The 50,372-nt window shown below is 35.7% G+C and carries 41 protein-coding genes and 1 pseudogene; 23 read left to right on the forward strand and 19 right to left on the reverse strand.

The window, feature by feature from the left end; genetic code table 11:
* Positions 1-112: 112 nt before the first annotated feature.
* The 5 genes from B9A18_RS18420 to B9A18_RS18440 all read right to left on the reverse strand — a co-directional run bounded on the left by B9A18_RS18420 (position 113) and on the right by B9A18_RS18440 (position 4,168).
* Positions 113-757, reverse strand: coding sequence for a DUF1016 N-terminal domain-containing protein (locus B9A18_RS18420; RefSeq protein ID WP_084291020.1), 645 nt, complete (start codon positions 755-757; stop codon positions 113-115).
* Between the two features lie 244 nt (positions 758-1,001).
* Positions 1,002-1,760, reverse strand: coding sequence for a hypothetical protein (locus B9A18_RS18425; RefSeq protein WP_084291021.1), 759 nt, complete (start codon positions 1,758-1,760; stop codon positions 1,002-1,004).
* Between the two features lie 269 nt (positions 1,761-2,029).
* Positions 2,030-2,941: a hypothetical protein gene (locus B9A18_RS18430; RefSeq protein WP_084291022.1), complete on the reverse strand. Its 912-nt coding sequence runs from the start codon at positions 2,939-2,941 to the stop codon at positions 2,030-2,032.
* A 193-nt stretch (positions 2,942-3,134) separates the two neighbouring features.
* A complete protein-coding gene (locus B9A18_RS18435) occupies positions 3,135-3,416 on the reverse strand; it encodes a 2OG-Fe(II) oxygenase (RefSeq protein WP_084291023.1) in 282 nt (93 codons plus the stop codon).
* A complete protein-coding gene (locus B9A18_RS18440) occupies positions 3,416-4,168 on the reverse strand; it encodes an SDR family oxidoreductase (protein WP_084291024.1) in 753 nt (250 codons plus the stop codon). Before B9A18_RS18440 ends, B9A18_RS18435 begins: the two co-directional genes overlap by 1 nt.
* Positions 4,169-4,248: 80 nt before the next feature.
* On the opposite strand from B9A18_RS18440, the gene B9A18_RS25560 reads away from it, so the two are divergent.
* Complete coding sequence (locus B9A18_RS25560; protein WP_262497675.1) at positions 4,249-4,377, forward strand: hypothetical protein; 129 nt, start codon at positions 4,249-4,251, stop codon at positions 4,375-4,377.
* Here the strand turns inward: B9A18_RS25560 and B9A18_RS18445 are convergent.
* Positions 4,374-5,138 carry a response regulator transcription factor gene (locus B9A18_RS18445; protein WP_084291025.1) on the reverse strand — a complete coding sequence of 255 codons (765 nt, stop codon included), beginning with the start codon at positions 5,136-5,138 and terminating at the stop codon, positions 4,374-4,376. The two genes, B9A18_RS25560 and B9A18_RS18445, sit on opposite strands and share 4 nt — an antisense overlap.
* 199 nt (positions 5,139-5,337) lie before the next feature.
* Here B9A18_RS18445 and B9A18_RS18450 point away from each other — a divergent pair, with 199 nt between their 5' ends.
* The 5 genes from B9A18_RS18450 (at position 5,338) to B9A18_RS18470 (ending at position 19,278) form a co-directional block, all read left to right on the forward strand.
* Positions 5,338-6,780, forward strand: coding sequence for a hypothetical protein (locus B9A18_RS18450; protein WP_084291026.1), 1,443 nt, complete (start codon positions 5,338-5,340; stop codon positions 6,778-6,780).
* Entirely contained in the window at positions 6,777-15,932 is a 9,156-nt protein-coding gene (locus B9A18_RS18455) for a hypothetical protein (RefSeq protein WP_084291027.1), read from the forward strand. Before B9A18_RS18450 ends, B9A18_RS18455 begins: the two co-directional genes overlap by 4 nt.
* A gap of 11 nt (positions 15,933-15,943) precedes the next feature.
* Complete coding sequence (locus tag B9A18_RS25315) at positions 15,944-16,876, forward strand: hypothetical protein (protein ID WP_200816394.1); 933 nt, start codon at positions 15,944-15,946, stop codon at positions 16,874-16,876.
* Positions 16,877-17,077: 201 nt separating this feature from the next.
* Entirely contained in the window at positions 17,078-17,407 is a 330-nt protein-coding gene (locus B9A18_RS18465; RefSeq protein ID WP_084291028.1) for a nucleotide pyrophosphohydrolase, read from the forward strand.
* Between the two features lie 14 nt (positions 17,408-17,421).
* Positions 17,422-19,278, forward strand: a complete 1,857-nt coding sequence (locus B9A18_RS18470; protein WP_084291029.1) for a DUF2075 domain-containing protein — start codon at positions 17,422-17,424, stop codon at positions 19,276-19,278.
* 31 nt (positions 19,279-19,309) lie between these two features.
* Here B9A18_RS18470 and B9A18_RS18475 read toward each other — a convergent pair whose 3' ends face one another.
* Together B9A18_RS18475 and B9A18_RS18480 are read right to left on the reverse strand one after the other, a co-directional pair.
* The gene (locus B9A18_RS18475) at positions 19,310-20,371 is read right to left on the reverse strand and encodes an HNH endonuclease domain-containing protein (protein WP_084291030.1); all 1,062 of its coding nucleotides are present in this window, start codon (positions 20,369-20,371) and stop codon (positions 19,310-19,312) included.
* A 9-nt stretch (positions 20,372-20,380) separates the two neighbouring features.
* Positions 20,381-21,415, reverse strand: coding sequence for an HNH endonuclease (locus tag B9A18_RS18480; RefSeq protein ID WP_084291031.1), 1,035 nt, complete (start codon positions 21,413-21,415; stop codon positions 20,381-20,383).
* A gap of 129 nt (positions 21,416-21,544) precedes the next feature.
* On the opposite strand from B9A18_RS18480, the gene B9A18_RS18485 reads away from it, so the two are divergent.
* The 6 genes and pseudogenes from B9A18_RS18485 to B9A18_RS25415 all read left to right on the forward strand — a co-directional run bounded on the left by B9A18_RS18485 (position 21,545) and on the right by B9A18_RS25415 (position 28,399).
* A complete protein-coding gene (locus B9A18_RS18485) occupies positions 21,545-21,967 on the forward strand; it encodes a very short patch repair endonuclease (RefSeq protein ID WP_084291032.1) in 423 nt (140 codons plus the stop codon).
* Positions 21,968-22,066: 99 nt separating this feature from the next.
* Positions 22,067-23,185, forward strand: a complete 1,119-nt coding sequence (locus tag B9A18_RS18490) for a DNA cytosine methyltransferase (RefSeq protein WP_084291033.1) — start codon at positions 22,067-22,069, stop codon at positions 23,183-23,185.
* Positions 23,175-26,075 (forward strand): ATP-binding protein, encoded by a 2,901-nt coding sequence (locus tag B9A18_RS18495; protein ID WP_084291034.1) that lies wholly within the window; start codon positions 23,175-23,177, stop codon positions 26,073-26,075. Before B9A18_RS18490 ends, B9A18_RS18495 begins: the two co-directional genes overlap by 11 nt.
* Entirely contained in the window at positions 26,065-27,786 is a 1,722-nt protein-coding gene (locus B9A18_RS18500; protein WP_084291035.1) for a response regulator receiver domain, read from the forward strand. Before B9A18_RS18495 ends, B9A18_RS18500 begins: the two co-directional genes overlap by 11 nt.
* A gap of 126 nt (positions 27,787-27,912) precedes the next feature.
* Positions 27,913-28,184 (forward strand): annotated as a pseudogene (locus tag B9A18_RS25695) (transposase); the annotation flags it as partial.
* A 113-nt stretch (positions 28,185-28,297) separates the two neighbouring features.
* On the forward strand, positions 28,298-28,399 hold the full coding sequence (locus B9A18_RS25415) for an ATP-binding protein (protein ID WP_394335632.1): 102 nt from the start codon (positions 28,298-28,300) through the stop codon (positions 28,397-28,399).
* A gap of 274 nt (positions 28,400-28,673) precedes the next feature.
* On the opposite strand, the gene B9A18_RS18510 is transcribed toward B9A18_RS25415, so the two are convergent.
* Both B9A18_RS18510 and B9A18_RS25675 read right to left on the reverse strand, forming a co-directional pair.
* The gene (locus B9A18_RS18510; protein WP_084291036.1) at positions 28,674-29,312 is read right to left on the reverse strand and encodes a hypothetical protein; all 639 of its coding nucleotides are present in this window, start codon (positions 29,310-29,312) and stop codon (positions 28,674-28,676) included.
* Positions 29,248-29,457, reverse strand: a complete 210-nt coding sequence (locus B9A18_RS25675) for an HIT family protein (RefSeq protein ID WP_144009540.1) — start codon at positions 29,455-29,457, stop codon at positions 29,248-29,250. Before B9A18_RS25675 ends, B9A18_RS18510 begins: the two co-directional genes overlap by 65 nt.
* 628 nt (positions 29,458-30,085) lie before the next feature.
* Between B9A18_RS25675 and B9A18_RS18520 the strand changes: the two genes are divergently transcribed.
* Entirely contained in the window at positions 30,086-30,415 is a 330-nt protein-coding gene (locus B9A18_RS18520; RefSeq protein WP_084291037.1) for a hypothetical protein, read from the forward strand.
* 236 nt (positions 30,416-30,651) lie between these two features.
* Here the strand turns inward: B9A18_RS18520 and B9A18_RS18525 are convergent, their stop codons facing one another.
* Positions 30,652-32,535 (reverse strand): hypothetical protein, encoded by a 1,884-nt coding sequence (locus B9A18_RS18525; RefSeq protein WP_084291038.1) that lies wholly within the window; start codon positions 32,533-32,535, stop codon positions 30,652-30,654.
* Positions 32,536-32,538: 3 nt separating this feature from the next.
* Entirely contained in the window at positions 32,539-33,897 is a 1,359-nt protein-coding gene (locus B9A18_RS18530; protein WP_084291039.1) for a ferritin-like domain-containing protein, read from the reverse strand.
* 643 nt (positions 33,898-34,540) lie between these two features.
* Here B9A18_RS18530 and B9A18_RS18535 point away from each other — a divergent pair.
* The 3 genes from B9A18_RS18535 (at position 34,541) to B9A18_RS25420 (ending at position 36,389) form a co-directional block, all read left to right on the forward strand.
* On the forward strand, positions 34,541-35,269 hold the full coding sequence (locus tag B9A18_RS18535; RefSeq protein ID WP_084291040.1) for a hypothetical protein: 729 nt from the start codon (positions 34,541-34,543) through the stop codon (positions 35,267-35,269).
* A gap of 74 nt (positions 35,270-35,343) precedes the next feature.
* Positions 35,344-35,853 carry a hypothetical protein gene (locus B9A18_RS18540; protein ID WP_144009541.1) on the forward strand — a complete coding sequence of 170 codons (510 nt, stop codon included), beginning with the start codon at positions 35,344-35,346 and terminating at the stop codon, positions 35,851-35,853.
* Positions 35,854-35,972: 119 nt separating this feature from the next.
* Positions 35,973-36,389: a hypothetical protein gene (locus tag B9A18_RS25420; protein WP_235005376.1), complete on the forward strand. Its 417-nt coding sequence runs from the start codon at positions 35,973-35,975 to the stop codon at positions 36,387-36,389.
* Between the two features lie 65 nt (positions 36,390-36,454).
* Here the strand turns inward: B9A18_RS25420 and B9A18_RS18550 are convergent, their stop codons facing one another.
* Both B9A18_RS18550 and B9A18_RS18555 read right to left on the reverse strand, forming a co-directional pair.
* Positions 36,455-36,937 carry a cyclic nucleotide-binding domain-containing protein gene (locus B9A18_RS18550; protein ID WP_084291042.1) on the reverse strand — a complete coding sequence of 161 codons (483 nt, stop codon included), beginning with the start codon at positions 36,935-36,937 and terminating at the stop codon, positions 36,455-36,457.
* Between the two features lie 72 nt (positions 36,938-37,009).
* Complete coding sequence (locus B9A18_RS18555; protein ID WP_084291043.1) at positions 37,010-37,261, reverse strand: helix-turn-helix transcriptional regulator; 252 nt, start codon at positions 37,259-37,261, stop codon at positions 37,010-37,012.
* Between the two features lie 837 nt (positions 37,262-38,098).
* Between B9A18_RS18555 and B9A18_RS18560 the strand changes: the two genes are divergently transcribed.
* The 4 genes from B9A18_RS18560 to B9A18_RS18575 are packed head-to-tail and all read left to right on the forward strand — an operon-like array spanning position 38,099 to position 44,611.
* Positions 38,099-38,539, forward strand: a complete 441-nt coding sequence (locus B9A18_RS18560) for a hypothetical protein (protein ID WP_084291044.1) — start codon at positions 38,099-38,101, stop codon at positions 38,537-38,539.
* Positions 38,540-38,572: 33 nt separating this feature from the next.
* On the forward strand, positions 38,573-41,749 hold the full coding sequence (locus tag B9A18_RS18565; RefSeq protein ID WP_084291045.1) for a SusC/RagA family TonB-linked outer membrane protein: 3,177 nt from the start codon (positions 38,573-38,575) through the stop codon (positions 41,747-41,749).
* Positions 41,750-41,751: 2 nt separating this feature from the next.
* Positions 41,752-43,137: a RagB/SusD family nutrient uptake outer membrane protein gene (locus tag B9A18_RS18570; protein WP_084291046.1), complete on the forward strand. Its 1,386-nt coding sequence runs from the start codon at positions 41,752-41,754 to the stop codon at positions 43,135-43,137.
* Positions 43,138-43,165: 28 nt separating this feature from the next.
* Positions 43,166-44,611 (forward strand): TlpA family protein disulfide reductase, encoded by a 1,446-nt coding sequence (locus tag B9A18_RS18575; RefSeq protein WP_084291047.1) that lies wholly within the window; start codon positions 43,166-43,168, stop codon positions 44,609-44,611.
* Between the two features lie 50 nt (positions 44,612-44,661).
* Here B9A18_RS18575 and B9A18_RS18580 read toward each other — a convergent pair whose 3' ends face one another.
* The 5 genes from B9A18_RS18580 to B9A18_RS18600 form a co-directional block, all read right to left on the reverse strand.
* The gene (locus tag B9A18_RS18580; RefSeq protein ID WP_084291048.1) at positions 44,662-44,988 is read right to left on the reverse strand and encodes a hypothetical protein; all 327 of its coding nucleotides are present in this window, start codon (positions 44,986-44,988) and stop codon (positions 44,662-44,664) included.
* A 104-nt stretch (positions 44,989-45,092) separates the two neighbouring features.
* Positions 45,093-45,548 carry a MauE/DoxX family redox-associated membrane protein gene (locus B9A18_RS18585; protein ID WP_084291049.1) on the reverse strand — a complete coding sequence of 152 codons (456 nt, stop codon included), beginning with the start codon at positions 45,546-45,548 and terminating at the stop codon, positions 45,093-45,095.
* A 130-nt stretch (positions 45,549-45,678) separates the two neighbouring features.
* Positions 45,679-46,266: a cyclic nucleotide-binding domain-containing protein gene (locus B9A18_RS18590; RefSeq protein ID WP_084291050.1), complete on the reverse strand. Its 588-nt coding sequence runs from the start codon at positions 46,264-46,266 to the stop codon at positions 45,679-45,681.
* Between the two features lie 15 nt (positions 46,267-46,281).
* Positions 46,282-46,545 (reverse strand): hypothetical protein, encoded by a 264-nt coding sequence (locus B9A18_RS18595; RefSeq protein ID WP_084291051.1) that lies wholly within the window; start codon positions 46,543-46,545, stop codon positions 46,282-46,284.
* A 17-nt stretch (positions 46,546-46,562) separates the two neighbouring features.
* A complete protein-coding gene (locus B9A18_RS18600) occupies positions 46,563-47,204 on the reverse strand; it encodes a DUF6266 family protein (RefSeq protein WP_084291052.1) in 642 nt (213 codons plus the stop codon).
* Between the two features lie 360 nt (positions 47,205-47,564).
* Here B9A18_RS18600 and B9A18_RS18605 point away from each other — a divergent pair, with 360 nt between their 5' ends.
* From B9A18_RS18605 to B9A18_RS18615, 3 genes are all read left to right on the forward strand, one after another.
* Positions 47,565-48,254 carry a Crp/Fnr family transcriptional regulator gene (locus tag B9A18_RS18605; protein ID WP_084291053.1) on the forward strand — a complete coding sequence of 230 codons (690 nt, stop codon included), beginning with the start codon at positions 47,565-47,567 and terminating at the stop codon, positions 48,252-48,254.
* 22 nt (positions 48,255-48,276) lie between these two features.
* Complete coding sequence (locus B9A18_RS18610; RefSeq protein ID WP_144009542.1) at positions 48,277-49,209, forward strand: hypothetical protein; 933 nt, start codon at positions 48,277-48,279, stop codon at positions 49,207-49,209.
* Between the two features lie 398 nt (positions 49,210-49,607).
* The coding region (locus B9A18_RS18615) for a hypothetical protein (RefSeq protein ID WP_235005377.1) at positions 49,608-50,372 on the forward strand (765 nt) is incomplete at its 3' end.

Here is a 50,372-nt window from a genome sequence, read left to right on the forward strand (position 1 = left end):
TTGCTCATAATCGAGCTGCTCATCTTTTCTCATTTTATAAACTGTGTCTCTAAGTTAACAATTAACTATTTTGACACAGTTTATTTTACACCCTCCATTACAAATTGCGTGATCAGGATATGGTCTTTTTTGATAGCCAATGGAAAACGCTTTTAATTGCATTCAGTCTCCCAAAACCTATCTTGCCAAGGTTCAATTGCAAGTGAGACTTCTCTGATGTCTTGGTATCTATTGGCAAACCCAAAAATTCGAATATATAAGGATCTTTTATTAATTGTTGAGCTCTTGGAGTTTCTTGCTTACTCGTATCTAATACACGTCCGATGTACTGCGATGTTATATTACGCTGTAACATACGTGTATTCCATCCTGATTCAATTGCATGAATGACATATTGATTTCTCAAACTTTCTGTTTCAAGTCGGCTTATAATTCTATAATGAGTCCAACTCAATTCGTGACGCACTGCGTCACGAATTGGAAAAGCAATATAAAATTGCCGGATATTTCTTAGATTACTCTCATCAAAGCCTTTTCCAAATTCAAGTGTAAGCTGTTGAGCTAAGTTTTTTAACACAGCTTTCCCGTACACGGCCTTAGTATTACCCTGCTGTTCATCCTCAACAATAAGGTATCCAATTTGCCAATACATCTGTAATAAAATGGCATTGCTATTCTGATATGCCTTTTGCCTGGCATGAGTTACAATTTCAGTAATTTGCTTAAAAAGAATACTCGGTTTTTGTAGTTCCCTCATGTTGAAGTATTTTCATCTAGTCAAAATTACAGAGAATAACTTTAATAAACCCACATAGGAGATTGCTCTAGAATCGAAAACCAATATTGGGCATAAAAAAGCCGTCTCCATATGGAAAAACGGCTTTTTGTTTTGTGGACCCAACTGGGTGCTTCTCGAACCATTTCCTGTCTGATTTACGGTTAATCGCAGATTTGACTACCAAACCTCCAAATTTCTCATATACCTAAAAAGGACAAATGATCTATTGGATACTTTCTAATGTCCTAAAGTTCTTAAGCATCATCACTATAGAATCAGAGGAGACATTTTTATTGTTAAATACGATTCGATCACTTTGTATTTTAAATGCAAAAGTGTAGACTTCCTTGATTTTAATAGGAGGTTGGTGAAATTTGATATCTATTTTTTCTCTTTCCGAAAATGGTAAATAGTAAGTGTAGTTTTTATCAGGTTCTACTGTATCTCCACTTAAAATATCTAAAAAACAATGAAAAGGGTATTTCGCCTTCTCATTATAAGCTTTTTTTATATTAAATGTATCGGGTACTCCCACAGGTAAACCTTCAATAAAAGCTTTGTCTTTGTTAAAACGAATTGCTTCTCTTTTTAACACTTTCTTATTTTTCATACTTAATAATGTGACTTCCTTATTTTGCTTAAAAGTATCGATAACCATGGTTACAGGTCTTTGAAAATATTGAACTGTTTGAAGGAATAGACTATCGCCTTTTATTTTATAATTCCCGCTACTTTTACAAGCGCCAATTCCGACGGTTCCATATCCTGTAACTACTAAGCTGTATGTACCATTAGACAACAGCCAGAGGGTCTTTGCTCCATTACTATATGTAAAATTTGTATCAGTACCAAGTTTAAGACTAGGATAATCTTCACCAGCAGTAGTTATAACACTAAAAGAATTTGTAGTAGCTACTTGTGCACTTAAATTGCAGATACCTAATAAGGTAATTAAACCCAATAATAGACTTTTTTTGATCATGTTTATACGTAAACAAATAATGGTTTGATATTGTAAATGCCACATCTAACCTTGTTTTTAATTTCGTTATAATACAAAAATACGAAGAAGATCTGGTGAATTTTGATAGGGGGGATACAAGAGCTCCACTGCTTGAGCTTGAAGGTTAAAGATGAATAAATAGATTTTTATGCGTGTATACATATGTCCTTGAAACAATGCAGTCATGAAACCTACTGCCGTCCGATATCCCCGGCTAAATGGAACGGTGATCTATCGGAATGGAGTGGCTATTCATCATTGTGGTCGCCATTTATGATACGCTTTCTAAAGTATTGAGATACCGCTGTATTTTTAGATGAGTCTATCCGATCGATCTTCAATTCGCTATCACTGAGCATCTCATATTTGCAATTGACTACATTACTTTCATCATACTTGAGTGTAATGGTGCGCTTTATCGTATCAACTGCGTATGAAACATCATGAATGTAACTTGACGCACCAGATTCATCGTATTTGCCATATGCTCCAAAATATACTTTAAGATCACGACTAGCAAGCGTGCTATCCGCACTTTCCTCCTTTTCCAACAGCCACTCTACAGGTTGTTTGTTTAGCCAATCTCCTGTTAACTCATTACGTTGATTTCTGTATTCAATCAATGGCGTTAATGCAAGGTATCCCACCACAGCAATCAAAACTATGTTAATGCTAGTTTCAATTTTAGTAAGCTTGAATGGAACCCCGCGATTTATTATCACCATCAGGAGCGACTTGATCTTAGTCCACTCAAAGACCAGTACCAAAATATTCAATATAAGTAAAGCGCTGGCAATAACCTTAGTTCCGACCCAAAGATTCAGTGCATAATTGATTAGAAACACATTAAGCGTGACTGGTAACATAAGCGTTGCACCCAACAAAGTTGTCCTTCTAAACAATAACAAGATGGCGGGTATCAATTCAAGGAAACCTAACAGTACCTGAAACCATGCTGATTGTCCCAAAAATGCCCAAGCAAGTGTAGTTCCTGGTACCGACTCCAAACTTTGTGATTGTGTTAAGGCAAATCCTGTTAGAACAAATTGGGTTCTGAATATCTTTGTTAAAGCATAAGGAAGCATAGTTATACCTAACAGATATCTAATGATCCCTAGATACAAATGTTTTTTGGTAAGGAAGACGAGCACTTGGTTCATGTTTTTATAGCCTGTTGTATCAAAACTAATAATTTAAAACAGTATATGGTACTGGTGTTTATTATCAAGTTACCATCACGGACAATTCATTCCTTAACTTAGGCTTCGCTCAAAGGGGCGGCTTAACTGAGGCGAAGTCTGCTGCAATAGTTCTTCATGTTGTAATGGAAATTGCCTGTCAATTTTCAATGCATTAAACCATGCATTGGCCAATCGGGGCCAACTCTGGGTAAATATTTGTTCTGATTTGCTGTATAATTTCAGGTAGTGGGTAGTTGAAGTATTTATATTCACCCAGGCCAAAACGGTAGCATTCCATCGCTACCGTTTTTCTGTAAGCCTGTGGATGATCATAGCTTTGTATCAGTTCATTGCACTGCTTGTCCGATAAGAATTTTGAAATGATTGGAAAACCCTTTTCGTGTATTTCTTCAGTAATGAAATCCCAGTCGATTTGTTCTAATACTTTACTCATTATCTGATAATTGAAATTCCTGCGTCAACTGTTATTTCCGTTCCGTGAATATAAGATGCTTCCCCAGAGGCAAGAAACAATACCGCATTGGCAATTTCCGATGGGTTGCCAAACCGTTTAAACGGTATGGTCGGTATGATGCTTTGAATGGCACCATCAATTTGTTCAGGGCTTAAACCGGTGTTGTTAAATCCATTTGTTTTAATATAGCCAGGACTGACGCCGTTAACGCGAATACCTTTTTCCGTACACTCTGCAGCGAAGGTTTTAATGAATGACTGTACGGCTGCCTTCGCTGCCGAATAAATAGAAAAATTTGTCATCCCTATTTCTGTAACAATGGAGGTATTCAAAATAATTGAACTTCCATCAGACATCAGGGGAAGTATCTGTTGTACGGTAAAGAAAGTTCCCTTTACTAACATATTAAACAGCTCATCAAAATGTGCTTCGTCCGCAAATTCAATAGGTGCAAATTTTCCATAACCTGCATTTATGAAAAGTACATCAATGTGACAAGTGTATTGACGTACTTTTTCCGTCAAAAGAAAAACATCATTCATCTTGCCTGCATTTGACACAATACCGAACGCATTTTCTCCAAGCTGTGCCAAAGCCTTAGTTACCGTTTCAGCGCTACGTCCTGTGATGATTACACGACCACCTTCGTTGATGAACTGTTGGGCTGTGGCAAAACCCATTCCATTTGTTCCACCTGTTATCAGCGCAAACTTCTTTTTAAATCTTTGCATTACTTCGTTTTAAATTTATATTGCAAAGATGGCCTGCTTTTCTACTGTAGAAAACCCGAAGCTTGCTACATTTATACCAAATGTCAATCCCTAAAGAAGATATATATAAAATCTGTGCAGATCTGAAACTTGGTTATGAATTGGGTGATCGTAAACCTATGGTAATTGATGTAATTAAACGTATTGTAATTAGTTATGTGGATTTTTAATTTCTTATCATATTAATGGCTGCAGTCATATTACAAGCACCGGTTTTAGCAATAATGTGTTTTCTATGGCTTTTAACTGTTTCAATGCTTAGATTCAATTGGTCAGCAATTTCCTTAGTTAAAAGCCCTTTTCTGACTAATTCGACTACTTGTCTTTCTCTTTCAGATAGTTTAGGATAGGAGTCAGAGAACTCTTGTTCATGACAAAGAACATAAACACCTGATTCAGATAATTGATGAATAGTCAAGTTAATATAGTTATTGAATTTGAATCCGGTGATGTTAGTATTGTAAATATATTCCATTGTTGGCTTCCCGTCATCAGTAAAATCGATAAAAGTACTCTGCCTTAGGATCTGTATGTAGTCATTGCTAGCTGTTTTTATCCTAAGGTTATAACTAAATCTTAATCTTGAGCGCTGGGTTGGGGCAGTCTTGTAATAATAGGAGAAGATGGCTAGATGGACCTCTCTTAGTTTCCGCATGTCTATAGAATGAATTATGCTAAATGTGAAATTTAACCCCCTTTCAAAGAAAGCATCAATATTATAGCCTAAAACATTTTTAACCGAATCACTAATAAAAGTGTATTGCATGGTGGCCCAATTAAAGATTGAGCAATATGCCGAGCCGATATCTTGGACAATATTTTCTGAAATATTGTTTCTTTGAGAGGCGTTGCTTGATCCAATACGTGATTTGCTTGAATAGCCAGCAAGTCGATAAAGTTCACTGGGGGTGAGATGAGATAGTGAATCCATACGCTAATTGATTAGATAATTTAAATATAAAGAATATTTATTGTAATAAAAGTGTTGATTATCACTCTTTTGAGGGATTGTGAAAGAAAACTATAATCTAGATCTTGCATGTGAGTTAGATTTTAGTTAAAATTTTTTCTCGATTTATTGTCGGTGCGGATGTTTAGGATTGATGAACTTCTTATTTAATCTATTCAGTATGTATTTTAAATTTCTTCCATGGTTACAGTATTTTGGTTATAATAATACGTCTTCGTTTTTAAGGAACGTCAAAGCCTTGAGGAATTCGAGAGATATAATAAAGGTAATAATCCTATTACTATTTTGTTTGCTAGGCGAACGAGGTTTTTCGCAAAACAAGTACCGAATTAAGCACTTAAGATTAGATGGTTTTACTGTAAACTTTGAATTCCCACCGCATGCGAAATTAGGAAGAGAAGGCTTATTTGGGAATAAGGAAATTGTAAATTTTAGAAGTAGGTTTAGATTTCACACCGTGACAATTAAAGGAATTAGTAATAATTACCAGCAATCAGTTGAAAGAATTGAAGAAGCATGTTATAAACATAGCAGGTCTCAGAGACTCCATGCTGGAAGCTCTGTAACTAAGATTGATTCTGTAGCTAAGTTATATTTAACAAACGAAGATCAGAATGTTATTATTGAATTTGATTATACATCTTTACTTGATTCACTCAGCAAGGATTTGAAATACCTCGAGAGACTTAGTGTCCGTTTGTTGAACGGATTATCGAAAGTTCAGGACACTTTAAAGTTCTGGCCAGAGCAAGGCATTTGTCAAAATATTGTTGAAAAGGTTTTTGAGTATATACCTAAGCCAGAATATGCGGTGCTTTCTAAATTTGGAACCTGTATTACAGACTCGAGTTCATTCGTTCTACTTAATCCTTCAATAGGATTGAAGATTGATCATCAAGATTTTTATGGCGATACCAAAAATCAAAACAATCAATTTGATAGGTTCAATTATTATTTCACGGGCCAAACTACTTTGTTTTTTTATCGAGATTCTGAAGGGCATTTGAAGCAAAGTTCATTCTTGGATATCGAGAAAAATAACAAAGTAGGTTTTCTTCCTATAAATAATGCCATTCGTAGTACTGACATATCTACCCATATTCAGGCATCATCTGTCGACCTGCAAATGTCTAATTCTATAAATCGTATAAAATATGTTGGCTTGTTTCAAAATTATCTGAAACGAAACAATGGAAATAGTTCAGAAGGTATTTCCAATGCAAAGCTTAATAAGGATGACGATCTATTTATTGGGAATTCGTATCTAATTCTTGCCGATACTATTCAGAATCTTTTGTCTTATCCTTCCAAAACTTCGGCTGTTACTAAATCAACATTTGGTTGCGGTGGTTTATTTGGAACTAAAGAGGATGAACAAAAAGGGGGTAGAAGTGTAATTACCCCTATATTTCCCATCTATATTAATGGAAATATAAATTATATAAGTGTTGGTACAAAGCTTGGTTCGGTATTGTTGAACTATGGTTTGGCTTATCGGGATTTGAAAATATTTAGGAAATATAATGGACGGATGTTCAAGATAAAATATAAGCAAAACTATTTTACGCTATTACCAGGAGATCATTTAAAATCTACGCTATGATTGAATTATTACGCTATCAGAAAACGCAATTCTTTGTTGACATTTTGAATAAAAATTACCTGATTTTTATCAGTAAGGAGTTTAGCGGTGAAAAGATAAAAATGAGTGAATTGTTTAAACATAATTCCCCTAATTTTATTATTCTATTTCTTTACGATGATTGTTCACCTGGTCAATTTGAAAATGATCAAAAAAAGCTAAAATCTCTTGTAGAAACGCATAAGGCGATTATTTGGTTTGAGGACTTAACAGATGAATTTGATTACAATGGGAGACCTTTGATTGATATTTCGAAAGATTTCGTCTGTAGTTTTTCAAATTTTTCTATTAATTCAGATCTCAAGTTTGACAGTAATGGACAGAGAGCGGTAATTAGTTTCGATGAGGTAACACAAGGGTTAGTACTGAATTCAAATGGAAATTTAAATCTTAGCTTAATTGCTCTTGGAAAGGCGAATTTTATTCACTTTAGGAAAGCCAGACTTAGATTTGATCAGCATGTAGGTTCGTTTAATTTTAAAGCACAAGATTCTGAAGATGATAGTAAAAAAAACAAAATTCAACCAGTCTCGACATTTTTAAATGCTGAATTAAAAATATATGATGTCAAATATTTTAATATTGATGAGTTTAATGACCACGTAAAGGATATTGAGGTTAACTATTTTCCATTTCAGAAAAGTAATTTTACAAATTCAGCAAAATTCATATCAAATATTTCCTATTCAGCAGAAAATTTGAAAACGAATTTTATTAATGAGAAAGGCCGTAATTTCGAAATCCTAGGAAAATTTGAAGCTAGTCTTTCCAATATTGAATATCGTGAAGGTGGCAAATTATATAAATCTACTAGATTCATCCCCACAGGCAGATATTCGCTTTTTAATGACGATACTGCTAAAACTCTCCTTCTTGGAAATAGTGGCACAGAGTCGCTAAAGATTGGTGAGGGCAAGATGTATATAGATTTTGTTAAATCTCCAAATGTAAAAGTGAACGATAGACGTGATGATCTTAAAGAATCGGAAAATTCAATTACCTCTCTAGTTTCTCTAAATGATCATCCTTACAGTAGCGATTCAGAGAGGTCGCCATTATTTCTAAATAAAAAAAATATTGAAGATATCGTAAGTGATAAAATAGAAACTAACTATGTTCCTATTCATCTAGGGCATCTTAGCGGAAAGAAAGTTCCTATAATACCCACACTTAGTTTTAAGGATAATCCTGGGTTGAAGGATTTAGAGGAGGTTTTTACAAAAATTCGTTTGCGGGAGAGTAATAAAGTAAAATCAAGAACTGAAGGTGCTTTTGTAACACCTCAGGGTTTTTTACGTGAAGGGAGTAGTATAAAGTTTATAAAGGAATCAAAAAATAGAGGAAAGAAAAATGATGGTAAAGCTAGCAGTATCGAGGCTCGTTTTCAAATAAGAAGAGCTGATATCAATTCTGATTTTCATCTGTCTATTTCTAAAGAAGATGTCTTCTTTGTGCTTACTCCATCAATGATGAAATCAATTTCTGAAGTAGAATTGGATATACTATTTGGGATAATTGATTTTACAGTGGACCTACAGGATTTCAAGAATGATAAGAATAATGAGAAAATTTTGATCTTTAAATTTAGCAAGTTAAGTGTCTATGATTTTATACAGAAAAATGGAAGTACAAAATGGTCAAATTTTAATGTATATAAAGATCCTTTTAACCTTGAAGTTATAAGGGAAGAGATTTTTGACATCTTTAAAGAGTTTGAAACAAAATTCGATAAGGGCAAGAATAGAGATTACGAATACATTGATCAAAAAATTCTGAGAGATGCGAATTGGAATGGTGTACTGATCTTAAAAGTTCCCATAAAAAGTGATCATGTACCAGGGATATTTAAAGGATTAATGTCTTCTCAGAATCTTGGAGAAAATTTGGCCCCCAATAGAAGCGGTGAAAAATTAAATTTTAAAACTAGCCTTAAATTTGAATATGTTGCCTTTCCTATAAATAAGACATTTATCAGTAATGGTACTATTGATATTCAATCTACTTCATATTATGCGTTAATAGATTATGATCTTTTACGCATCCGTGGAAAAGACAGCGATTATGAAAGGGTTTCTGAACATTTTCCTTTAGCTAAAGATCAAATAAAAAATTGTAGGTTTCTTTTAACTAAGCTATTAGTAAGATTTGAAAATTCTGAAATTAGAAGTTTTCAATCATTTGCATTTATTCAGATACCTGAGCTTTTTGATAACCATATAACTATCGATAGTTATAAACTAACTCATCCTGATAATGCCAACGGGATCCTTACGCCAAATTTGATAAGACTTGAAGGTAGTTATCAAAAAGACGGGTCTGGACAGGGTGAATTTAGTTTTAATGTGAAATCGAATCTTCTTATCAAGTTTGATGATGGTAATATTTTAAAAAGCATAGATGTAAGCAAGATTGGCTTTAATTACTCAAAAGGTTCCGATGAATTTAGATTTGATATTGATGCTAAAGCAAATACAGATGCTTGGAAATTATCCGATATAATTTCAATTGAGGATCTGGATTTTCAAAATATAGGACTAAAGTTTGACGTGAAATCGCTGGGTATTCCAGACTTGAAATTCGATTTATCAAAATTGCTGGTTCTTCCAAAGATTAACTTTGACGGAATTGGATTCTTAAGTAGTTTTCCGGTACGGTTCAGCCATTTTCAGAATTTCAAATTGAATTTGACAGGAGTACCAGGCAATTTTCACTTAGATTTTCCGAAAAATGATTTTTTTAAACTAAAATTTGATCTTCCAGATATTAATTTAGATGTTAACAAATTAGAAGCTCCTAATCTTTTCTCTTTTATTTTCGATTTCGATCTTGGTACATTGGGTGACTTAGAGGCGTTAAAAGCTTTGAAAGGTCAATTACTGGTTGGTTGGTCATTAAAAGGGGGCTTTGCATTAGGATTTAAGTTGAATGGACCAAGTTCAGACGGCCTTCATTTAGATCTTTTTGGTGCAATAAAACTGGATATTGAGGATGTTTCTTATGGTAAATTTACCCCAGTGGGTTTAAATGAATGTAACGGTTTTTATTTAAGACTTGTTAATGCCAGATTTACCATTTTTGGAGTTGAACTTCCACCAGAAAAGAAGAAGTTTAGTGGAATTATTTTTTCCAATCCTGGAAGCAAAACCGCTTGGCTCATAAATTATGATGATCAGGAAACTGGAGAGCTGATTCTTGGGTTAGGACAAAGAATGGGGCCTGATTTGAAGAAGGTAGACATAACTTCCACCAGAACTGCAATAGCTGATGTGAAAGGTACTTTTACAAAAAAACTCAAAGATATATCTGATTGTTCGTTAAAACCCAAAGAGCTATTATATGCTCCAGAACGCAACTGGTTGATTGCATCTGAAGCAATTATTCCTAAAAGCTGGCCATTTGATATAAAATTTATTTTTAATGACCCAGTGCTTTATGGAATCTACGTAGCAATAAAAGGTGAGACTGAAGACAATCCCTATTTTTTTATTGATGTTCTTTACAAAAGAATTTCTGACAACCTTGGTGTATATTCAGTAGAAATATTACTTCCCCCAGAAGTTCGAAATCAGGAATTTGGCAGTGGATCTTTGACCCTTCCAAATATCGGGTTAGAAATATACACTAACGGCGATTGGAAAGTTGATGTTGGGTTTCCCAGAATTAGTGGAGATTGGTCGCGTTCTTGTCTTATACAAATTCGTTCAGTACCTCCTTTTGTTGGCTGGGCAGGTTTTTATCTTGCAAAGCTTCGTACTGCTTCTTTATCTCTTTTTGCAGATTATTTAGTTAAATATCCAAAGTTGAACGACTGTAATATCATTCAGGCTGGTTTTGCTTTTCGTGTGGGGATAGGCGCATATATAGATAAAGGAGCTTTTTATGCCGGAGCTTCACTAAGTGTGTATGGTATTTTGGAAGGAGCTTTTGCTTTTGATAAAACTAAAAATGGCCTGTCCAAATTTATGCCAGATCATTTTGCTTTGCGAGGTAGGGTTGGCGCTATAGCTGAGATAATTGGATATGTAGATTTTAAGATTATTAAGGCAGCAGTTCACATCATGCTTCGTGTGGAATTCGGAATGCTTTTAGTTCTGATTCAAGGAGATTTGCAACCAATTCCTTTATACATTGAGGGCGAAGTACGGGTAAGGGTAAGTGTAACAATTTGCTGTTTCCGAATTTTTAGAAAGAAAATTTGTATTGTTCTTCATTTTTCTTTTTCTGCAACTATAAGATTCTCATATGTTTTAGGTGGCGATGACAAGAAAACAGTAACGCCTCAAAGAATGATTGATCTTCTTGGAAGTCCTGTCAAAGTTCGTTTAGGATCTTTACCAATAATGTATATCCCGGCAATTACTAAATCAAATGAAGAGGGGGTTGAAAAAACTTACCTAATTCATAGTTTCGCAATTAACTTTTTTGGTGTTGATTTTAAAGGTGAGGGTAAAGATAAAAAGTTGCAGTACAGTAAGAATAATATATTAAAAGATAATATCATTAGACCCATTTTTGAAGCGGTACTGGCAAAAGATTCTATTGCATACGATGACTTGAGGAAAATTTTTATCGGTGGGGAGGAAGGGAGTAAAGTGCAATTCGATTTTGAAGATTTCCGACCATTATTTGTTACTGGTCTTGACGATCTTGAAAATGCAGACACTGTGATTGCTTTAAAAAAGTTGTATTGTCTTACAGATCATGAGTTTGAATCGTTCAAGAAATTAATTAATGATGATCCTTGCAATGCTACAACTGATCAAATTAAATGCCCATTTAGACCTATACCTTTTCCGATCAGTTCAAAGATTGAAGTGAGGGATAAAAATGGATCGAGGAAATGGGATAATTTCCAAATAAAGGTTGAAGGCTTATTTAAAAATGTAGTTGACAAACGAATAGTTTACAATCAGAAATATTCTCAAGACCGGATTATAGAAATTGAAAGGCATTTTGATAACTATGTAACACAGTTTATTAGAAGGAAGGACGGAAAAGAAAACCATAATGTCCTTCTTAAAGATTTACGAGAAGATGTGCTCTTACCTGATTATTTTAAACTAGTTAGTTTATTAACAATTGAAGCATGTTATTCTAAATTTCTAGATGCTGTTGAGAAGGAGGACAAGAAGTTTGCAGCAGAACCAAGTGTTAGGATCATTGATACTTCGGTAGGTACTGAATTTGGTGATTATCATTTTGAGTTTATTTTCTCAAGGGAGAAACCGCAAGATGGCGGTGGTGTTCAGAATGAGTCAGTGACAGTAATGATCAACCCAATTGATGTATTAGATACTATTATTTCTCAGCTGAATTATTTCTACAGTAATGGTTTGAGACTTCCTGATGTTCTGGATCCGCAAAAAGCTTCTGTTCCATATTTTAAGCTACTAGAACAGACTGATGAAATAATCTTAGATGGAACACCTGATTTTAATGCGGTTAAGATAGAGTTTATTCATGATGGAGATTCTCCTTTTTCCTTAAAAGAAGAGATATTCAATGATTCTAATGGACTAAATGAGTTTGTTACAAATGCTCGAAGGATTCAGAATGTAAGCTGGAATGATGTGAAGTCAGAATTTAAGACCGATGCTACCACTGGAATATTCTCAAAACCCTATAAGTTTGTAGATTTTACAGTGGCTCTTATGAACAGTAAAACAAAAGGAGGGGAGAGTGTTCGTTTCTTTGAAATGCCTCAGCGTTTAATAAAGCTAAGAATGGAAGGGAATTACTCTTACCTACTGAAATGGGAGATGCCACAAGAAAATTCCTCTGGTGATAAAAAAAGTACAGAGAATAGAAATCTTCTTTATACAGCTTGTGCAAATGTAGAAATAATGATCAAACAATATTCGAGTACAGTTGTAGAAATAAGTAATGTATTTGCAGATGATTTGGACCTAATGAATGAGATAAGTGAGTCGGCAAATACTAATTTTGAGTTAAAACTGTATAAGAAATTAAAATCAAAAGATGGTGATTCCACTAATTTGGTCGACTGCGATCCTGGAGGAAAAGGTATCACAGTTGTCAAGACAAATATGAGTCCAAGGACTTGTCCACCTATAATACTCGAAAAGATAATAGTAGCTAATATTGAAGAACAAACAGAATTCTATGCGTTGTCTACAGGAAATAAAGTATTGTTTACAAATCTAGTATGGGAAGGACTTACGACTAATAATGGAGGATATTTTTTAGTGTTTCCTGAAGGAATTCAATTTGATAATCAGTCATCTGTTATATTATCGGTTGAGTATAATAGCCAACAACAAAAAGAATTCTGCAATTATATTAAAGTGAATAATCAGGATGTGGGTACTCCTGAGTACTCTTCTAATCTTTTTGACGAATTGGATAATAACAGGATCTCATTGTTACTTGATCAGGTCAGGGTTAACGGTGCCATATTGCGAGAATATTATGCTACAATTCCTGCTCATTGTGTAGGCTTTAATATCAGAAGGGAAATTTTAAAAGATGAACATAAGTTATTCTTGCCGTTAGAATTTGAATTATCAACGAATGGTAAGACGTTATTACAAAAAAGCGATATACTTCCGTTAATGCCTGTAAACAATATTAATCATGAAGATCCCGCAATTTATTATAGGCATATAACGCCATTGCAAATAGTTAATAATGAAGAGAATACCAATAGGTATAGTTCTATTGGCGAAAAATTTTCCTTAGGTTTTGGATTAAGGGATGTTTATGGTTTTCGGGCTATTGATAAGCTATTTGCCGCAAAGGAGCATACGCATAAGTATTTCGATAAGCTGATTCCGATAAGTTCATGGCCAATGATCAAATACAGTGTAAATGTTAGAGACAAAAAAACACTTAATCCATTTGAGTGGGAACTGAAATTTGAGATTTGTAAGGACGGTTATGAAAAATTGGGGTCGCAGTCTATAAAAGAACAGCTTTATTCCATTATATCCCAACTTATTGATCATCGTTCTCATCTGTTTATTTCTTACGGAAAGACTGAGATTTCTAAAAATGATTTGATCGCACTGTTAAAGGGAGCCATACAGCTAATTGAAGGTCAGGATACAAAGGTGACAATGAAACCTGTTCAATTTACCATTCCTTCTGATGGTTTTAAAACAATGATAAATCCCTCAATTAATTTTATACGAGAGGCGGATCCATCACTATTTGAAAGCCCTGTGGAGGAAGGAAGTATTATTATCGATACAGAGTTAATTCACAGGACTGAAACAAAAGCGCTGTTTGATAAGAGTCAGATTTCGGCTCTTGAGAAAACACTTTGTAAAGCACAATCTAAATATCAACTTGGAGCTGGAACTGATGGAAATAGTGGAAAGGTGATTTATCTGATCGATAAGACTTTATTGGAAGCTGTGTTTCCAGAACCTAAGGATTTTGGAGGAAAGAATGACTTCTTTGGTGTAAAGCCGTACAGTAATAAATTGTACTCTGGAAATTATGAAAGGGCAATTGACGGCGAAAAGTTAAGCGCAAGTTTTTCGAATGTAGACCTTGATAGTGGGCTTAGGGTTATTTTGACCACAATTGATGAACTGCTTGAACCGAAAAACTTTAAACTATTAATCCCAAAAATATTAAATGACTTAATTGGGGCTAAAAAGAAACTTGCTGCAATTGACGGTGAATTAATGAGTAAAATTGAATCTATACAGGAAGAAGGAACATCAAAACAGGTAGTAGAGTTTAAAAACCTCATTTCTGAAAAACTGGGTAGCTTCTATAATTATGATGGAATCATTACAAAACAAATTTTAGCAAGCGATGCACTGAAGGGGCATCGGTTAACCATCTCTCTTGAGGATAAAGCAGCGGGTAATGCATCAGAGAGACTTTCAATGATTTCGTCGAAGTTGGATTTTAGCGGAAACATAAAGCCTGAATGGACTGTGCTTTTTGATTATAAGGATAATGATAAAGAACAGAGAGATTTAGATCAGCAGAATTATTCTTTCAAACTTAAACCTCAAGTTACTTACATCGAACATAATATTTCCGATAAGAATGAAGAAATACAAAGATCAAGTTGGATCCAACTCTTAACGCCGTTTATATCGGAGAAGGTATATGAGGTAACAGATTTTCCAGCTATTATCCGTGAATATCCTCAAAAACCTATAATAGAGAAAAACAGCTGGACTCTTGATGAAAAAGTAGATCGGAAAACATGGTCTACTGATCTAGGGAAATGGGATTATTTGTTAGGAATCAAAGATCAATACAAGCCAAACGATAGAATATATATTAAAATTATTACCAGGCAATTAAAACAGGAATTCCTTGAGCTTGAAGAACATCGAAATTTTGAAGCTTTTATTGCTTATTGGTCCGCAAAGATTATTGATGGTCAACTCTCTCAACAAGATGAAATTGAAAAAGGGAAATGGATTAATAGGTTTGTATTGGCACTCCAATTAGAATTGAATCTTAAGAATTTGAAAAAGGAGGCTCTAATCGAAGATCAAAATTCGTACAGTTTTATATTAGAGAATACTGGCGTAGATATATGGAAGGTGTTAGAGAATAATGAGGTTTTCAAGATTATTACACAGAAGGGGCCTGATGAGAAGCTGGTATGCTCAATCAAGAATTTAGTCTTTAGAGGGGCTAATCTCTTTCTTGACGGGCATGATATTGTATCCGTAAAGCCAGAAATATATATTGGGAGAAATGAAAATGTGATAAATCGAAATTTCCACTATAGAACAGAAACAGTTTCTCCAATTTCCTGGACCACACCTCAGATACAATATTATGATCCAATTAAACTATCAAAGGAAAGAAACAGCTTTAGGGATTTTGTTTTTAAATCTATACCTGCATCATTGCCATTTAAAGCTACAGCAAAGTATTTAATAAATACTGCTGGGAATGATTTTCCCGCCAAAGTGAAAGTATTGCCTACAATCCCTGTTTGTCAAATTGAATGTAATGCAGATACAAAACCTTCGGAAACAGATGAATTATTTGATGGATACGATACTGAAAATGGTTTTACTTCCTTTTCGTTGACACTTTCAAATAATTCTAGTGATAAGGATGAACCTAATAATCTTCCAGTTTTTTATGCAGACAATATTTATAAAATTTAATCTAATAAATTATGCCAACACTACGTCCTACAATCAATGATAATGATAGTTATTTAGCTAAACTCATTAAGTATATACCGGGTGAAATAATAGCTGTCTATACAGCAATAATAGGTATATTAAATCCAGGTAATGGAACTCAACTTCCCGATGAAAAAAATATCTATGCCTATATTATTATTTTAATTGTGATCGTTCTTATTACACCCATTTGGACATATTTAGCAGTAATTGACAATCCTAATGTTGTACAACCTCCAAGTGGAAAAAAACGGGCGGCATTCCATGCTAGTATTGCAACTATATCCTTTCTAGTTTGGTTGTATGCCATTGGTGATGTATTGTTCAGATCCTTGTTGTGTGGATGCTTAAAACCTCAACTTGATTGTCTAAAGCAGTGCGCTTATAACTCTGCAGTTGCCTCAATTATTTTAATATTATTTACAGCACTTGTAGTACCCTTGTTAGAGCGGTTGATATTAGGAAAACCTATCCCGCCGCTTCCTAAGCCATTTTTCTTAAATGCTAAGGCTCAGCAGATAATTGATGAATGTGATTTGAATTTTGAAACATTCAAATCTGATTGCAGTGGTTTTGTTAAAGCTGTGACTAAAACATTCAATGTTACGTTAACAGGTAAGGCCGATGATATTGTTGACCAAATCCAAACTGATGGGTGGACGATTCTAAAAGATGGAGTAGACGCAAAAAATAAGGCCGACAAAGGTTGGCTTGTTGTGGCGGGCTTAAAATCTGCGAATCATACCCCTCCACGTAATAACGGACATGTTGTAGTTGTTGTAAGTGGTGGTTTAGCCCACAATAAGTATCCTACAGCTTATTGGGGAACTTTAGGTGGTGTAGGACGTAAAAATACTACATTGAACTATGCCTGGGATAAAGATGATCGGGATAATGTTGTTTATAGCGCAAGAATTGTTTAAGTAGTTTTTTGTTTTATATCGTCGCGCATATTTGACCAAGATGCGGGGCCATGATAGGCCACTAATCATCAACCATAGATTATGAATCTTTTACTTCTTTATCTCATTTCTTCCCTTTAATCCAATATTTTAGATATTATTCCATAATTTCAGCACCTTAAACGCTATTTTAAGCATTAGCTCTAATTTATTGTGTGCCGTATGAAGGATATTGAAGAAATCACAGCAAAACTTATAGAATTCAGAAACGAGAGAGACTGGGAGCAATTCCATAATCCTAAAGATCTGGCTGTCGCATTAAATATCGAAGCAGGGGAGTTGTTGGAGGCATTCCTTTGGAAAAGTCATGAAGAGGCCAAGCCTGAAAAAGTGAAGGAAGAACTTGCTGATGTATTGGCCTATGCCTTTCTTTTAGCCGAAAAATACGGTTTTGATGTCAAGCAAATCTTACTGGAAAAAATTGGAAAGAACGCTGAAAAATACCCTGTTGATAAAGCAAAAGGAACAGCAACAAAGTATAACGAACTTTAACGTACTCAACATAAATGATAGTATATCAGGCAACAAAGGCAGACTTTAGTGAAGATGTGCTTAATGACCATATTGAAACCAAAATACATGGTTTCTTTCAGCAGAATTTAAACAGAAAGACTTCTGGCAGTGAGGTGAATTCATGGAAGAATTCCATGCAGTATATGGATAGAGTTCTTAATGATAAAGATATCCCTGATAACTGTGGTATATCTATTGAATTTCAGATCCCTCAAACAGCAAATAGAATTGACTTCATACTTACAGGCAGAGGTGAGGACGACAAAGATTATGCAGTTATTATTGAGCTGAAGCAGTGGTCTGAAGCAAGCATATCAGCAAAAGATGCGGTGGTAAATTCATTTGTTGGTGGTAGAGTAAGGGAATGCACACATCCTTCGTACCAAGCATGGAGTTATGCTGCATTATTAGAGAATTTTAATGAGACAGTTAATAAGGACGATATACAGCTTAGACCATGTGCTTATTTGCATAATTATGTGGCTGATGGTGTAATCACCAATCGACATTATTACGATCATATTCAAAAGGCACCTGTATTTCTTAAAGGTGAGGCTATAAAGCTACGTGAATTCATTAAGCAATTTGTAAAATATGGTGATGATAAAAAAATCATGTACAGAATTGATCAAGGTCGAATCAAGCCATCAAAAATGCTTGCCGATAGCATGGTTTCTTTGCTGAATGGCCAACCTGAATTTATCATGATTGATGATCAGAAGGTTGTTTACGAAACGGCTCTGCAGTTGTCAACGAAAGCCAATATCAATCAAAAACAAATATTGGTTGTAAAAGGAGGGCCAGGAACAGGCAAGTCCGTGGTAGCTGTAAATCTACTTGTAGAACTCACTAATAGAGGCTTATTAGCTAAGTATGTTTCAAAGAATGCAGCGCCCAGAGCTGTGTATGAAAACAAGCTAACCGGTTCTGTAAAAAAGACAGTTATCTCTAATCTTTTTGGTGGTTCAGGTGCTTATGTAGAGGCTAAACCTAACCTATTTGATGTCCTTATAGTGGACGAAGCACATCGTTTAAACGAAAAATCGGGGTTGTATGGAAATTTAGGTGTCAACCAGATTAAAGAGCTTGTTGATGCAACCCAGTGTACGGTCTTCTTCTTAGATGAAGATCAACGAGTGCACATCAAAGACATAGGCTCTCTAGCCGAAATACAGAAATGGGCTAATCTTGTTTCTGCACCTGTGGTTGAAATGGAGCTTAGCTCACAGTTTCGCTGCGGTGGTTCTGATGGCTACATAGCCTGGTTAGATAATATCCTGAAGATTAGGTCTACGGCTAATGAATCATTAAAAGCCATAAATTATGATTTCAAAGTATTTGACTCCCCTGAGGAACTTAGAAAAGCTATTGTAGAAAAGAATAATGCTAATAATAAGTCGAGGATGGTGGCTGGCTATTGTTGGGACTGGAATAGTAAAAAGAATCCTAAGGTTAATGACGTTGTTATTCCGGAATATGATTTTGGAATGAAATGGAATTTAGTTGTTGATGGGAGTCTGTGGATTGTTAATCCTAATTCTGTTAATGAAGTGGGTTGTATTCATACTTGCCAGGGCTTGGAGGTTGATTACATAGGTGTTATTATTGGTGATGATTTAGTTGTTAGGGCTGGAGTTTTGATTACCAATCCCGATAAGCGTTCGAAGAATGACTCTTCAATTCGAGGGTATAAAAAATTAATGAAGGAAAATCCAGAGTACGCAAAACCTTTGTTGGATTCCATTATCAAGAATACTTACCGAACGTTGATGACGAGAGGGATGAAGGGCTGTTATGTTTATTGTACGGATCTAGAAACGGCAGCATATTTCAAAAATGTTGTCCAATAAAAATAAACTGTATTTAAAATCGCAATATCCTTTATTTCATAAACTCAAACCCATTATTAGCTGCAATGGTAACCAAAGGCTGGATGTTGTTTCTGAACAGCTCTTTCAGCCCCTCAATATCCATTCCTCGGATCATATCTAGATCGGGGATAAAAGTTAAATAATCCTCCAGGAACTTGCTATTAGGATGTATCTCAAGTATAGTTTGTGCTGCAAGTAATTGCAACTTAAAATAACCTTCAAAATATATCTCTAAATTAGGAAGCTTGTCGCACTTACTACTATTGAAACTCTTATCCGCAGGTATTAGATTCCATACCAAGTCATGTGAAACAAAGGCATGAGGTATAAAGTGTTCAACGGCATAATCACCAATGTCTAAGAGGCGATTGGTATAAACACATTCAATTGGACCATTGTGTTTAATCACAATATCCCAAAACTCTTTACGCTGCTTATTTAAACCATTTCTACTAGGTGCTTTAAAAAGCTTGTTCGGAACATCCGGGACATTGGGATTGTGCTTCTGTAAGTATAGACTTAAGTTCCAATAACAGAATTGTTTTAAAATACCGCTGTTTTGAATTAAGTAGGGTACCCAGTCTGGATTAACCACCACCATTTGTTCATTTACTGAATACAAGCAGTTGTTATGAAAGGATTGGGATAGCAGATAGATTTCTTTTTTATCTCCTTTTATATCATTAAACCACGGGCTTAGGAATCTATAGGGCACTTCTCCATCAAAGTAACGGAGACTCTTTAATGTGCTTTTGTTCTTTGTGCCTTTGAGAACAGCCAATATGTTAGACTTCTTTTCGTCAATATGAAGTTTTTCAGCTATAATAATCTCCTGAATTCTCACTTTTAGTTTATCCTGCTTACCGTAACTAAGTTTAAAATAGTTAATAGTATACCATGCATTGGCGATCATACTAGCAAAAAGATCCGTTTTATTAATAAGAAGATTGCCATTCTCCAATTCTTCCAGTAGAGCTATGAACCAGTAGTATTTATAAGTAGCTGATTTACTTTTGAAGCAGGCAGCTATTATTATCGGTAATGAGTTGGTAGAAGGTTGAGGAGGAAACATGAGATACGTTTAGTTTTTTGTAACGAATCCTAGATTATTAAATTCCATCCATCTATTTTCTAAACTAGCCTTGTCCGGTATTTTAGTTATTGTAATTAGTGTCTTACCTTGGTATATAGAATATTCTGAATTTTTGAGTTTCTTTGAAATAGTAATCTCCAAAGATTGAGGATTAATTCCTATGAGGTTTAAATCATATAATGTGTGAATATCTGCGCGGAGTAATAACCCATTTGATGGATGATTATCATTAATGCCTCGGTATGGTTTAATGTGAGCCGCTTCTAAAATATCGAGAATTTCACAGCCTGTGATCATACATTTATCTCCATATCGCTGTCTTAAATCATTTCTGAATTTTTGCTGTCCTCTTCTTGCTTTGATTTGTCTTTTTATTGATTCTCTTTCATCTTTATTAATGGGGTAAAAAGGAGTTTCATTATAATCTTGAGTTTCATTATTAGCGACATTCGCTGGAAGCATCACTTGAAATGTATTTTGTTCAATTAAGCTTTGGTATACTGAAGGGAATAACTTAAGAACGTCCATGTTTAACGATTGCATGGATAAATTTTGGTTATACTTACTGTAGTACTGTCTTAGTGATAAAACATCTCTTTCACTTTCATCACTATAGGCGATGAATGTTTCAGGATACTGGGCGAAATATCTGGTTATAGGAACAGTTATTGTTTGAGGTTCTTCGAAAGTATGTCCCTTGTTGCATCTATATTTTGGGGTTAGATTTTTCCTTGGTTCAATTGTACTAGATTTGCATTCCCAGCATTTGCTTATTACTTTAGTACTTGTATCAGTATTAATTGTTTGAATTACAGCAAAACCTAAAATCTTTTGTTTATTGGCAATAATAGCGTAATCACCTTCTTTAATTTGTTTATGATTTGGTACGTTACTATCATAATTATAGCTTTTCTCAACTTCGTCTTTGTAACTCTCAATAGTCTGATATGATTTTTCTGAATCTGAAACAGTTTTTAAAATCCAAAGCCGTGGTTCATGAACAATATTACTTTTTGTAGGCATAAGAGCGATTGAATATTTTGGATTAAATTACAGAAAGTTGCAATTTAATCCAAAAAACAATCTTATTTTACAAAATTTTTAGAATTGTTAACTTTGTAAATGATTGGTGCATTCTTGTAATATATAACCATGACCGATATACATTCTAAAGAGACCAGGTCTTATAATATGAGTAGAATAAGAGGAAAGGATACTAAGCCGGAACTCTTGGTCAGGAGGTTTTTGCACGCTCATGGCTTTAGATACAGAATTCACTTAAAAGATCTTCCGGGTAAACCAGACATTGTATTGCGTAAATATAAAACTGTGATTTTTGTACATGGTTGTTTTTGGCATGGACATCATAATTGTAAGTATGCTGCAATTCCAGAAACTAGATCGGAGTGGTGGAAAGCAAAAATAAATGGGAATATTATCAGAGATAATAAGGATAGTAAATTTCTTAAAGAGCAGGGGTGGAACGTAATAATCCTTTGGACTTGCGATTTAATGAAAAGTACAAGAAATAAAAAACTTCTCTCATTGATAGAAGAACTTTTAACTCTCAGATAGTCTTTTGATTGAGGCTTTAGTTATGGATGTCGTTGAAATATATGGATCTAGTTTTGTACTTTCACGCATTTTTTAATTATCTTTCATACAATTTACAATATGTTAGGAAAAGACGCTATATCTCAGAACGCCAAATCTTCAAGAAAAAAAACATCAAAGAATAATCAAAAATTAAAAGTAGTCGACTTTTTTTGTGGAGGTGGAGGAATGAGTTATGGTATGCAACTTGCTGGTTTGAAGGTTCTAGCTGGTATTGATTATGAACCTGCCTGTAAGGAAACTTATGAGGCAAATATTAAAGGTGCAGAATTTATACAAGCAGATGTTTTTGAGCTTAAAGAAAAAGAATTACAACAACAATTAGGGCTAAAAAAAAATGATAAAGACTTAGTTTTAATAGGATGTAGTCCTTGTCAATTTTGGAGTATAATAAACACAGATAAACGGAAATCACAAAAATCAAAAAATCTTTTGGTAGAATTTCAACGATTTGTTAAATACTTTAAGCCGGGTTATGTTGTTGTTGAAAATGTTCCTGGCGTGTTGAGAAATAAAGAAGAAAGCGGGCTTCAAGATTTTATTAACTGGTTAGAAATAAGTAAATATAAAGTACACTTCGATGTACATAATGTAAATGACTACGGAGTCGCTCAAAATAGAAAGCGATTTACACTTGTGGCCAATAGAGTCACAAAAGAAGAGATATTTCCTGTTAAGAGAACCGAAAAACGTATAGTTGTCAAAGACGTATTAGGTGTAACTAACGGGTTTCCAAGAATTTCACATGGTAATCGAGATAATACCGACTTCCTGCATACAACCTCAAGGTTAGGTGAATTGAATCAAGAGCGCTTAAAATATGTTAGAAAAGATGGAGGCGATAGATTTGGTTTTGCGGACAAAGAACATTTACAACTTAAATGTTTTGTTGGAAGAGATAATTCCTTCAGAGATACTTTTGGCAGATTATGGTGGAATAAACCATCTCCCACTATAACTACAAAATTTTGTAACATTTCCAATGGCAGGTTCGTACATCCAGATGAAGATCGTGCCCTTTCACTAAGGGAGGGGGCTGTTTTGCAGTCTTTTCCGAAAGATTATATTTTCAAAGGAACTGCTGTAGATTCAATTGCAAGGTTAATTGGAAATGCTGTGCCACCTGAATATGCTAAGTCAATTGGTGTAGCCATTAAAAACAATAGTAATGCAATTTAGAACAAAGGCTAGAGCTGTCGATTTATTAGGTAAAGGTCAGATTGCTGATCTTCCAACTGCTATTACGGAACTTTGGAAGAATGGATATGACGCATATGCAGACAATCTAAAGGCAGAACTCTATAAACAAGGCTTTGACGGATTAAAAAACTCTTACTTTATCATTTCTGATGATGGCAAAGGAATGTCAACCTCAGATGTTCTGGACAAATGGTTGGTACTGGGGACGGACTCTAAATCTCGTGCTGACCTTGATATTGAATCAGAAGATACACTTTGGAAACGACCTCGAATCAAGGCAGGTGAAAAAGGTATTGGCCGTCTGTCAGTCGCATACTTGGGCAATCCGATGTTAATGTTAACTAAGAAGATTGGATATCCAACACAAGCAGTCTATTTCGATTGGAGATTATTGGAAAATTATAATCTGTTCCTTGATGATATTATTATTCCTTTAAAACCAGTTGAGGATTTAAGCGTTTTGAATGTTGTTTTCTCTGACCTGAAGCAAGAATTCTTATCAAACTTTGATAAAGAATTAGATTTAGATAATAGACCAATCTGGGAAGGAAAACAGCTAGAACTAAAATCTGATATTATTTTAGAAACTAACAATGCATTTATAGAAGAACCAATTTTTCGAAAGCTTTTTTCGACTTTTGATACTGATGATTCACATGGTACTTTATTTTTAGTTTTCAATCCAATTAATCAAATTGCAGAACTAGCTGATGAGGACAATGATGATGTTGACAACCGTAATTTTGTTATCTCAAGCCTAACTGGATTTACAAACCCTTTAAAAGATATTGATATTAACATCTCTACGGTGTTCGATATCCATAAAGGGGCTGAAACTTATGATCTGTTAACCGCGATTGGTAATTTTTTCACAAGGAAAGATTTTGAACTAGCGGATGTTTATATCAAGGGGAAATTTGATGGTACAGGGAATTTTAATGGAATTATTCGAATTTATGATCAAGTAATTGATTACAATTATTCGAATCCTAGAAGAAGAAATAAAACATCTTTTTATGGAGAGATACCTATCGAATTAGGATACTCTCAGGGAGAAGAAAAGTCGTCTCTTTTGACAGAGCAAGAATTTACTGCCTTAAGAACCAAGGTTACGCTGTATGGAGGATTATATGTGTATCGTGATGACTTTAGAGTACTACCATACGGGAGACATAATGCTGATTTTCTAAACTTTGAGCAAAGAAGGTCTAAAAGAGCCGGATCATATTACTTCTCTTATAGAAGAATGTACGGTTATTTAGACTTGACAAGAGATAGGAATCCTGATTTAAAGGATAAATCTAGTAGAGAGGGATTAATTAATAATACTCAGTATAGAGCTTTTACTAATGATGCTGAAGGTTTTTTTGTAACCTTAGCTCTTGACTATTTTGCTACAAATGCTAAAGAATCTTTATTTCTTAATAAAAAGAAAGAAATAAACGATCAAAACGAAGCTTTACAAGCTGATAAAGCTAGAGAAAAAGCAGAGAAAAATGCATTTACTAGATCTTTAAGCGAATATCCGAAAAGACTAGAAGAGCATCAAATCAAATACGACATTCTTCTTAATCAACTCTCTGAAAAATTGAATCAAATCGATGTCGGCTACTCAGAAGTAGAAGGAATATTAGATGAACTTCAAAAGATGGATCTAGAATTTAAAAACTTAATTCCAAAAGTCCCTAAAAGATATAAGCCAACTGAAACACAAAAAGAGCGACTGTATAAATTTGAAGATAAACTAAGTAATTATATTGAACAGGTAAGTCCTAAAAGAGAAGCATTAAATAAGAAAGCTCAGGATAAGCTCGAAATAAGAGATTTGAAAATTGATTTCACAAAAAAATACAATGGCTATATTGCATCTTTAGATCAATCACTTAACCGATATCAGCAATTATTAATTGAAAAACTTAATTCTTTATCTAAGGATTACAAGGATAGGTCAAAAAGATTAATAAATTCCCTACAAGAAGATAAAGAAAGGTTAATTGAGAGTATCGTTTCCAAAGAACAGATATTTCATTTTAATAAAGAAATAGAAAATAAGTACAACAGCTTAATTAATGAGGCTAATAGAACGTTGTTTCCGTTAGTTGACCATTTATTTAGGCTTTCTTTTGATATTGATGAGGAGCAAGTACAAGGTGCATACAAAGCACAGTATGATCAAATGAAGTATCAATGGGAACAAACTCGAGATACAGCTCAACTGGGAATTGCAGTAGAAATCATTGACCATGAATTTAATCAGCTATATGCGAAAATAAACAATCAATTAACAGTGCTAGGTAATAACTTCGCAGTTAATTCTATTAAAGAATTTGGTTTTCTTGAAAAGAACTTTAAGCAATTAGAGGACAAATACGCGTTACTATCTCCATTGTACAGAATTTCAGGAGCATTAAATAGGGATATTTGTTGTATAGAAATCTACAATTATTTAATTGAGTTTTTTGAAAATCAAATATCCGAATCTAGTATTGTTTTTGAAGTTTCAGAAGATTTTAAAAAACACACAATCAACATTAAGGAGCCAATAATATATACAGTGTTTATTAATATTATTAACAATGCTATTTATTGGATGCGTAATAAAGAGCACCGTATAATAAAGCTTGATTTTTGTGCAGACACAAATGAAATAATTATTGCTAATTCTGGCGAAAAAATCCCAGAATATAGATTAGAGCGTGTATTCGAATTATTTTACTCTCAACGCCCTAATGGAAGAGGAATAGGTCTCTATCTCTCTAAACAAAGTTTAAATGAAGCAGGCTTAAACGTTTTTGCTACTAATGATAAAAAATATAATTTTTTCAACGGAGCATGCTTCGTAATTAACACTCTCAATTATGACATTTAGTGACAAGACATTAGAAATTGTAAAAACATCAATTAAATCAGCAATATTTATTGATGAAAAAGCAAGAGATGTATATGAATACGAAAATCTTGATGATACTATGCTCGAAGAGAAGTTATCAGTTGCGATTTATAAGAATTTTAAGGAAAATGGCATCTCGCTTGCAATTCATAAATTTAAAGTTGAAGATAGAGAAAATGAGAATTTGCTGAAGTATCTTTTCAACGATCGAGACTTGGTATTGCTTGACTGGAAATTACAAGGAGAGGGAGGTGAAGAGTATTCATTGGAATTATTATCACATGTAGTTCATTCGAACCATATTAATTTTTGCTGTATTTATACCACAGAACCGAATGTAGACAACATATTTTTTAATATACTATCTTATTTTTCAGGCATTAATGAAACAAAATTTGCTGCTATAAAAGAAAAATATGCCCCAGGCTTTGAAGATGAGTTATTAGAGATTAAAAAATCTTATAATTTTATTGATTTAAACCATAATAGCAACGGACAACATATTGGAACGTTGGTCAAAGCAGGATTGGATTTTGATGAGTTAATACAACTATGTGAAATAGATTCGAATAAAAAAGAGGCCTTATTTTTATTAATGTTGGCTTTCGAAAATTATCATAAAAGTACAAATGCGAATCAAAAACCAACTTTAGTATCTGTTACTAATAGATCACTAGTAATTAATAATACTATCGTTTGCATATTAAACAAAGAGAATGCCTTTGAGGATCAATCAATTGAGATAATTAGAAACCTATCAGGGAAAATTGAAAAATCAACGAATAGTTTTACTCAATTATTGGGGATCGAAATGCAAAATATTTTCAATTCTGAAGGCGCATTTATTGATGATAATCTTATTATGATTTCTAAAGAGGCTTTGTTTGCTCACAGAAAACACATAAAGGATAAGAATGATGAAAATGATATTCCTTTTAAAGTATTAATTAAACAAGTTCTTTTAGAACATGCTTATTTAAAATTAAGAACAGCAAAGCTATCATTACTAAATGATGATTTCTTAGAATCACAAGTGGATGTGAATAAACATTTGAAAGATGATGAAGTCGCATTAATAAATACATTTTATAATTCTGTAAGTATTAAGGGGTTTAATGTAGAAAGTCAGCCAAATTTAAATTTTGGCGATATTTTTAAAGATGAAAATAATGATTATTATTTATGCATTACTGCTCTCTGTGATTGTTTAAGACCTGAAAAAATAAAACAAAATTTCTATTTCGTAAAGGGTAAAAAGATTGATATTAAACTAGCTAATGCATTAGGCGATTCTGCTTTTATGAGTTATGTTGGTAGAGATGAGGCAATTTCTTGGATTGCGTTAGAGCCAGATAATCATATCGAAATAGAAGAATTAGGAAAGACACCAGAAGAGATAGAATTAGAGAAATTAAGAATTGAAAATAAAAAAATGAATAATCATAAATACCTTCCTGTCTATGTGAAACCTCATTGTTTTAATGTGAAAAACCCTAAAATAATAGATTCTATAATTGAAATAAGAAGAATTGAATCTATTAAAGTAGAACGTGTTACGGAAGATAATGGAGATATTGCATTTGGCAAGATTAAATATATTACGACATTAAGGCCAAATTACACCCAAAGAATTGCAAACCATGCATTTAGCCATCCAGTGAGAGTAGGTGTTGATTTTGTTAAGATTTAACTTATAAAAGGCGTTTTGCAGATGCGTTTCGCCCATACAAGACCGTGCATAGGTCAAAACATCTGAGGGTGTAAAATAAGCTGTGTCAAAATAGTTAATTGTTAACTTAGCGACACAGTTTATAAAATGAGAAAAGATGAGCAGCTCGATTATGAGCAAATGAAGCAAAAAGCCCTAGAGCAGTTGCGTTCAAGCAAACCCTTGTACGGTAAGGACGGAGCTTTTGCTCTCTACTAAAAAACTTTTAGACTCTACTTTAGAAGCGGAACTTGAAAGCCATTTGGATTCTGAGGAACGCCTTTCAGGCAATCGTAAAATTGGCAAGATCAGTAAAAGAAGTCCCTACTTCCTCTGGTACCATTACCATAGATACTCCAAGAGATCGGAGTTCTACATACTAAAACTAATTTACCTGGCTCATAATAACATTAGTCAGAAGTGGACAGTGCCATTAAGTAATTTGGGTTGTTACTGCGCAAAAACTTGCCTTTTGGTTTCCTGATCGGATAGTATTGTGGATATTCCGGCGATTGCTGATGCAATACTGGATCGTATGGTGCACACATCATACAGAATTGAACTAAAAGGAGAAAGTCTAAGAAAAAAGAGGTAAAATTGTCGGGCGATCAGCTTCGCTGAACCAAAACTAACAAGGAGGTCAACGTCTCCGTTATATCCATATTAGATTTGAAACTAAAATGAACAAGGCAGTAACTCTAATGAATCACCGCCTTGACACAGTTTATTTTACATACCCAATATTTAAAATATTTTATACTTAATGGAGCATGACTATTACTTTCGTTGGAATATCTAACAACTGTGTAAACGAATTACATTAAAAGCATCAGGCGAATATTTTGTGCTGGTTTTTTTAAGGATTGCCTTTAATTTTTAACATGACTTTTAAAGTCTTGGAGAATCTTTGATAACTGATGATATTCGTTATTTTTCTTTTTTATGAAGTTATTTATAAATATTTTTTGTGCGGCTTTAATATTAGACTTTTCATCATTTCCATATAATTCTCTTGTGAAATCTGCAATGTTTTTTTTAAAGTTAGTGTTAAATGTTGGAATCGTACTTTTTGTTGCGGTCAGGATATCAATAGCGAAATTTTCATTCCATATGATTTCTTCAGGGATGTTTTTAGGAAAGTATTCAAGGTTTTTCAGTAAGAATTTCAGATAGTTTAAAGCTGACTCTTTCTTTTGCGTGTTGTTCCCTCCCATATTTCCCCCATCAATCCTAAAGCCTAGATTTTGAAAATCAATTGAAGTTTCTTCTTTGAGTTTCGATTTTATAAAATCAAGATTCTCTGATTCTGCCGTAGTGAAGGTATCAGGATCATATTTCACTTTTTTCTTATCACCGTCTAGTAAAATGAACTTATGTATTTCATTTTCTTCAGAGTAGACGACCGCTTTTTTATAGATATTTTCGGCACCACCCGGGAAGTATTTAACTGAAAATAGTAAGGGGTAGTCTCCACCTATTTCTGCTAACACATCTATACTTCTCCTCATCTGTCAAACTGAAATAATCGGTTCTAACAACATTGGAAACAATCAAAAGATGTCCACGTGAAACAGGGAATCCATCTTCAATTATAAAGAAATACTCATTACTATAGATGATTTTGTCCTTTGGTATGCTTAAAAAATCTTTCATTAAAAACTTCCTGGTAGTTCATTTATAGGTTGCCATTTGTGAATGGCCAATTCCGAAGCTAAGTTATATAGTTTTTCTAAAAACACTATTCTTCACACTCTTGTAGAACCCGTTTGATTGATGGGGTGCTTACTTTCAATGTAGAACTTATTCCTGTTAAAGAGCTTCTCTAAAAATCTTTTTTCAGGTATCCGCGCGCTCTTATTATTGTTTATCTGCTTATCTGATAGTACCAGGTCCCAAACACCATTTATATTTGCCCCTTCATTATGATGGTGCTGGTTATGGAGATGTGGTAAGAAATGATCTATAGCGCACATGTTTAAATCATCACCTTTACGGATTGAAATGTCCTGAAAGGAGTAGAAACACTTGCCTTTTTGATAGCCATTAAGCGCATCTCGTACGGAGGCAATTTTTTTTGAATGATGTAATTACCGAAGAATACAAACGGACCAAAGTATAATGCGGAAAGGCTGTCGCAAAATGTAAAAGAACTAAACGAAAACGCACATCCATTGGCTCTGAGCTTCTTAAAACATACGCCATAGTAATAAATAAGGAGAAGTAATCCTTGGAATCTATTGTAAAAAGTATAAATTAGATAATATATTATGATATAATAAAAATGAATAAAGACGGCATTGGATACGTTAGATATGTAAAGGACTTTTTGACTGGACAGTTGGAAGCTGTGTGGTCGTATCACATTAGCGGTCAAACCGTCTCTGGAACAGGGGTAGCTACGGGAGTCTATGGAGATACTTTTGTAGGGGAATATAAAATTACTTATTACACCGATGGGAGCGATGATGGCACAAGTTTTGATTTGGTTATAACTAAAGAAAATGATCAATTTATACTGAAATGGTTTCGTAACGGAACCCTTAAACATATTGGAATAGGTCGTGGTGAAGATAACATCATTACCGCAGGATGGAAGGAATTGGATGCTTAGTTGCCCCTCCTTTAAGACCAATCCTGAAACATCGAGCACTAGTCTTATCGTACGGACTATTGAAGGAATAAATACCGGGTACAGTATAAACTGGTCAATCACTCTTGACTTTAATAAATTGGCCTGATTTTCAGTGTTTTCCACGCACTACTGTATCAATGGATATTGCTGTTTATAAGGTGTAAGTCATAAAAGGGCATCCGATTTAACTGACGCCCTTTTTTAACAATAATGGATTAACCTGGTAACTTACCATGTGCTACTGGGCATTTCCCAAATAGGGATGGATGACCAATGCTTTCAACGTTATTCTTGAAATGAAACGCAACTTCCTGGATAGGCTCTGGTGGATTTATACCTGCAATAACCAAATTGCACCAACGTTCCAATAGTTTACGTTTACCATTAGTCAATTCACGCGTAACCGGCATATAAGTGCTGCTTTCAAAGTTATCTTTAGAAATAAATTTAAGTATTTTTTCTGCAAGGAATTCAATTCTATTCCTGTTATCTAAAGGTACATCAATGCCTTTTCTAGACATCACTGGGTTCAATACATCGTATAAAGAAAGAATGTTTTCGTAAATCCAGCTCCAGGTTAGCTGGCTATCGGGAGTATTGGCTTCAAGTTGGTCATCAAAACCTAATACCCTTACATTAAGATGATATTGTTGAACATCTAGCCTGGGTGGAAATTTAGGTATGGTTTCGTTATCAGATTGTAGTTTGAATATAAAGCTGTTGTATCCTGGCTCACTTGGTATATACTCGAATGTGAAATAACCCTTATCTCCAACGATCGCAGAATCAAGCGTCTCAATATATGCTCCATTGGTATCATATTTCGCTATGGCAATAATACTTCCTGAGGCAGCAGGCTGACCTTTATATCTGACAGGGATAGGCATAGTTAACTTTTCTTTTTCATCGAGGTAAGCGTCTCTTTTTTCTACGATGATTACGTCGTCTCTTTCAACCAATGTGTTGTTGCCGTCTCCTTGTAATTTATAGCTACCTAGTGATATTGCTCTCCAAACATCAGCTGAAATACCCGAAAGATCGACGTCGATTAAACCAGCATTTTTTTCGTAAGCCTCCTGGTTGTATTGTTCTGGCTGTAGGGTTTCTAACAAATGCTCAGTTCCGTTATAAATTACACTCAGTTTTAATGGACCTAAATTGGCTTTTTCCAAAGATTTATTTACTTCGGGTACGGTCTCACCCAAATCGAGAGTAAGGCGCTTGAGTGATTCGTTGGCCTCTACAATAGCTGTATTTAAAATATTGTTTTCTTGCTGGACTCTATATAGGTAACGACCCTGCGGATGCCCCTTTAATTCTGTTTTTTGCCACAAGCCAATAAAGCCTGATACAATAGAATATGCCGGGTTAGAAAAGTTTTTTCCATCTGCGTAGTATTTTGCCAGTTCATTCCGCGTTTTTGGGGTTTGGACTGTTTGGTTCATGATGCCATTTTGATAGTAAAGGGTGCGGTAAGTATGAAATCGCATGGTGATACCCTGAACGTCTTCGGAGGTCATTGCCTCCTGAATTTTGTGCAGGAATGCCGAATTTGTAGCGTTACTAAATTCAATATCTTCTTTAGCAAAGCATACTTCCCATACTGCACTTGCATTTGTTGCCGGACCGACTCCCTGGTCAACTTCCGCTTTCATTTGGTTTCTACCCCTAAAAATTAAAAGCCTGGCATACATTCTGGATGTACTTTTAAGTTTAATGCCAAGCGCGTTATCGCCAATCCTCAATTCATTAAAAAATACCTGGGTGCCATTGTCAGTAATAGGATTACTATCTACCAGTTTGCCGTCTAAACTTAAGGTATTGCCAACTAAAGCATCAGTGGTGTCATTTTCACCGGGCTTAGTAGAAACGGAAGAAACCTCCATGTCCTGGAACCTCGCATAGTGCGTACCAAAGTTGTTCCAACTACCGTTCATTGCTTCAGGCAGCTTTGATTTTAGACTGGATAGTGTTTCTCCAGGAGGAACGATCAACTTTACATTTGCAATGTCGTAGAGCTTTTCGAAATTATTGGCTAATGAGGGGTCGAAAGACATATGACCCTTAAAGTAGATTCTGGGAAATAGCAAGGTACTCATGGTTTATGGGTTTATTAGGTTTATAAATGTTAGTCTGGTCTGATTGTTTGTTTTAAGTTCTGTTATGAAGGGGGTATTTAGATTTGTGCTGTTGAGTTGCTCAGTGCTATGGGCCGCGAATCGTTTATGGTAATTCCACAATTCGGACGCGTTGGCAGGCAGATTTAATGAATAAGGAAGCTCGAACGGAGCGGCAGCCACCTTCAGCCTGCCCAATGCATCCGTTTGTGGCGAGCTGTGTTGAGGCAAATCTGTAAGCAAAGCCGAAATAGTACTTAAAAAACGCATATCTGCAAATGCCCAGCGACTTAGTTGTGTCCTTTCCCGGCTTCCCGGTGCCGCCAGTAAATGGTGATGTATATTTAAAAGTAGCCACCTGTAACGGTGATTAAAAATTACGCCCCATTTATAGGCATCATTGTTTTCGAGATAACTTGGTGAATCCGCATTACTTACTGTGGGGTTTACTGGAACACTGCGGGCAAGTGACGCTTCGCCATTTTGAGCAGCGTAATTTTTTGCTGCCTGGTATAAACGAAAAAAACGCAGGAAATGTGAGGGGTCGTTTTCGGGAGATTCTTCTGAGCCTTCACCTTGTAAGCCAATAGCCTTGATAAGATCAATAAGGCCGTTTTGCCCGTTGAGTTGTGTAACTTTACTCATGATAAGCTGGTGTATACCACCACCTGTCCATACTTCAGGATCCGCCTGCCTGTTCTCGGAATGGGCGAATATGTTTTCTGTCTTTAACTGGCTTGCCAGATCGGTTAATAAGTTAAAAAGCGCACCCACCCGTTGAATACTTTCATCAGGAGCTTCTACTTTTGCATCCTGTTTAACCGTTTCGAGATTAAAACCCAACCCGGCAGGAATTTGATCTGGAGCAGGCATTTCGGCTAAAACATATTTAGCCAAGGCAGAGATAGAAAAAGGTTCGAGCCTAAAATGGAAAGGATAGATGTCATTGTAAGGATAGTCTTCCCTTTCAAAATTTAAGGCCCCACCAACGGCGATCAGAATGTTTTGTACCGCCATTAAATGTCCCATTTCTTCCCGAGCTATGGTCATGATCTCGTTACGCCATTCAGAATGCGGGCTGGTTGTGGGCAGTGAGAATACAGAGTACAGGTATTGCACCATTAAGCTATGCTCTATTTCTGCAGCGGTATGTAACAGGAAAATTAGCTCATCAACTAGTTCCATAGCAGGTTTTTGCCGTTTTAAAATGACAGCTTTTACGCCTATGGTGCTGAATGCTACAAGGTTTTCCTTAGTTAGGGTGCTTTTGAAATCGGTAAAGCTGTGGTTAATTTTGGGCAGGATGGTTTCCTCTGTTTCGAATTGGAATTTAAAGCGCGTCATTTTGAGTTTGCATTAGTTATATGAGATTAACTTTATTAACTAAAGCTACTAAGAAAAAAAGTAATTCAGGGAGTAATTTATTTCTCAATTAATTTAATATTAAATTCCCCATCTTCGGTAGCCACGAGTGGGGTAAGAGGCGTTGGGCAAGCCAATGTCATCCCGATGATTACTTAACATACAATGAAAAAAATCATGAATGATCCCCTCTTAAAAACACAGAAATTGAGTTAAAAACGCAACCTGAATTAATAATTTAGTGAATTGTAACGTTGTAAGCGCTATAACTCCTTCTCACTCCGAACCACCATGCTCCGGTGATTTATTCAATATCGTAAACCGTTTCTCAAATTGATCACCTCCCAGGCGTATAATAACCTTGAAACCATGTCCACCATATCTGATTTCCATTAGGAAATTTAGCAGAAGTGGTTTTGTAAACCTCTATACTGGTGATTTATTCAAAATTGTAAACACCTCCTCAAACTGATCATTTAGTGGTGCTGACATAAACGTGATTGTCACAATTTTATTGGAATTTTGCTAAATTAAACTTTTTATATATTTTTAAGATATTACATATCGAATCAAGACCGTTTTGGCTGTTTTGAAATAATTAACGCTTTTAAAATTTATAACCATTATGACAGAAAAGGGAAGGGTTATCCAAGAAATGCTTACCAAGGGATACCGCGACGGTGAATTTGAAAATGAGTCTTATTTACTGCAGGTTTTACGGGAAACTGAAGATAATGAAGAAATTATTGAATTATGTGGAGTGCTGTCGAAGGTCGGTTCTATGTACGTGGTGCCTGTATTAATGGCCAGGTTAAAGGACGCAGACGATATAACGCACACCTATATCCAACTTTCATTGGAACGGATTCACGCTCGGATTAAAGACTGGGATGCCAAGAAAAAAGACGATTTTTTTGATCCTGAATGGTGGCGACCAAAATGGATGGGAACTAAAGAGCGTTTTATCAGCTATGTTGCGTTTTTGGCATCTAGCCAGGATAAAGATGAATTATTTGAAGAGCGGAAAATGGAGGAAATAGCCGAAGGGCTTATTAAGGAAATGGATCTGGATCTATCTCCACATCAATCCTTTAGGGAACTGAAGTTATGTACACCAAAATGGAATTTAAAAGCTGATTTGGCGGCTACCTTATTAGAGGTAGAGCAAGAGTTATTGGTTGAACCAGCCTTAGATGGGGCGAATGTAGTGATTAACGAAGATACACAAGTCGAGAGAAATCTTACCTATATGAAAAATGATTACCTACTCACCAGGTTGAAACTTTATTCAAACTTTGAGGAAAACTTATATGCTTTAACAATTATGAACTGTTTAAATAGGCCGGATAATTAGGTGTTTTATTAGCTTATAACATGGCCGATGCTTATTTATTATTATCAAACCTCAATCTATTAGATCTTTTATACATGGAATTTAACGACCTTTTTAATAATTTACATTCCGCTAGCGACACGCAGGGAATTTCGAAGTCTGAAGATGTGGACCTAGACAATATACTTTGTTTCCTGGCTAATGGTTATGCTGTTGAATATATAATAGTAAACCAGCGGAAAAAAGTATTACGTTTTATCGATCCGGACCAGTTTTTACTTAGAATCAGTGATAATACTTCTGTTGATCTTTATGGTAATATAGAAACTGTTAATATCACATTTGATGACATTGTCATTATGTTACGGAAATTTCCAGAAGAAACAGTTGCCTTTCATAAGAAAATTAAGCTAGACTATTTGGAAAAGCTTCAGTTGTATAAAGATGATCTTAAAAAAACAGCTGCAGAACGGTATTTAGATCTTCTTGAAAACAAGCCTTGGGTAATGCAACTCATTGAACCGGAGGTTATAGCTTCATATCTAAACTTATCGAAGGAGCAATACGACATGCTTATATTATCGATTCGTAATGTGAATGATTAATTTCTAGGCACATGTACTTGCCATTGATGACATTATGTTTGCCCCAATAAGCCTCAGCTCAATTGTGTCGCACTGCGGACACAATTGAGCTGGACTCATTTAGTGTTGGCATAAAGATTATGATCGGAGTAACTTTGGACAGATCCTTTTCATTAAGTGGAACTCAAGAATATCCCTATGTCAGAAGAGTTATATATTACGGTACTATCGCCAAAGCGTTGCTGAACCATAATTATAATCATGACAGAATTATTGGTTTTATGGGATTCTTGAAAAACTTCATATTCATAAATAATAATGATATTAATCGTATTTTTGATCAACAGATTGAAATATTAACCGGAGGAACAATCAATATGGGCATCATAGAAACAATAAAAATGCAGGAAAGACGGGAAGGGAAGCTTGAAGGTAGACTTGAGGGCAAACTGGAAGAGGCTTTGGAAATTGCACGTGAACTCAAAAAAGAAGGGCTGGCTATTGATTTCATTGCTAAAACCACCAGACTGTCTATCAAGGAAATTGAGGTTTTATAGTTTTTAATAGAATATTCTAAACACCCGTTTAGGCATCGTGATTTAATAAAGAAAGCACCTGTTTCTTATTCTACAGCACACATTTTTGTATAATATCCTGAGGGAACATTAAGGTAGGATTGGATATCATCTGGGCTGGCAATTTCTTTAACCCATGGATATGTTTCCAGAAGGCTTATGTATCGTTCTGCGGAGGTAAAGGTCTTGAGCTCATTCCTATTTTTAGCTATTTTGTCAAGATGTTTCTTCTTAAAAACTCTATAAAACTGTCGGACCTCTTCGAATTCACGTAATAGAGATTTCAGGTTTGGTTTAGATATCCCCACTAAAGTGACATCAGTTAGTGTTATGATTTCGCTTTCAGATGTAGTTCTAAGCGCAAATTCTTTTGGGCCAATAAATGAAATTACTTTACGTGGTTCTGAAATACTTGAATATTCCACTGCGTAACCTTCGTTAATAAACATTAGTTGTTCTTCATGGGTATTTGTCGAAGTGAGATGGCTACCTGAAGTTATATTAGAAGTAGGCAAATTATCAAAATTCATATTATTGGTTCTTATTTTGTTTTCTTATTATATTTCTCTGCAAAATTCTTCAAAGCTTTGACAAGCTCTGGATTATTGACCTTTAGGGATTTGGTTTTTCTGTTCGAAGGGCTCAACCTTGCTATTAGTCCAATCGCTTGGATTAAGTAAGTCTCTCACGTCTACTCTTAAATATTCAGCAATTTTATTTAATGTAGTAACTGTAGGTTGTTGTTTATTGTTGACCCATCTTGAAACTGTTTCTTTTTTAACTTTTAGGTATTTAACTAGGTCATTATTTCCAGCTTTCTTTTGTTCGAGAACTTTTGCTATTCTATTAATCATAAAAAAAGTAAATAAATGTTGATTCTTAAAGTCAACTTTACTATATTTGTAATCAGTTAATTATAGCGACAGTAGAATAGGGAAGATCCTTATTTTAACGATGTTACTCATGAGCGAAACCGTCAAATTCCGCATGAGAGCAATGTAGTTCGCCATTTCTATTGAATATTTATATCTTCGCGATATCTAAATTCAATAGGGCGGACTTCATGTTAGTCTTTTGCGGAACCTAGTTTTACTGGGTGGTTCTTGACGGTACCAGCTCAAAAGCATTGAAGTTCGCCCTATTGGTTTTTACCAATCTGGGTTTTGTTTATTTGCTTTTATTGAGTACACATCGTTTACATAACCATTTATAAACAGTGTATGAAAACGAAAAAATTAAGCTACACCACACGTCTCTGTTCCCAGACGGTAGTATGTGTTAATTCCCTTAAATCCTTATTAAAGAACGAACTTTGTTCTCCACCGTAATGATTGCTAGAAAATACAAGTAAATAAGCCGTTAAAAGCTAAGTGTGAAAAGAGCGCACATTTATCTCTGAGGTTTATAATTAGCTTGTTACCAGCCCTTATAAAGCTTTTTAGGATTTACAAGGTACATTACTTTGGTTTGTCGCGATTCCAAGATAATGCGTTTTTTCCAATAAAGCAAAATGATTAAAATCAACCGTATCATTTACATGCGGTAAGGGCTGGTTTATAGCCAGTTTAATTTTGTCATTAAAATCTTCCTTACAAATCTCCACGAACTAGCCAAGAAATATAAAAACTGCAGATAATTCATTATTTAAACGGTGTGAAACATCGTTCAGGACGTGCTATGCTTTAAATTTTATGAAACGATCAAACACCCCCACACAACATATATTAATCAAAGCCAACACCAGAAGTGATGGGGAAAGCATTGAATTTGCTATTATATACCTAACCGAATCATGGAAAGCGCTTATAGCATCCCGTTTAAAGGCCATTAAGCAATTTAAGGCTGATGATGATTTCAATTGTCATAGTTTTTGGGATGCCTCGATAAGTTATTACAATGGCCCTGGTACCCGAGAGTTGGTAAAAGAAATTCTGTCTCCGCATGATGACTGGGCTTATGTAACCTTACCTCCCGAAACAGAACGCACATTTCAGCATCCTGATAATCCCCTTGAGGCGCATCAACTCTTAATCACCACAAATGGCATAGCACATTTCAAAGCCTATGGAAAACATACCAATGACGAATATTGGACGGAAGAATTCAACTTAAAGAAACTATTCAATAAATGACCAAATAATTAACTACTAACCAATATTAACTGTATGAAACGAACGACATTAACCATCGTAATAGCCGCGCTTTGCCTTTTTTTTAAGGCAAATGCTCAGCACTCAACCAAACTCAGCGGACGGGTGATTTCCTTGGCTAACAATACACCGCTTGCAGGAGCAACCATTACTATAAGGAACACTAAAATCAGTACGCAAACTGATAAAAATGGGAAATTTAATATTTCGGCACCCAATAGCAGAGGTGATTTAACTATCAGCTTCACTGGCTACAAAACCAAAGTGATTTCATTTTCAGGTGCAAGTATGGAATTATACGAAGTTACATTAACTGAGGATGAAGGTAATTTAAAAGAGGTTGCTATTGTGAGCACGGGGTATCAAAACATTCCAAAAGAACGTGCTACCGGGAGCTTTGTGCTTATCGACAGTACATTACTTAATCAAAGAGTAACCACAAATATTTTGGATAGGCTAGATGGAGTAACCAGTGGCCTTATCTTTAACCGAAATCTGAATAACCAGGCCAACAATGCTTCAATCAGCATCCGCGGTAGAAGTACGTTATTTGCTAACCCCAATCCATTAATTGTATTAGATAATTTTCCTTATGACGGTGATTTAGAAAACATCAATCCTAACGATATTGAAAATATTTCTGTACTTAAAGATGCTGCTGCCGCCAGCATTTGGGGAGTGAGAGCAGGAAACGGTGTGATTATTATCACTACGAAAAAAGGATTGAGAAACGGGCAACCAAGAGTTGGCCTGGTTGCCAATGTCACAGTTGCCAATAGGCCGGATGTTTATTCAAAGCCCTGGATGAGTAGTGAAGAATTCCTGGGTTTAGAGGAGTTCTTGTTCAAACAAGGTTATTATAACAGTACAATTGATACGAGATATTCACCAATTACGGCAGGCGTTCAGGTCTTATTTGACCGCAGGAATCAACTGATTTCCCCGGGTGATTCTGCATTGCAGATCGCTAAGCTGAAACAAATTGATACCCGGGACCAATGGAGCAGGCTGTTTTATCGGCCTTCAATAAATCAGCAGTACCAGGCAAACATTAATGGTGGGGCCGAAAAGCAGAAGTATTTCATCTCGGCGGGCTTTGATAGAAATGATAAAAGTTTGGTTAATGAAAGTTTTGAAAGACTAACGCTTAATGCAAATAATACCTATTACCTCGCCAAAGATAAATTAGAAATTTTTTCGGGCATCACTTTTACCAATAACACAGATAGAAGAGGGACAGATACTTATATACCGCTAAGTCCCTATGATTTACTCGAAGGTCCCTCCGGGCAAGCTTTGGAAATTGGAAGTTATCTGCGGCCATCTTTTACAGATGGACAAGGGCAAAGTAAATTGCTGGATTGGAAGTATCGGCCATTGGACGAACTGAATAGCAATAGAAAAAATACGATCACAGATTATAGGATTAATATGCGTGGGGCTTATCAGTTTTTTGAGGGCCTTAAACTGTCGCTAAATTACCAGTATCAAAAAGGGATTGATGATTATAGTCTAAATCACGCTGCTGATTCCTATTTCACCAGAAATCTAATAAATACTTATACAGTTATTGATCCCTTAAGTGCTGAAGCAAAAAGTCCTATCGCAGCAGGGGCGGTCCTGACTGCAGGAGCATCAAATTACTCCTCAAAGAATTTCAGGGGGCAATTGGATTTCAGGCACTTATTTAAAAGCAGCGAATTAAATATTTCAATGGGTTATGAGCTAAAGGATTATTCTTCCTTTTCTACTACACAGATTTATTATGGGTATGATGAGTCACTAGCCTCCAATTCGAACGGTTTACTTAACGCTTCTGGTACTTATCCCAATCGCTTAACTGGAGGCTCAGATGGGATTAACACAGTTCCATCACAATCTTCAAGTGCCGATCGCTATCGGTCATATTTTGCTATTGGCTCTTATATGCTAAAGAATAAGTATATATTTTCAGGGAGCATAAGAAAAGACGAATCTAATTTGTTTGGTGTTAAATCCAATCAGAAAGGAGTTCCCCTTTGGTCAGCTGGATTCAAGTATCAGCTTAGTACGGAGAATTTTTATGGTTTAAAATGGTTGCCGGCATTGGCGTTTCGTGCAACATATGGCTATAACGGTAATGTTGATAAAACAACTTCAGCATACCTGACTTCGATGTATTCCTATCGTAATGTATGGGGAATAAATGCCGCTGAAATAATTAACCCGCCAAATCCTTCATTAAGATGGGAAAGGATAAAGAATCTAAATTTTGGAATTGATTTCGCAACAAAGCAAAATTACGTTTCAGGAAGTCTGGAATATTTTGTCAAATCAGGAACCGATTTGATTGGCAATAGTCTCATAGCTCCACAAACCGGTGTCAACACTTTTAAAGGCAATTCAGCAGATACCAGAACCGACGGAATTGATGCTTCATTAAAAATAAACTGGTTTAGGGAGCGAACGTTTTCGTGGAATACCGGCTTGCTATTTAGTTACAGCAATGAAGTGGTGAAAAAGTATAATTTCGATCAGGGTACAAATGGCAATTTGATCTTCAGTAACTACAATAATCCTGTTGAGGGTTATCCTTACAATGCTGTTTTTAGCTATAAATATGGAGGATTAGATGCTGCCGGAAACCCAATAGGCTATCTGAATGGAGCACAGACTAAACTGTATGCCAGTATACAGAATTCCAGAAACAGAGAAGATCTGAATTTCCATGGCTCGGCTATCCCAATATACTTTGGGTCGGTATTGAATACGATAGATTTTAGGGGGATAACATTAACATTTAATGTTACCTACAAACTTAAATACTACACCAGAAGGACATCTGTATTTAATGGAAGTAGATACGATTTCCTCCAAACGGACTATAATAAACGATGGAAGGAACCAGGAGATGAAGCCATTACAAATGTACCATCGCTGGTGTATCCATTCAATCCCAATAGAGCAAATTTTTATGAAGGATCAGCAGCCCTGGTAGATCGTGGAGATCATATCAGGCTACAGTTTTTACAACTTTCGGCGCCAATTAGCAAGATTGTTAAAAAATCCAAATGGTTATCGGGCTCAATGGATTTCAGCATGAACAATGTCGGCATATTGTGGAAACAAGCAAATACTAACTATGATCCGGACTACGGGTATATGACTATACCACTAATGATTTCAATGGGGATAAAACTTAATATCAAATAATCATGAGACTAAACAATTATTATATCATATTCATCCTATGGATTGCTATTTTAGGCTGTAGCAAGGATTTTTTAGATAAAAAGCCAAATAGCAGCATTGTAGTCCCAAAGACACTTAACGAACTTCAAGCTCTGTTGGAGAACCACTCCATCATGAATCTAACCGGAGGACTTGCGCAGATATCATCTGATGAGTATACCATACCCTTAGCCAGCAGCTATGTTGCTTTAAGAGATCAAACAGCAAAGAATTCCTATATATGGAGTAAAGACCTCTATGGGGGGCAGGCAGGGATACAGGATTGGAATAGCATATACAAGATTGTATTTTATGCAAATAATGTACTGGAGGAAATTGATAAGGATACCTTCAAGGATAAAACAGCTTTTGAAAATTTAAAAGGATGGGCATTGTTTTCAAGATCCTATGCTTTTTTTAATCTGGTAAGTAATTTTTCCCCCGTATATAATACGCAAACTGCAGATTCAGATTTAGGTGTTCCTTTAAGAACTACTCCCGGGGTTGATTATGTTGCGAAAAGGGCCACATCGGAAGAAACATTTAACCTTATTGTATCAGATTTGAATAAAGCGTTACTGCTTCTTCAAAAGACAGTAGCAACAACAAATCCAAACCGGCCATCTAAGCCAGCCGCATATGCGCTTTTGGCAAGAATCCATCTATATATGGGTAATTATGGCGCTGCTGAAGCAGCTTCCGACAGTTGCTTAAAAATATATGATAGGTTAATTGACTTTAATACCTTGAGCTTAACATCCGCTATCCCAATTGGATATGTTAATGATGAGACGCTATTTTTCAGCTCCCAGGTGCCAACCTATGCTGATCTTACCAATCCAGGCTCAGCAGCAATCACAAGAGTTTACAGTGTTGCAAATGAGGTTGTCTCATCTTACACTGCCGACGACCTTCGGTCAAAATTGTTTTTTAATAGGGCTGCCAATGGAAATTATAACATCAAGAGGAGATATACAGCGGGAAATACACCTTTTACAGGATTAACAACGAATGAAGTGTACCTCATCAAAGCCGAATGTCTGGCGCGGAGAAATGAACTTTCGGCTTCAATGACCTATTTGAAAACACTGCTCGATAAGCGCTTTAAACCGAACACCTATATCCAACCATTGCCCTCAACAAAAGAGGAAGCTTTGCAGATTGTGTTAACGGAAAGGCGCAAGGAATTACTTTGGCGAGGCTTAAGGTGGTATGATCTCAAGAGATTAAATAGGGAGGGGGCAGGCATAGTTTTAAGCAGAACCGTTGATGGCGTTTCTTATTCTCTTCCACCAAATGATCCCAGATATGTATTTCCAATTCCTGATGATGAAATCTCAATGACCGGCATTGAACAGAACATAAGATAATTTTTAACATTTATATAAACCAAATCACATGAAAGTATTAAGTATCATATTGGTCTTTTTTCTAAAAATTGGATCAGCAGATTGCTCACCGCAACCAGATGTAAAGCCAGTAGGCAGTATTACAATTACCGGGAAGGTCACGGGTCTTGACTCCACCATGCTGCATTCGGAGCTAGGCTTGAGTGTTTACACAGGCAATGATATAGATCTCAAAACTGGAACGCCTCGAGATGGATCTGTTTATCCTTTTGAAATAAAAAAAGGACATTTCTACTTAAAGATCCCTGTAACAAGTAAATATTCATATTTGAAATTCAGGCTTTTAAAATCAATCAATTTTTTATCTTATGGATTTCCTTTGATCAAAGTTGGAGATAGCATAAATCTTGATATTGATGATTCAGAAATTTCTATTACGGGTAAAAACCCTCAGTTTTGGGATCTGCAAAAAAGAGCATATGCCAATAGCGTATTTCTTTCCGGGAGTCCTTCATCTGTAAGTGACATTTCCAGGCTATTTGCTAAAACGGATTCTTTGATCAACACATTCAGTTCAGCATTACTTACTTACCCTGCTGATGAGGAATTAAAAAAAATACTGAAGATCAATATTGAATCAAGATTGAGAATGAGTTTGTTAAACAAATTTAAGGTGGTATCTCTTACTAATGACCTGTCCTCAAACACTTCAATTAGAACGTCCTTAGATAATTATTTTCAGGTTTGGAGTCGAATTAATGATCCGGTAGTACTAAATAATACACCTCAGTATCTGGATGCTGTGTTGCTGTATTACCAGTTAAGAACTCTTTTCTCTGCAGAGCTCAGAAATAAGAAATTTAATCAACTGTATGAGGAAATAAACAGGCATACGTCTGGTTTACTAAGAGATAAACTCGTTACTTATTTATTTTGGAAGAAGGCAGGACTAAGCGGTGATATGCAAACTTTGTTTTTTAAAGAACTAAATAGAATTCAGGATGGCAACAGTAAAGAAATAATGACAGAGATACTGCATGCAAAGGTGAAAGGGGCAAAAGTGCCTGATTTTAAATTTGAAACCCTGGATAGAAAAAAGATATCTTTAACTGATTTTAAGGGCAAAATGGTAGTTTGTCATTTTTGGTTTATAAAATGTGGAGCTTGTGTCCGATTGGTAAAAAATCTGGATCCAATTATTAAGAAATTCAGCAATGATCCCAGTATCATTTTTATAAACGTCAATGTTGATAAACAAAGAGATCTATGGTTGAAAAGTATTGAGGAGGGAACTCATACTTCAGATGTTGAGATTTCCCTGTTTACCGAAGGTCTTGGGACAAGTCATCCATTGATTAAACACTACGGTTACACAAGCTATCCAAAACTGATGGTTATCGGAAAGAACGGAGAACTCTTATCCTCGGATTTCCCTCAACCATCAGATCAGGAATCTGGAAAAGTGTTCGAAATGTTCTTGAGGAAAAATAGATAAGGTAAATAAGCTCAGGGCAGTAAGGCCCTGAGCTTATTTAATTTTAACAATTATGGAAATGCCCAATATGATTCAGGATTCCCAGGGATATTGTTTGCTGGAATCGAAGAAGACGAGAAGGATGATACACCTGGATCCTGAGCGGTATTGTAACGCTGATGACATGGTTCATAGTCATCTACACTTTCACATCCCCCGGTTGAAGGGAAAGATCCATCAGTAGAGAACCTGTTGTAAGTCAATCCATCAGCACTCAAAAGATACACGATTTCAAGCGCTCTTTTTTCTGGTGTAAACGAACTCATCGTTACTACACTTAACATTAACCCGAGACCTAATCCGAAGGCCATCAAGGGTGCTTTATTTATTCTATTCATAATATTTGGTTTTAGGATCTCCTTTAAAATTTCAACCTGTACGCAGAGATGGGTTAATACAGGAGGTTCGGGTCACTCGCATGCCGGTAATGGGGCATGTGATACTATTGTATCCATACCTTTGCCCTCCTTTCTTTAAACTTTAGGTTTAGTATCAACCCAGTTGCGGCAACTGCCGTAACAAACAGGTTCAGTATTAAATTGGCTTCCCAACTGCCCAATAGGCCTGCGCAGTTACATGGGATTCTGTTATAAACATCTAATAAGGCCAGGCCAACATAAGTAGTGTAAATGAGCATCATTGAACAACTAAGGATCATGCCGGTGAACCTGGTTGTGGAATAGACCAGTAATGCTGCAATCGTAATTTCAACAGCGGGTAGGGTATAAGCCAGCGCATTGCTAATGCTGGCAGAAAATACCTGGTTATTCATCTCTCCTTTAAAGGTGTTGAAATCATAAAGTTTTGATCCGGCCGAGAAGAGCCAGAACAGAATGAATACCACTGATAATAAAATTATAGGTCGATCTGTTTGAAGAGAAGAGGTTTTCGTTTCCATAGCTTTTGTTGTTTAATAAACTAAAGTTCAGGAAACAGGAAATGAATGCATCACACATTTGTGGTAAACGTATCCCACATTTGTGGGCTTTATATCCCATAAATGTGGGATACCGATGCTTATTAAGCTATTATTTCCCTCTTAAACGGCGTAGGGTTTCTGGATTGATTTTGAGGTATTGGGCAATGTGTCGCATTTCGGCAAGGTTGTAGATGTTCGGATGCTCTGCCTCTAATTTCTGTACCCTATAAATGGCAGATAGGTGTAAGTCCGCTTCATGTTCCTGCTGAAGTTTGCCGTAATTCCCTCTTATGTTCTCCGAAAGGGGTTCTAATTCAGGAAATGTAATTTTCATTGTTATGAAATCTGCAAAGGGCATCCCAACGAGCCTGGTGTCTTCCATAAGTTCGATAGCGCTTAGTGATGGCTCCCTGCTGAATAGGCCGGGAGTGGTATATAGAAAGTCCTTTTCAAACCAAAATTTGGAAGCGGTCTCTTCCAGTGTTATCGGGTTAACCCAAAACTCTATGGCAGATCCTTTATAGATAAAATAGGCCGACTCCTGAATCTCCTTATAATTCAGGAGTCTTTTACCTTTCTTCAGATCGATCTCAAATAATTTCTTTTTTAATTCAATCTTCAGGGCAGTTGAGCATGCCGGATAGAAATGCTCGAGCTCTTCTATCAGTGAATTATAGGCTGGATTTGAACAATTCATCACTTGATTTTAAGGTTAAAGACTGTTGGGCCTGTTTAAAATGTCCAATACGCTACTTTCGAGGTAAAAATTGGCTCCACCAACTTTTTTGCTGATTAGTTTGCCGGCCTGGACGTAATTGAATAGTGTTCGATCGCCTTTTCGGAGCATCATTTTAGCAGTGTGACAATCCAGCCAGTTGTCCCTGGTGGACGCCTCTTTCATTAGACGTTGTTCTACTCTTTGCTCTTCAAAGTAAGTTTCAAGCAATAAGAGTATGCGTTTTAAAATTGCTATCATAAATCATGGATTGAGGTTTATAAAACTAGATTACCCAGGTAAATGCTGTTGCTGACCCTTTTTCTATCGTCGGAAACGAATGACAGGTAGGCGTGGAGGTGCTTGCCTTTAACACCCGGTGAAAGTTCGATCAATTCTGTCTGCTCCAAAAAACGGGCACCAGTAAGTATGGTGTATGATTTTCCGGTTTCTTCTGCATGGATTAGCACCATTGCTTGTGCCCGTCTGTCGTCCCAGTTTTCAATCGGATCATAATCCCAGGTAAAGCGTATGCCATTACCTTCGGCTAATGCCTGAGGGTTATTGGGCAATTGGATATCTCCCTCTGTTAGCCTTACCGCCGGGTATAGAATTTTGATATCAGGATATTCACCATGAAGCGCATTGAGCAACTGGTAAGACTTGGCGAGGTTGTTGGCGGTTTGGGGCAAACCCCTGGCTACGCTTTCAAAACCCATGCCTACAAAGCGTGTCATGCTGTTGATGAATTTGTTCACTACCGACATTCCTTTCCGGTAAAAAAGTTGCTTTAAAGATGGGGGGACTTTCGACTTTCTCTTTTTTGAGCGTACCATAGGTACTCCACAACGTACATAACCTTCAACATTTCCAACATTACCACTGATACCGCCTAACAGGCCATTCTTGATTCTTGCCATAAGAGAGATTTTTTCCTAAAAGTAGGAACTAAGGTTTTGAATGTCAACCCGCTCGCTGTCGGTTTAAGTATAGTTTAAGGAAAATTGTTTGATGGTTAATTAACCGACGTTGGACGGATATTGGATGGGTTTGCCCGTTCAGTCTCCGTTCAATGTCCGTTCAATATCCGTTCAAATGCCGTTCAATATTTAGCTTCTTTGCGTTAACTGTAAAGAAACTTCAGGTAGTTGGTGGGTGCTTGTTTTTATGGCAATTATTTTAAAATAGTCAGCTTTTTTTAACATATGTCAAAAAAAAAGTCCTGATGATTTGATAATTTTGTAACAATCAACCGAATATAAATTAACGTTTCATCTCAAATGAAAGAATTCAAGAACAGTTCTCTTATTCGTAAGGAGCTGATTAGTCATGCTTTTTATGACCAGTATTTTAATTACTTGTTAAAGATTTATCCTGATTCCGTCCGATGTTTTGCTCAATTGAAAGATAGATTAGTAGGGTACTATAGCCAGGGTAATCCCATTTTATTAAAAGCTGGTGCCATTAGCGATAAGAGTTGGTACGTATGCGAAGGAATGGTGATAGCCTACTATTACGATCACAATAAGGTATTTTCGGTATATGCAATTTTTGAGGCAGGAGAAATAGCCCAACAGCCCGATAGCTTTATGACTGGGATGCCTAGTGATGTTTTTTTAATGGCTTGTCCGGATACCCATTTGCTGGAGCTTAGTGCCACAGACATTGAAGAGATTTATAAAATTTACCCGGGAACGGAGCATATTTCAAGAATGGTGCTTGCTTACCAATGGCGAAAGCTTCAGGACCGAGATCGACTGATGAGGTTTGAAGGTGAGGATCGGGTAAAGCAATTCTATAAAATTTTTCCCAGTGTGAAGCTAACTGATAAGAAGAAGATGATGCAAAAAATAATCAGTTCTTACCTGATTATAAAAGGCCCCACGCTAAGCCGACTTCGCAAAAAACTTATAGAGGAGGAAGATATTAGCGTTGGAGGAGGTGTAGAGCAATCGGAACTAAACAATTAATGATAAAAAAAATATAATGCTTATGAATGATTTAAAAACTTATCTCGAGGCAGTACGTGAAAATAGGGTTGATGAGCTGGAAGGCAAAATTGGATTACATATGTATGATGAGGTAGATCGGGAAGAATACCAGCATTACATTCCTCTACTGTGTAAATATATTCAATCTGAAAAGGATTATGTGTCGCTGAATGATGCTTATGAGGCTTTGTCAAGGATTCTTTTACCTGATACAAATCTCGAACCATTAAAGGATGTAGTGCGTGGTGGTGGTAAGCAAGCCCGGGACTGGGCATTTAGGATCTTTGGCACGATTGATAATACTGAAAATGAACATTTTTTATTGGAAGTACTAAGTAGGACAGAAGACAAGGAAGAAATTTTCACCATTTGTGTAGCGCTTACAAAGATTGGATCTATTCGTTGTTTCCCGATTCTTCTGGCACGCCTCTCATCAAATCGCTACCTTGATGAAGTTATTTACGATACTTTAAAGGAGGTGGCTGAAAAATTGAAAATGTTGCCTGAAGCGTGTGAGGAACTAATGAATCCTTCGTTCTGGAAAACAACGTGGAGTGGATCTGGCAAGGAGTTTGTAGAATTTATGTCTGGGATACCAATTGAGAATATCAACCTCTATGACATGGACCAGTTGGCGGAAATTTATATAGAGGAAATGGAAGTGGATATATTTCCCCATAAGAGCTTTAAAGATTTGAGAATATTTTATTCTAAAGGGGGTATACTAGAGGATAAAATAGAGGCATCATTAGAAAAGCTACATAAGTTGATTGAACAACTGCAATCGATGATTGCAATGGATGAAGTTTTAGAGGAAACAGGTGTATCAGTAAGCAAGGGAACACTATCCGAAGATTTACTCGCGGAACTTAGATCTACGTATTTTACTACGAGACTGAGAAGACGTATTAAATTTGAAGATGATGATTATTAGGACTACATGTGAATCTGCAAACAGACCATGATAGTTTTACATTCTAGGTATTGACGCCTGGAAAGCAAATCCTGATTTTGATGCCTGATTACTTACGCTTCTTGGCATGAAAATCTTAAGGGTATCGCCATGGTAGTAGAATTACCCATTTCATTGCGTGTGTATTGCGGTACCCTTAAATTATAGCAGGAATGAGTCACATCTTAAAAAATGGCCCTGTGATTATCAGAATAAAATTTTGTACACATACCTGTGGTCAGCACTCAGGCATATTTAATTCTGTTAGCTTCAAGAGAAAGCGTAGATTTTCCTGAAGTTTAGCTGGTGTGGGCATAAAGATTATGATCGGAGTAACTTTGGACAGATCCTTTTCATTAAGTGGAGTCAAAAACATCCGTATGCCAGAAGAGTTATATATTACTGTACCGATAAATAAGAAAAAAGGCGACCTAATTGAAAAGCCCCGAAAGAAAAATGATGAACTATTAAAGGGGGCTTTCGAAGAGAATTTTCCTGATTTCCTACGGTTTGTTTATCCTGACGCCGATCAGGTGTTGGATTTCAGCAAAGGGATAGAATTTATGGATAAGGAGCTTCATGCCATTATCCCCCATAGGGAGCGCAAAAAGGATAAACGTGTAGCAGATCTGTTGGCCAAACTCTATTTAAAAGACGGGACAGAAAAATGGGTTTTGCTTAATGTAGAAATTGAGGGTGGTAATGATCCTGAATTTGCTTATCGGCTTTATCAGTACAATTATCGCATTCGAGACCGATATAAAAAATCAGTAGCCGCAATAGCTGTTTTTACTGGAGATGAACAGCAAGACAGACCAACTGAATATAGAGATCACCTTTTAGGAACAGCACTTTCGTTTAAGTATTTAACTTATCATGTTTTTGATCATGACGAGAGGACCCTTCTTGCAATACAAAATCCATTTGCGCTTATTGCGTTAGCTTGTCAAAAGGCACTACTTGAAGGTAAAATTCCTGATAAGGAACTGGGTGATGAACGGCTTACCATCGCCAAAGCATTGCTGAACCATAATTACAGTCATGATAGAGTTATTGGTTTTATGGGATTCTTGAAAAACTTCATATTCATAAATAATAATGATATTAATCGTATTTTTGATCAACAGATTGAAATACTAACCGGA

The organism is Pedobacter nyackensis (assembly GCF_900176505.1).
Taxonomy (GTDB): domain Bacteria; phylum Bacteroidota; class Bacteroidia; order Sphingobacteriales; family Sphingobacteriaceae; genus Pedobacter; species Pedobacter nyackensis.

Coding starts and splice junctions, on each gene's coding strand:
- B9A18_RS18420 (WP_084291020.1), bottom strand. CDS start 757: ATGAGGGAACTACAAAAACCGAGTATTCTTTTTAAGCAAATTACTGAA.
- B9A18_RS18425 (WP_084291021.1), bottom strand. CDS start 1,760: ATGATCAAAAAAAGTCTATTATTGGGTTTAATTACCTTATTAGGTATC.
- B9A18_RS18430 (WP_084291022.1), bottom strand. CDS start 2,941: ATGAACCAAGTGCTCGTCTTCCTTACCAAAAAACATTTGTATCTAGGG.
- B9A18_RS18435 (WP_084291023.1), bottom strand. CDS start 3,416: ATGAGTAAAGTATTAGAACAAATCGACTGGGATTTCATTACTGAAGAA.
- B9A18_RS18440 (WP_084291024.1), bottom strand. CDS start 4,168: ATGCAAAGATTTAAAAAGAAGTTTGCGCTGATAACAGGTGGAACAAAT.
- B9A18_RS25560 (WP_262497675.1), top strand. CDS start 4,249: ATGTCAATCCCTAAAGAAGATATATATAAAATCTGTGCAGATCTGAAA.
- B9A18_RS18445 (WP_084291025.1), bottom strand. CDS start 5,138: ATGGATTCACTATCTCATCTCACCCCCAGTGAACTTTATCGACTTGCT.
- B9A18_RS18450 (WP_084291026.1), top strand. CDS start 5,338: ATGTATTTTAAATTTCTTCCATGGTTACAGTATTTTGGTTATAATAAT.
- B9A18_RS18455 (WP_084291027.1), top strand. CDS start 6,777: ATGATTGAATTATTACGCTATCAGAAAACGCAATTCTTTGTTGACATT.
- B9A18_RS25315 (WP_200816394.1), top strand. CDS start 15,944: ATGCCAACACTACGTCCTACAATCAATGATAATGATAGTTATTTAGCT.
- B9A18_RS18465 (WP_084291028.1), top strand. CDS start 17,078: ATGAAGGATATTGAAGAAATCACAGCAAAACTTATAGAATTCAGAAAC.
- B9A18_RS18470 (WP_084291029.1), top strand. CDS start 17,422: ATGATAGTATATCAGGCAACAAAGGCAGACTTTAGTGAAGATGTGCTT.
- B9A18_RS18475 (WP_084291030.1), bottom strand. CDS start 20,371: ATGTTTCCTCCTCAACCTTCTACCAACTCATTACCGATAATAATAGCT.
- B9A18_RS18480 (WP_084291031.1), bottom strand. CDS start 21,415: ATGCCTACAAAAAGTAATATTGTTCATGAACCACGGCTTTGGATTTTA.
- B9A18_RS18485 (WP_084291032.1), top strand. CDS start 21,545: ATGACCGATATACATTCTAAAGAGACCAGGTCTTATAATATGAGTAGA.
- B9A18_RS18490 (WP_084291033.1), top strand. CDS start 22,067: ATGTTAGGAAAAGACGCTATATCTCAGAACGCCAAATCTTCAAGAAAA.
- B9A18_RS18495 (WP_084291034.1), top strand. CDS start 23,175: ATGCAATTTAGAACAAAGGCTAGAGCTGTCGATTTATTAGGTAAAGGT.
- B9A18_RS18500 (WP_084291035.1), top strand. CDS start 26,065: ATGACATTTAGTGACAAGACATTAGAAATTGTAAAAACATCAATTAAA.
- B9A18_RS18510 (WP_084291036.1), bottom strand. CDS start 29,312: ATGAGGAGAAGTATAGATGTGTTAGCAGAAATAGGTGGAGACTACCCC.
- B9A18_RS25675 (WP_144009540.1), bottom strand. CDS start 29,457: ATGAAAGATTTTTTAAGCATACCAAAGGACAAAATCATCTATAGTAAT.
- B9A18_RS18520 (WP_084291037.1), top strand. CDS start 30,086: ATGAATAAAGACGGCATTGGATACGTTAGATATGTAAAGGACTTTTTG.
- B9A18_RS18525 (WP_084291038.1), bottom strand. CDS start 32,535: ATGAGTACCTTGCTATTTCCCAGAATCTACTTTAAGGGTCATATGTCT.
- B9A18_RS18530 (WP_084291039.1), bottom strand. CDS start 33,897: ATGACGCGCTTTAAATTCCAATTCGAAACAGAGGAAACCATCCTGCCC.
- B9A18_RS18535 (WP_084291040.1), top strand. CDS start 34,541: ATGACAGAAAAGGGAAGGGTTATCCAAGAAATGCTTACCAAGGGATAC.
- B9A18_RS18540 (WP_144009541.1), top strand. CDS start 35,344: ATGGAATTTAACGACCTTTTTAATAATTTACATTCCGCTAGCGACACG.
- B9A18_RS25420 (WP_235005376.1), top strand. CDS start 35,973: ATGATCGGAGTAACTTTGGACAGATCCTTTTCATTAAGTGGAACTCAA.
- B9A18_RS18550 (WP_084291042.1), bottom strand. CDS start 36,937: ATGAATTTTGATAATTTGCCTACTTCTAATATAACTTCAGGTAGCCAT.
- B9A18_RS18555 (WP_084291043.1), bottom strand. CDS start 37,261: ATGATTAATAGAATAGCAAAAGTTCTCGAACAAAAGAAAGCTGGAAAT.
- B9A18_RS18560 (WP_084291044.1), top strand. CDS start 38,099: ATGAAACGATCAAACACCCCCACACAACATATATTAATCAAAGCCAAC.
- B9A18_RS18565 (WP_084291045.1), top strand. CDS start 38,573: ATGAAACGAACGACATTAACCATCGTAATAGCCGCGCTTTGCCTTTTT.
- B9A18_RS18570 (WP_084291046.1), top strand. CDS start 41,752: ATGAGACTAAACAATTATTATATCATATTCATCCTATGGATTGCTATT.
- B9A18_RS18575 (WP_084291047.1), top strand. CDS start 43,166: ATGAAAGTATTAAGTATCATATTGGTCTTTTTTCTAAAAATTGGATCA.
- B9A18_RS18580 (WP_084291048.1), bottom strand. CDS start 44,988: ATGAATAGAATAAATAAAGCACCCTTGATGGCCTTCGGATTAGGTCTC.
- B9A18_RS18585 (WP_084291049.1), bottom strand. CDS start 45,548: ATGGAAACGAAAACCTCTTCTCTTCAAACAGATCGACCTATAATTTTA.
- B9A18_RS18590 (WP_084291050.1), bottom strand. CDS start 46,266: ATGAATTGTTCAAATCCAGCCTATAATTCACTGATAGAAGAGCTCGAG.
- B9A18_RS18595 (WP_084291051.1), bottom strand. CDS start 46,545: ATGATAGCAATTTTAAAACGCATACTCTTATTGCTTGAAACTTACTTT.
- B9A18_RS18600 (WP_084291052.1), bottom strand. CDS start 47,204: ATGGCAAGAATCAAGAATGGCCTGTTAGGCGGTATCAGTGGTAATGTT.
- B9A18_RS18605 (WP_084291053.1), top strand. CDS start 47,565: ATGAAAGAATTCAAGAACAGTTCTCTTATTCGTAAGGAGCTGATTAGT.
- B9A18_RS18610 (WP_144009542.1), top strand. CDS start 48,277: ATGAATGATTTAAAAACTTATCTCGAGGCAGTACGTGAAAATAGGGTT.